Raw genomic sequence first — 57,671 nt, 5'->3', positions numbered from 1 at the left:
TCGGCTTCACGCCGGGAACAAAATCCAGCCTGACTTAAATATTTATTGATACGGATAGCATCTTCACGCATTGTTATCGTTTTAAAAAGTCCAAAATTTCTTGATGAATGTCGTCTTTATTTAAGGAGTGACCAGCTCCTTCAGTAATTTTTAAGGTGGAATGCTTGAGATTTTTATGAATCGCTTTGGCAGCTTCCACTGGGGCTACCCTATCAAATTTGTCATGAAAAATCAAAACTTCTTTTTCCACGTTTTTAGCGAATTTAGCAATGGAAAAGTCATCGAAACTATAATCGAATTTATCCACGAAATAGGCTTCCAGAGCAGTCATGAACTTATCGCTTAACCTCAGTATACGCTTGTAGTCTTTCATGATTGCACTCATTTCTGAAGGAGCCCCGAGCAAGATCAGTTTCTCTGCAAACGGACTTTGCTTAAGGTACTGATTATAAACGATGGTCATGGCTCCTACGCTGTGTCCGATAATGAATTCTGGGCGATAAAGCTTGAGCATACGATCCAGGCATTTTGAATACAGGAGAACATTCAAAAGTTTTCCTTCCGAATACCCATGCGCAGGACCGTCAAACGCTATGATATTAAAATTCTCTTTTTGTAAAACCTCCACCAGGTCTTTCCATCGGTGTGTGTTGCTGTCCCAGCCATGCACAAGGATTACTGTTTTTCCTTCGCCTTTCCAGTGGTAAGTTTGTAGTTTTTCGGAATCATGCTCTATGGCTGTGGTTTTAGCCTTATTTAAAAAGTTCTCCTGTTCAGGCTTTACTTTCCCTTTTCTGGGTGAAGAAAACAATTTGTAAGCTTTAAAGACCGCCTTGTCAGGCTGGACTAGAAATAAGGAATTAAGCCTTAATCCGATAATTTTAGGTAAGTATTTATTGACCAGTTTTTTTGAAGCTTTCATAGATTGTAAGTAGAAGTAATTGAAAAATAAGTCGAATTATGGCGTGGTTTCATCAAATCGTAGCCAAAAGTATTTAAAGGGTGCTCCATCTGGAATTTGATTGGCTTCAATTTTTATCTCAGAATCAAATCTCAGCTTACTGGGTAAGTGCTTTTTATCGATGACGAGGTAGACGCCAATTTCATTTATGCTCAGGATAACGCTGTTTATGCTATTTTGAATATTATCTATCTTATAATTTTCATAGATCATTTTAAAAGGACTCTCTATAGTTAAGCCTTTATCAGTTTTGTATTTAGGGTCCAAAATTTGAATTTCACTGATGGTGACCAGCGAATCCCCCTGATAATTGGGTTCGATAATGAGGGACAGATCCCCCTGTTCATTATAAATTTCTATCTCCTTGGTTGTTCCCAGGTTGGATCTTAAATCAAATTCAGCCACAGAATCTCTTTCTAAAATGGCGTTCAATTCACTGATCTGGGTTTTGGGGTTGAGAAGTCCCAGTTGATTTTTAGCGATGCGTGTTTCAGAAGTTGATTGGTTACAGCTCGTGAAAACCACAAGACATAAAACTGAAAGGAAAGGGATGAGTTTCATTGGATTTTTTTTTCAAAAATAAAGAAAGTCATCCATACTAAAGGTCTCATTTTCTCTTTATCCAATTTTTATAAGTTGAGTTTATATTTTAATTCATATAATGCTTTCAGTATCTTTGCAGCATGCAAAATGAAAATATAGAAAAACTTGTTCAGAAAGGAGTTATGCTTCCGCTTATGGAAGAATTCTACACGATACAGGGAGAGGGATACCATACGGGCACTGCAGCCTATTTTATAAGAATTGGTGGATGTGATGTGGGTTGCCACTGGTGTGATGTGAAAGAAAGCTGGGATCCGGAAAAGCACCCGCCAACTCAAATTGGATCGATCATTGAAAATGCTAAAAAATACAGCAATACGATAGTCATCACCGGAGGAGAACCCTTAACCTGGGATATGACCTCACTGACCGAGGGTTTAAAAGCTAACGGATTGATGATTCACATTGAAACCTCCGGCGCTTATGATATGACAGGGGTTTGGGACTGGATATGCCTTTCTCCAAAAAAAATAAAATTACCGAAACCTGAAATTTATGCACGGGTTGATGAGCTTAAAGTCATTATTTATAACCGAAATGACTTTAAGTTTGCTGAAGAACAGGCTGAGAAAGTCGGGGATAGCTGCGAACTTTTTTTACAACCGGAGTGGAGCGTTAGAGAAAAAATGATTCCTCAGATTGTTGATTATGTCATGAAACATCCGAAGTGGAGAATTTCTTTACAGACTCACAAGTATCTTAATATTCCTTAAAATCCAGTTTGTTTTGCACTACACTATGTTAAAAATATACTTAATAACATAAATTTTAAAACCGTTATTTGTTTTTCATCGTAATTATGTTGCAATCAATAAACATATTATCATGAAAAAATTAAAACAATTAAGCTTACTATTATTTTTAGGGGTGATATTTGTCTCCTGTAGCGATGATGATTTCGAACCTTTTAACGATCCTATTTTAAATAGTATAGAATACGATTTGGATGAAAGATCAAATTCTGGCGTCAGTGGTGATGCCACATTTAACGAACTGGAAAGCGGTGCAGTGCAGCTTATTTTAGAAGTCCAGGGGACTTCAAGTGGAAATACACATCCTGCCCATATCCATATGAATTCAGCAGCAGAAGGTGGTGGAATCATCGTTTCTTTAGCGCCTGTCGATGGAGCCACAGGATTAAGCATTACAACATTTTCATCTTTAGATGACGGGACTCCCATTTCATTTGATGACGTTCCAAATTTAGATGCTTACATCAATGTTCATTTGAGTGCAGATGCCTTAGGTACCATTGTTGCTCAAGGGGATATCGGTCAGAATGTACTGACAGGTGAATCTAAAAGTTATGATTTAGGAGAAAGAGCCGTGGAAGGTATCAGCGGAAGCGTTCTTTTTGAAGAACGCGTAAACGGTGAAGCCTTGGCAACCATTCAACTGGATGGAACCCCTGATGGCGGAATGCACCCTGCTCACATCCACATGAATACTGCAGTTGAAGGTGGTGGTATCCTCTATACGTTTAACGCGGTAAATGGAACGACAGGGATGAGTCGATCCAATGTGGGAGCTTTAGATGACGGAACTGCGTTTGGATATGCAGATGTACTGACCGTTGATGGTTATGTCAATGTGCATTTGAGTTCAGACGATTTAGGAACTATCGTGGCTCAGGGAGATATCGGTCAAAATGAGTTGACAGGTGTATCTAAAAGTTATGACCTGGAAGAAAGAGCAGTACCTGGAATAAGTGGTTCAGTGCTTTTTGAAGAACGTGTAAACGGTGAAGCCCTTGCAACTATTAATTTAGCAGGAACCCCTGATGGTGGAATGCACCCTGCACATATTCATGCTAATTCTGCTGTAGAAGGCGGTGGTATAGTGTATACCTTTAACCCTGTTAACGGTTTTACAGGTATGAGTCAGTCTAACGTAGCAGCCTTAGATGACGGAACTGCGTTTGGATATGCAGATGTGCTGACCGTTGATGGTTATGTGAACGTTCATTTAAGTGCAAATGACATAGGAACTATCGTTGCTCAAGGAGATATTGGTCAAAATGAGTTGACAGGTGAATCCAAAAGTTATGACCTAGAAGAAAAAGCAGTACCTGGAATAAGCGGTTCTGTGCTTTTTGAAGAACGCGTAAACGGAGAAGCACTTGCAACAATCAGTCTTGCAGGAACACCTGACGGTGGAATGCATCCTGCGCACATCCATGCCAATTCTGCTGTAGAAGGTGGTGGTATACTGTATACCTTTAACCCGGTTAATGGTACAACAGGGATGAGTCAGTCCAATGTCGCTGCCTTAAATGATGGAACTGCCTTTGGATATGCAGACGTCTTAGATGTTGACGGTTATGTCAATGTCCATCTAAGTTCAAACGACTTAACAACTCTTGTTGCTCAAGGCGATATCGGTATTAATGAATTGACCGGAAATTCGATTTCTTACACGCTTTCTGAAACAGATGTAGCAGGTATAAGCGGTAGTGTACTGTTTGAAGAACGAACAGGTGGCGCGGCTTTAGCAACCATTAGCCTCACAGGAACACCTGATGGCGGCTCACATCCGGCGCATATCCATGAAAACTCTGCAGCTGAGGGTGGTGGTATACTTTATACCTTTACGCCAGTAGATGGTACTACAGGCATGAGTCAATCTCAGGTAGAAGCTTTAGATGATGGAACTGAATTTGGTTATTCAGATGTGTTGGCTGTTGACGGCTATGTCAACGTTCATTTAAGCTCAAATGACTTGGCCACTATAGTTGCGCAAGGTGACATAGGAGCTAACGATTAATTGTAAAATTCAATTATAAATTAAAAGCGGCCATTAGGCCGCTTTTTTTATGGGTTTAAGAATTGTCCTTCCCAGTCATTGGATTTGTCGAATACTGCGCGAATGTGGTTGGGTCTTTTTAGCTGGAGAGATTCCATGCGTTCCGGAACCAGTTTCAGCAAACAAAAATGATGTTCGTCTTCATTATATTCCACCGCATCAGGATGATCGATAGGTGTTCCGGGTGCCCGATTGGTAATAAAGTCTTTCTGTGAATTCCCCTGGACCTTATTCCAGTGCTTTTCATACTCTTGTCCGGACCTTATTATTTTCATGTGGCCTTCAATCTTAACCTGGAGAAGCTTCTTGTGATTATAAAATAACAAACTGCACATCGGATTTTTTTCAAACTGACTGATCTTGTCACTTCGCTCATCTGTGTACAGTATCAAATCAAAGGCTTCTGTAGAGTCTCTCAAAACAACAGTGCGTTGATCGGGAGAATTGTCCTTAATACTGGCCAAACTCGGATAGCGAAAAGGGTGTTTCTTTTTGAGGTAACCGAATTTAACTTCGTTTTTTAAGTCTTCTAAAATTTGATTTAGCATTTTTGTTTTAAATGTAAAAAAAAGAGGCGGTAAACCGAAGCCAGTTTTATCTCAAATTTATACTTTTGCCTATGCAAAAAAATGTCCTAATTCTCGATTTTGGATCTCAGTACACACAGCTTATCGCAAGACGCGTTCGTGAGCTCAATATCTACTGTGAAATCCATCCGTTCAATAAATTACCTGAAGATTTATCTGTTTTTAAAGCAGTTATCCTGTCAGGAAGTCCTTATTCCTGCAGAAATGAAGAAGCTCCGCGACCGGATCTCAGTCAGATAAAAGGCCGTGTTCCTCTGCTTGGTGTATGTTTTGGAGCTCAGTTTATGGCGCATAATTTTGGAGGTGAGGTGGCAAGCTCCAATACACGGGAATTTGGCAGAGCCAATTTGTCCTTTATTAAGGACGGAGAATTGCTTTTTGAAAACATTCTGGAGCAATCTCAGGTTTGGATGTCACACAGTGATAGCATCAAATCCATCCCCGAGCACTTTACGAGAATTGCAAGTACGACTGATGTTTTGAACGCAGCCTATAAAATTGAAGGCGAAGATACCTATGGAATACAATTCCACCCCGAGGTTTATCATTCTACAGACGGGGCTCAGTTGCTTGAAAATTTCCTGGTCAAAATAGCACAGGTTCCTCAGTCCTGGACACCCTCTGCATTTGTAGATATGACGGTATCGGAATTGAAAGAAAAAATTGGATCCGATAAAGTAATTCTTGGTCTTAGTGGAGGTGTAGATTCTACTGTTGCTGCAACTTTGCTACACAAAGCTATTGGTAAGAACCTTCATTGTATTTTTGTCAACAATGGCTTGTTGAGGAAAAATGAATTTGAATCTGTACTGGACCAGTATAAGGACATGGGGCTTAATGTAAAAGGAGTAGATGCCACCGACAGGTTTATGGATGCTTTGAAAGGGATTTCAGATCCTGAGCAAAAGCGAAAAGCTATCGGAAACTCGTTTATTGAAGTTTTTGATGATGAAGCGTCCTTGGTGGAAGACGCTACCTTTTTAGCTCAGGGAACCATTTATCCAGATGTGATCGAGTCTATATCCGTCAATGGTCCCTCTGCCACCATCAAATCTCATCACAATGTGGGAGGCCTTCCGGAGTTTATGAAACTGAAGGTTGTAGAGCCTTTACGAATGCTTTTTAAAGATGAGGTAAGACGCGTAGGTGCAGAGATGGGCATTGATTCTAAACTATTGGGCAGGCATCCGTTTCCAGGTCCGGGACTGGCCATTAGAATACTTGGGGACGTTACTAAGGAAAAAGTCCGTATCTTACAGGAAGTCGACGCTATATTTATAGGGGGACTCAGAGAATGGCAGCTTTATGACAAAGTATGGCAGGCCGGAGCTATTCTTCTGCCAGTAGATTCGGTAGGAGTTATGGGCGATGAGCGTACCTATGAGAAAGTGGTAGCTTTGAGGGCCGTTGAATCCACGGATGGAATGACAGCAGATTGGGTGGATTTACCGTATAATTTTTTACAAAAAGTGTCCAACCAAATAATAAATCGCGTCAAAGGCGTTAATAGAGTAGTGTACGACATCAGCTCCAAACCACCAGCAACTATAGAATGGGAATAATGAAAAAGGTTTTATCAGGTATTATTTTTTTATGGCTTTCAGCTTTGAGTTTACATGCTCAGGACTTAACAACTTACAGGCCAGGAGCAAATGAAGATTTGAAAGATGTAGCTACCAGATTTCAAGTGGATTTGACTACCCTGAGGAAACTAAACCCAAATGTTCTCAATGAAAAACGGCTTTCGGATAAGCTTCTGGTGGTGCCACAACAACCTGATTTTAAACTAAATCCCAGGGTCCAGCTCATCGCTTATGAGGTGAGTCCAAAAGAAACGCTTTACAGTATTTCCAAGACCTATAATCTCAAGGTCAAGGACCTAAGAACGTATAATCCTTTTTTATATGAACGGGAACTGGATTATAACGACGTTTTAAGAATTCCAACCTATGAGCTTAAGGATAAAGATCTGGATATCAACCAAAGTATAAAAAACTCTGAATTTAATTCGCTTAAGCATTTGGTGCTTCCAAAAGAGACCAAATACGGGATTTCTAAAAAATATGGTCTAAGTGTTGAGGAACTGGAAAACCTGAATCCAGGAATAGACGAAAAAGAAATTCAGCCAGGTCAATTTTTGACTATTGAGCGACCAGCCGATACCGATGAACCCCTACGCATCAGAAATCAAAATTATGCTTTTCTTGAAGTAGATTCTGCAAACTCGATTCAAACGATTTCAAAGAATTACAATGTTACTGAAGAGGAGTTGATAGAGTCTAACCCTTCCCTGAGATTTGAGGGCATAAGCGAAGGTCTTGTTTTGAAAATACCTCAGGCCGAAAAAGTAAATTATTCAAAATACAGAGAGTTTGCTTTAGAAAACAGACTCAAACATTTTGACACAAAACATGTGGCTCTGATGTTGCCCCTTAATTTAGAGCGAACGAAAATCGATAGTATAAGTTCAGCATCTTTACTGAAAGATAGTGGTTTGTTGAGAATTTCATTAGACTTCTATGAGGGTATACAAATGGCAATCGATTCTGCGAGGAATAAAGGACTGAGTGTTAATCTTGATGTGTACGACACCAGAAACAATCCCAGTTACGTCAGAGAACAACTCAATGAAAATTTTAAAAACTACCAGGCCGTGGTTGGTCCGCTTTTGGATCAAAGCTTGAAAGTAGTTGCCAGTTACCTATCCAATACTGATGTTCCTGTGATTTCTCCTTTGGTAAATCCAAATTTTGAATTTAGAAATCTTTTCAATACGCTTCCTAAAGATGAAGAAATGCAGGAGGTGTTGATCACGTATCTTCAAAAAACACATACAGACGAGAATTTTGTCATTCTATCAGACAGCGTTTCAAAACCCATACAAAGAAAATATACCTATACCTTTCCCGATCTTAAAGTGGTAAACCAGTCTAAATCCGGTTATCTGCAAAGGTCTGATTTAAGGCCTAAGTTAGATTCTCTGGGGACCAACTGGATTATTTTGGAAACCCAGGACCTAGGTCTGGCTGAGTCTGCAGTAGGACTTTTAAACTCTTTCCGCAGAGATGGTTTTGATATCAGAATGTTTACTTCCAAGCGAAATTCCTTTTATGATAACGAGATTTCCAACTATTATTTAAGCAATTTAAATTTTACCTTTCCCTCCATCTCCAGGACCCAGCTATTATCTGGGGATGACAAATATGCACAGGCCTTTGAGCAAAAACATGGTGTTTATCCAAGTCGGTATGTGATGCGAGGATATGATGTCATGATGGACCTGCTCTTGCGGCTTGGTTATGCCAAAACCCTTCAGGCCTCCACAGAAATTGAAGGCTATACAGAGCATGCTGAAAATAAGTTTAATTATGTGCAGAAAGACTTTGCCCCGGGCTTTGAAAATGATGCGATTTATCTTTTGGAATATCAAAAAGACCTGAACGTGAAAGCTATAGATTTAGCCGAGTTTCTGGCTAAAGACGCTAATTAAAATGAACTTTAAAGGTTAAAATTCAATGGCACTGGCTTCAATCTTTGCCGCTTCAAATTCAGCAATAAGCCTTTCCATAATTTTTTTGGCTGGTAAAATATCTTTGACAAGTCCGGAAATCTGACCTATTTCCAGTTCACCTTCTTCAAGATCGCCTTCAAACATTCCTTTTTTGGCTCTTGCTCGTCCAAGCAGTCCTTTTAGATCTTCTTTGGTAGGAGAGGTGGCGTATAGCTTAACAACGTCTTCGTAAAACTTGTTTTTGAGGAGCCTTACAGGAGCAAGTTCCTTCAGGGTGAGGGTGGTGTCTCCTTCCTGAGCTTTAACAACTTCTCTTTTGAAGTTGATATGTGAGGAGGCTTCTTCACTGGCAACAAAACGGGTTCCTATTTGCACGGCATCGGCTCCAAGGACCATAGCGGCAAGAATTCCGGCGCCGGACGCAATGCCACCGGCAGCGATAAGCGGGATTTCCAGTTCTTTTTTCACCATAGGAATGAGCGTAAAGGTTGTGGTTTCCTCGCGGCCATTGTGCCCGCCGGCCTCAAAGCCTTCGGCAACAACTGCATCCACACCGGCTTCCTGAGATTTTAAGGCGAACTTGACACTGCTCACCACATGAACCACTTTTATACCTTTAGATTTCAAATGCAACGTCCATGTTTTCGGGTTTCCCGCCGAGGTAAAGACGATGGAGACTTCTTCTTCGATGATGATGTCCATGATTTTATCTATCTCTGGATAAAGCATAGGAACATTGACTGCAAAGGGTTTGGAGGTCGCTTTTTTACATTTCTGAATATGTTCCCGTAATACTTCAGGATACATAGACCCGGCGCCAATGATTCCAAGTCCGCCAGCTTCACTCACTTCACTGGCCAGTTTCCAGCCGCTTGCCCAGATCATTCCGGCTTGGATGATGGGGTATTTTATATCAAATAATTCTGTAATTCTATTTTTCGTCATGAGTTCAGGTTAAGCGATTACTCCTGAGCCTAAAAGTTCGTCATCCTGATACCAGGCGACAAACTGGCCTTCAGAAATGGCGGTTTGTTCGTTGTCAAAAATGACATAGAGTTCATTTTCCATTTGATAAAGTCTGGCAGTTTCCAGGGGTTGTCTATAGCGAATCCTAGCTTTCACATCCATGGTATCCCCGGTACTGAGTTTAAAATCGGGTCTTATCCAGTGCACTTCGTCATTATTTACCCAAAGGCCTTTTTTGTGAAGTCCCGGATGGTTTTTGCCTTGCCCTGTATAAAGGATGTTTCTTTCTACATCGGTATCGATCACAAACAGCGGCTCTTTGGTGCCGCCAATAGCCAAACCTTTACGCTGACCTTTCGTGAAAAAATGAGCGCCGTCATGTGTGCCGAGTACTTTTCCAAACTCGGGTTTTAACTCGGGTTTTTTGCTTTTTTGTTTAAGCTGAGTGATCAACTCTGAATTGGACGAGGTTTCCCCGATGTTCGAGAACACCTCATGTGTAGAATCAATTTCTATGACCTGGCCTTTTTTGGGCTGGAGCTTTTGCTGAAGAAAATCAGGTAACTTCACTTTACCAATAAAACAAAGGCCTTGAGAGTCTTTCTTTTCTGCAGTGATTAAATTCTGCGCTTTAGCGATTTCCCTTACCTCAGACTTCTGAAGTTCGCCTACCGGAAATAGTGTTTTGGCTAACTGCTGCTGGGACACCTGGCATAAAAAATAAGACTGATCTTTATTTTTATCTTTTCCTGCCAATAGTCTGTACTGCGTCTTGCCTTCTTTTTCTATACTGTCTTTTCTGCAGTAGTGTCCGGTCGCTACATAATCTGCTCCCAGAGAAGTGGCTATATCCATAAAGACATCAAATTTTATTTCTCTGTTGCAAAGTACATCCGGATTGGGCGTTCTTCCTTTTTCGTATTCGGCAAACATATAATCTACAATCCGCTCCTTGTACTCTTTGCTTAGATCTACCGTTTGAAAAGGAATTCCCAGCTTTTCCGCAACCAACATGGCATCATTGCTATCTTCTAGCCAGGGACATTCATCACTTATAGTCACAGAATCATCATGCCAGTTCTTCATAAACAGGCCTATCACCTCATAGCCCTGCTCTTTACATAAATAAGCAGCAACGCTTGAATCCACCCCTCCGCTTAGTCCTACAACAACTCTTTTCATAATCCCTAATTGATTTGCAAATTTACAAAAACAATCAAAGATTTTAGACTAAACCTGAGTCGCTATCGTCAGTATTATTTTTTGTTTAATCATATTTAACTTTAATTAAACAAAACAAATAGATCTAATCCTTTAGATTTGAAAAAAAAATGCTATGAAAACGAAAAACACACTAGTTAAATTTATGTTTCTGATAGGTCTAATGATCTTCGCGGGTTGCGAAGATGATGATGCAGCAGTGCCTATTACTGAAGAGGTGACCACTCTGGAAATCATTCAGGATAGTCCGAACCATACCATCCTTGAACAATTACTGGAAGACACGGGTTTGAGTCAGACCCTGAATCAGGGTGCTTATACCATCTTTGCGCCAACAGATGAGGCCTTCGGTAATATTAGCACGTCAGGACTTACAACGGATCAGCTCAGAAATATACTTTTGAATCATGTTCTGGAAGGAGCAGCTCAATCTGAGAATTTATCGACGTCCTATGTGACTACTTTGGCAACTGAACAGCTTTCCGGAAATGAAAATCAATTGAGTTTATACGTCAATGTTGGAAACCAGATTACTTTAAATGGTATTTCAACTGTGACTGGTCCAAATAATCTGGCAACCAATGGCGTAGTTCACGTTGTTGATGAAGTGATTACAATCCCGAATGTAACAACCTTTGCAACTGCAGATTCAACTTTTGAAGTTTTAGTACAGGCCTTAACCAGAGATGATCAACCAGATTTTGTAGGAACCTTAAGTTCTTTTGATACCCCTGCACCATTTACTGTATTTGCTCCAACAAATGATGCCTTTACGGCCTTGTTAAACGAGTTGGAATTAGGCTCTCTTGCAGATATAAGCGGTGAAGTATTAACCTCTACCCTAAATACACACGTTATTGCAAATGCTAATATCACATCTTCAAATTTACCTAGTGGTACAGTTGAAACTCTAGGGGCAAGCTTTGAGCTTAACGGTACTACCATCACAGACCAAAATAACAGAACCATAGAAATTGTAGTCACAGATGTGCAGGCTGGTAATGGGGTTGTACATGTTGTGAATACAGTCATACTTCCAGATTTAGGAACAGAGCCAGCACCAAACATTGTTCAAATGACAGTGGATAATGATGGGGCTCAGGCCTATTTTGTAAGCAGTATTACAGGTAATGAAACGCCTACAAGTTTAAATACCAATAACAGTGCGTGGACACTAAACGTGGGGACCAGGTATGAGTTAACTGTTGTAAATGCAGGAGCACATCCATTTCAGATTAGAAATGCCAGTGACGAAAGACTATTGAGTCAGAATAGCACAGGTACATTTGAAAGTGATCCGGATGTCAATTTTGTAGACAATGGTCAGCAGTTTTATTTCACCCTTACTGCTGATTTAGCGGCTGAAATCAGCACCTATTATTGTGGCATCCATACTAACAGTATGAATGGAAGTATTAGCGTGAATTAATTTTCACACTAATCTTTTACATAAAAAAAGGAGTCCGTTTGGACTCCTTTTTTTATGGTGTTTGTTTAGGAAAAACTACTTTTTGTCTATTTTCTTAGAGCCTTTTTTGTCATCTTCCTTTACGCCTTGTTTCTTTTTTTGTTGTTCGGCAGCCTGTTCCATAATTTCCTGGAATTTTCTACCAAACTTACCTTTCTTCTTAGGCTTTTTCTTTTTCTCCTCGATTTTGGCTAAGATTTTATTTTCATCGATAATCACATGTTTGATAACCAGCATGATGCCTATCGTAATCAAATTCGAAATGAAGTAATAGAGTGATAAACCACTCGCATAGTTGTTGAAAAAGATAAGCATAACCAGTGGAGCAAAGTACATGATGACTTTCATGTTTGGCATGCCCGGCTGTGAACTTTGCTGCATATTTTGTCCAGCCGTCATTTGTGTATAGAAAAATATGGCAACAGAGGCCAGAATCGGGAATAAACTCACGTGGTTACCATAAGCCCAGGAGACCAGCGGTATGTAAGCATCCCATTCGTAAATCACATCATAACTCGACAAATCTTCTGCCCACAAAAAGCCCTTTTGTCTTAAATCGAATGCGCTGGGGAAAAACTGAAACAGCGCATAGAACACAGGAATCTGTAAAAGCGCCGGTATACAGCCTGCCAGCGGGCTCACTCCGGTTTTGCTATACAGCTTCATGGTCTCCTGCTGCTTCTTCATCGCATTGTCCTTGTATTTCTCGTTGATTTCATTGATCTCTGGCTTCAAAACTTTCATTTTGGCCTGAGATAAATACGATTTATAGGTGATAGGGGAAAGGACAATTCTTACCACAATGGTCATCACGATAATCGCCAGACCATAACTGGGAAGTGAGCTGCTCAAAAATCCGAAGAACGGTATGAAGACGTATCGGTTGATCCATCCAAAAAGACCCCAGCCCAGAGGCACGATTTCATCCAGTTTACGTTCATAAGAGCTCAAGATGTCAAAATCTGAGGGACCGTGGTACCAGTTCATGCTTTCAGAAAATTCCCCGTTATTCAATTTCAAAGGAACTTCAGCCAGAAAATTTTTGGTATATAAGGTATCGATCTGTTCGTCCTGTACCAGGTTTATCGACGTCATTTTTGCGCTTGGAAAAGCCTGGTCAGAGAGTAAAATGGAGGTAAAGAAGTGTTGCTTGAAGGCAATCCATTCTATAAGTTCATCTTCTTCAATGGCTTCGTCTCCCTGTCCTGTGTAATCGTCTTTATCCCCCTCGTAGAGGTAAACAATTTCGGTATATCTATTTTCGTATGAGATACTTTTAGCTTTTCGCAGCGCTTTCACCTCCCAGGACAAATTAGCGTTTTCTGAGGAGATCAAATTGCTTAAACCCTGAGAGCGAATTCCAAAATTCATCATGTAATCCCCCGGCTCCAATTCATAATAAAACTCCAGGAACTCAATATCAGAAACTTTTGCTCTCATGCTCAGGGTCTGATTGCCGTTTTCTGTGCTTAAACTGGGTTCAAAATAGAGATTGCTGGTATTGTAGGTGCGGCCATCGTTTGCTTCGAAAGAAATATTGAAGCTGGCATTACCGTCTTTGATTAAATAGACAGGTTCACCCTTGTAGGTGTCGTGTTGCTTCATTTTAGCCTCAACGATTTGTCCGCCTTTATTGCTGACTTGGATTTCTAAAACTTCATTTTCAATCGTCGTAACCGCATCATCCTTGGCGAAATCTTTTACGGCAGAGTAGGCAAAAGCACCATATTCTCTTTTGGCGAGTTCTGCAGTGACAGAGTCCTGTAAACTGCTTCCAGTCGTTTCAGCGAGAGAAGGTGAGCTTTGGGGGCTGGCAACTTCAGGATTTTTTTGAACTGAGGTTTCAACCTGCTCTGCAGGCTTTTCCTCAGGTGCTACATCCTGAGTCGGATTCAGGTACATGAATAAAATCAGTATCAAACCTATAAGCGTAAATCCTATAATAGAGTTTTTATCAAACGTCTTTTTATCTTCCATTGACTATAACTATTGTGAATAATGATTTTTTCAAAATCTGTGCAAAAATCAACATTTAATTTATTTATATAAACTTATTCTTAGATTATTTAAGAATCAGTGGTTTTATCTTTTTTGACGAAAGGTTTTGGCAGCCTCTATAAATCCCAAAAACAAGGGGTGAGGCGTAGCTACTGTGCTTTTATATTCAGGATGAAACTGCACGCCAACAAACCAGGGATGATTCTCCAGCTCGATGGTTTCTACCAAACCTGTCTGAGGGTTTTTACCGGTACAACGCATGCCATGCTTTTCCAGATCGTTCACGTAAGCATTATTCACCTCGTATCTATGGCGATGTCTTTCCGAAATTTGAGTGGTTCCATAAATTTCAGCCAGCTTGGAGTCGGGTTGAAGTTCGCAATCCCAGGCGCCAAGCCTCATGGTGCCTCCCATTTGTTTTAAATCTTTTTGATCTTCCATAAGCCCGATAACAGGATGCGGTGTATTGGGATTCATTTCTTCTGAATTGGCCTCTGCTAGTTTTAAGACATGTCGAGAAAATTCTATCACTGCCATTTGCAGACCCAGACAGATGCCCAAAAAGGGAACATCATGCGTTCTTGCATATTCTACGGCGGCTATTTTTCCTTCAACCCCCCGTTCCCCAAAACCCGGAGCAACGAGAACCCCGTCTAGTTGGTGGAAAATCGTTTCATTGTGATCCTCCTGTTCAGAATTGATCCAGACCACGTTTACCTTCACGTCGTTGTAGGCGCCCGCATGAATAAAAGATTCTAAAATCGATTTATAGGAATCTTGCAGATCCACGTATTTGCCCACCAGACCAATGGATAATTCTTCGGTGGCATTTTTTAATTTGTTGACAAAGAAGTTCCACTTTTCAAGATTGGGAACGACATCATCTTTCAAGTTGAGTTTTCTTAAGGCGATGGTATCCAGACCTTCTTCGGCCATTAAGTTGGGAACATCGTAAATAGATTCCGCATCTATGGATTGAATGACCGCTTCTTTTTTGACGTTGCAAAATAAAGCCAGTTTATTTCTGATGTCATCGTTGATTTGATGTTCTGTTCTACAGACCAGAATTTCGGGAGAGATCCCGCTTTCCATCAGGGTTTTGACACTGTGTTGGGTAGGTTTGGTTTTTAATTCCTTGGCAGCCGACAGGTAAGGAATTAAAGTCAGGTGGATCACAAGGGCATTGTGCTCACCAAGCTCCCATTTCAGTTGTCTTACGGCTTCTATATAAGGCAACGATTCGATGTCACCGACGGTTCCGCCAATTTCGGTGATGACAATATCATAGGTGTCATCCCGACCTAAAATCTGAATGCGTTCTTTGATTTCATTGGTGATATGAGGAATCACCTGGACTGTTTTTCCTAAAAAATCGCCTCTGCGCTCCTTATCGATGACGCTTTGGTAAATCTTTCCGGTGGTGACATTATTGGCCTGTGAGGTGTTGACATTCAAAAACCGCTCATAGTGTCCAAGATCAAGGTCGGTTTCTGCACCGTCTTCGGTTACAAAACATTCACCATGTTCATAGGGGTTGAGGGTTCCAGGATCAATATTGATGTACGGATCAAGTTTTTGGATCGTGACTTTATAACCTCGTGCTTGAAGAAGTTTTGCTAAAGATGCTGCGATTATTCCTTTCCCTAAAGACGAAGAAACACCGCCTGTTACAAAAATATACTTTGTATCGGCCATTTGTGCTAAGAGTTTTGTGTCTATACGGGATGCAAAAATATCATTTAATTTTTGCTTTATCTGCGAATTACTTCAAAAATCCTTCAGCTTTTTCTGATTTTTTTTAAAATATATTCCAGACCGTTCTCTTTCAGTTCGAGTACTTCCTGCATTTGTAGACCCAGCTTGTTGTCTGGAAAGCCTTTGCGTTTGTACCAAATCAGATAATATTCTGGAATGTCCGAAAGATAGAAGCCTTTGTACTTGCCAAAATGCATTTTAGCATGTGCCAGTTCAAGTAAGGCTTTTTTTTGAAATCCAGAATTCATTTACTGTTATTTTTTACGATCAGTCAAGCTTTTGCTTAGGATGCTAAGAAACCCTTTTAAATTATTGTAGCCAAACTTTAAATTATTACTTTTGTGAACCAAATTTATATCATAAAACCTGATTATGAATCTACATGAATATCAAGGCAAAGAAATACTAAGTAGTTTTGGCGTTGCTATCCAAAAAGGAATCCTCGCAAAAACGCCTAAAGAAGCTGTTGAAGCTGCAAAAAAGCTTACTGAAGAAACCGGGACTGGATGGCACGTGATCAAAGCCCAGATCCATGCTGGTGGTCGTGGTAAAGGTGGAGGTGTAAAACTCGCCAAAAACTTAAAAGAAGTTGAGCAACTTGCAGATGAGATTTTAGGAATGCATTTGGTTACGCCTCAAACAAGTAAAGAAGGTAAAGAAGTGCACCAGGTGCTTGTGACAGAAGATGTTTATTATCCGGGAGATAACGAGCCGGAAGAATATTATATGTCTGTATTGCTAAACCGAGCTACAGGACGTAACATGATCATGTATTCTCCGGAAGGTGGAGTGGATATCGAAAGTGTTGCCGAAAAAACACCAGACAAAATTTTCACAGAAGAAATCAATCCTGCAACTGGAATACTTCCTTTTCAGGCACGTAAAATTGCCTTCAATTTTGGTTTGGAAGGAAAAGCGTTCAAGGAAATGACCAAGTTCGTCACTGCACTTTACGAGGCTTATGATGGTTCGGATTCTTCTTTGTTTGAAATCAATCCTGTTCTTAAAACCAGTGATGACAAAATCATTGCTGTGGATGCTAAGGTGACCTTAGACGATTCGGCTTTATTTAGACATAAAGATTACCAAAGCATGCGGGATACTCGTGAAGAGGATCCTACCGAAGTAGAAGCCAGAGAAGCTGGATTGAGCTATGTAAACCTTGACGGAAACGTAGGTTGCATGGTCAACGGAGCCGGCCTTGCGATGGCGACTATGGATTTGATCAAATTTGCCGGTGGAGAGCCTGCCAACTTCCTTGATGTTGGTGGTACTGCAGATGCCAAACGTGTTGAAAAAGCCTTTAAGTTGATTTTAAAAGACGACAAGGTGGAAGCGATTCTGATCAATATTTTTGGGGGTATCGTCAGATGTGATCGTGTTGCTGAAGGAATTATTGAAGCTTACAAAAATATGGGTGATGAAATCCAAGTGCCTATCATCGTAAGACTTCAGGGAACCAATGCCGAAAAAGCTGTGGAACTTATCAACGACGCTGGAATCAACGTGAAAACAGCAGTTCAGTTTAAAGAAGCTGCAGATAAAGTTCACGAAGTTTTAGATTAATAACACATCCATTTCATACAATTCCAAAACCCTCGATTCATCGAGGGTTTTTTGTTAAACAAAAATAGGTTCTTGGTTTGAAGCTTTGTGTTTGATAAAACCGCCCAGATAATCTGCATCTTTTTTGATGCCGCCAAGCGTAGCTGATGCTCGTGTATGAAGCCAGGGCAGGCCTATAAAGTAAAGACCTTCCACATTACTAATGCCTCTTTCATGCACCGGGTAGCCGTGCTTGTCGAGCTCCAGGCCTTCGATCCAGTCAAATTTCGGTCTGTAGCCCGTCGCCCAGATGATGTTCTTAATATCATCCAATTTGACTTCTTCGGTGATGATCAGTTCCTGTTTGGCATCGACGGTTTTTCCGACCGGAATAACGTTGTCTTTGTTCAAAATACCTTTCACATCCACACCAATAACAGGCTGTTTGGATTCGCTTATTTTTTTGCCAAGCCAAGAATCTTTTCCAAAACTTAAATAGCCGGTTTTTGTAAACCACCACCATAAGGTTTTTCCAAGGAATTCCTGGGGCAGTGTTTTCACCTCTGTATCTCCGGAGAAATAAACATCCCGGGGGGTGTCGGAAATTTCATCAAGAATTTGATACCCGGAATCTCCGGCACCTACGACCATGGCTTTTCCGTCCTGCAACTGACCCGGATTTTTGTAATAGTCACTGTGGATTTGAAAAATAGAGGCATCGATTTTTTTATAAAAAGGAGGTGTATACGGAATATGAAATGGACCTGTAGCCACAATGACTTGTCTGGCCTCAAAAGACCCATCCTCATGTTTGACGACAAAATAATCGGTTTTATCCTGGATTTCGGTCACGAGGGTGTCGAACCTTATGGGAATTTCAAAGTTCTTCACGTAGGCTTTGAAATAATCGGCCACTTCATATTTATTTGGATAATGCCCTCTGGGTTTAGGGAAATCCATGCCTTTCAAATTATTAAATTCTGAAGGGGTAAAAAGCCTGAGCGAATCCCAGCGCTTGAGCCACGAAGCGCCTATTTCTTTTTCTTTATCCAAGACGATATAATTTTTTTTCTGCTGCTCGAGTTCATAAGCCATGGAAAGTCCAGCTTGTGCAGCACCAATAATTATAAAATCGTACATTTTTTAATGATTTACTTCAATATAAAATTTAAAACGAAAATCGCAAATGCTTAAGCTTTGAGTGTTTTATTCAGTTTGAAATATTGATTGTAAATGTAAAGGATTAAAACACCAAAGCTTACGGCTACTATAATTAATATAGTATTGATGATGTTATCTGCAGAGAATGATAATTTGATGAGAATGGTTGAAATTACAAATCCTGAATTGCGTATAACTCTGCTGAATTCTTCGGTTTGTAAGAATGAGAAGAGAAGTAACAGTACATCAACGAGGATTAATACGGTAAAAAAATCATCAAAAAATATAGTGTTTACAGTCTTGATGGAGGTAGAGGTGTAATCGGTACCCGTGAGTGAATCATAAAACCAGGACCCAAAAGAAAACAAGGCCAGAACTGCAATAGCCGGAACTAAAACGGTTGCAAACACTTTTTTTACCTGGATGTGTGATTTCGTTTTGGTAGTGATTTTTTCCTTCTCCGCTTTATTTTTAGAATTCAATCTGTAGAATTGAAATATCAAAAAGAACAGAATTAACGTAGAGACAAGGTCAATGGTAAACTGAATATCTGCCTCTATGGAAAACCAGTCTGAAGAAAACTGTAAATTGGATAAATCATAGAAAATTTTCCGAATCAAAATGAGGGTAATGATTTCGTATTGCTTGCCGATGTAGATGGTGATGGACTTAGGGAGATAAAATACAAGCAGGTAAACCTCATAGATCAGAATAATCGAGAAGGGTGTGTAGATGGCAGAAATTGGACTAATGATCAGATTACCGTCATATCCCCCAAAATCGATAAGGTTAAAGTCAATCAGTCCAATTATGACCAGATGTATCAGGAAACTGATGATAGCGGTAATAACGATTACCTTTTCCAGTTTCTCTTTGAGGGTTTCAGAAAGAACGAAAGAATTTAAATGAGAATAATATCTGCTTAATCTGATCTTTGGCATATCTAAATATAGTTAAATTCTTAAAACAGAACTTTGTACAAACCTTAATTAAGATTTAATATCCTCCATAATCATTTTGGCGTGTATTCTGGAGTTCTCGATAAACCACTTGTGAGTTTCCATACCGCCACAGATAACACCGGCCAGATATATACCATCGATATTGGTTTTCATGGTTTGTTTATTGTATTTAGGAATAGAAAGCTGGTCATCACTCAGCTCAATCCCCAGTTTTTCTAAAAACGCGAAATTGGGTCTATATCCTGTAAGGGCTAACACAAAATCATTGTCCAGGGTCTGAATTTTTCCCTCTTTATCTTTAAACTTGACGTAATCCTCTCCGATTTCGGTAAGTTCTGAATTGAAAAAAGCCTTGATGCTTCCTTCCTCTATTCTGTTAATCACATCGGGTCTTACCCAGTATTTCACGCGTTCACCGATTTGTTTCCCGCGCACAATCATGGTGACTTCAGCTCCTTTTCTGTAGGTTTCCAGGGCAGCATCCACAGACGAATTGCTTGCGCCTACCACCACCACTTTTTGGGTAGCGTAGTAATGTGGATCCCTGTAATAGTGTGTCACCTTGTCTAAATCTTCTCCGGGAATATTCAGGTAATTGGGAATATCATAAAACCCGGTAGCCAGTACCAAATTTCTAGACTGGTAAGTAGATTTTGACGTAGTGGTCGTAAACACATGGTCCTTATTTTGGACGCCCTCTACTTTCTCAAACAATTGAATATGGATTTGTTTGGATTCCACAATTCTTCGATAATATTCCAAAGCCTCTTGTTTGGAGGGTTTAGGATTGTTACTCACAAACGGAATATCGTCCAGTTCCAGCTTTTCAGAGGTGGAGAAGAAAGTCATTTTGTCTGGATAATTGTAAATGGAATTGACCAGTGTTCCTTTTTCTATAATGATGTAAGACAGGTTTTTCTTCTTCGCCTCCAAGGCGCATGCAATCCCTATGGGACCGCCTCCAATAATCAAAACATCATATAGCATGCTTAGTTGTTTATTAAGTTCTTTAAATCTTGGATAGTTTGCTTTGGGTCTTCAGCCTTAAAGACAAAACTGCCTGCTACCAATACATCTGCGCCCATGCTTACCAGTTCTTTTGCATTTTTATCGGTTACCCCGCCATCCACTTCAATTTTGGTAGACGCATTTTCTTCTTTTATCAAAGCTTTAAGCTGCTTGACTTTATCAAAGGTGCGTTCAATGAAATGCTGACCGCCAAAGCCGGGATTTACACTCATCAGGCAAACCATGTCAATATCGGTGATGGTATCTCGCAGCAATTCAACGCTGGTGTGGGGATTTAAGGCCACTCCAGCCTGCATCCCGAGTTGTTTGATAGATTGCAAACTCCTGTGCAGATGTGTACAGGCTTCATAATGAACCGTAAGCATATTCGCGCCCAGATCTGCAAATTCCTTGATGTAACGATCCGGATCTACAATCATCAGGTGGACATCTACAAATTTTTTGGTATGTCTGGTCATGGCTTTCAAAACGGGCATTCCGTAAGAAATGTTTGGCACAAAAACACCATCCATAATATCGATATGAAACCAGTCTGCTTCACTATCGTTGATAAGTTCTATATCGCGCTGCAAATTTCCAAAATCTGCGGCCAGTAGAGAGGGGGCAATAAGTGGGTTGCTCATGAGATTGTTTTCGTGCAAAAATAAGATTTTAGTTGGGTTTAAGGACAATATATTTGGTAAAACGCCTTGCGTTTAAGAGGTGTTTAACTGTATTTTGCAGGAATATTCAAGAAATCAAAATGTGGCAAACTTTAGTTCACTACACCAATCATTTTATAGTTATTCTGTTCATCGCCTGGGTTTACAGCCCGAGGCATTTTTGGAAGGCCTATTTAATTTTGCTGTCCACCATGCTTGTAGACCTCGATCATTTGTGGGCTGTTCCCATTTTTGACCCCGACCGCTGCAGTATAGGTTTTCATGCCTTTCATTCTGAAATTGCCATACTCATTTATGTGGTAAGCCTGTTTATCCTCAAAAACAAATGGCTTAAACTCTTTTGCATTGGCCTTATCTTTCACATGATCACCGACGGCCTCGACTGTTTGTGGTCGGGAATTTGATTCACAAGGCTTTATTTGCTATATTTCACAACATCAATTTTCCATGAATCGTTTTTCTGTCTTTTTTCTTCTGAATCTGTTTGTCCTGGCTTTATGCGCGCAACCCTCCAGCTTTAAGCTGATAGAAAAACAGACTGTAGATGCCGATAAATTCTGGGGTGTAGATACCTATGAACACCTCTATTTTTCTAAAAACAATGTGTTTTACAAAACGGAAAATCAGGAGGAATTTCAATTTCAGGATTTACAGCTAGGCGAACTTGAAGCTGCAGATTTATTAAATCCGCTTAAAATTCTTTTGTTTTATAAAGAGGCCAATACCCTTGTGATTTTGGATAACCGTCTCAATGAAATTGATCGTGTGAACTTTAATTTTATACCGGATTTCAAAACTGTTGATTTTGCCGGAATTTCAAAGGATAATCTATTCTGGATTTTCAATGCTGAAGTGCAGCAGCTGGAACTATTTAATCAGGAATCCTTAAGCACAAGACGTTCTTCACTTCCACTCACTAAAGAAATCCTGGGTTTCCAAAGCAATTACAACTACGCCTGGCTCAGACATGCTAAGGGCCTTTCAAAATTCAACATCAACGGAAGTCTTATCGATGAAATTGAATTTGAAAATGCTGTGTCCTTCAATATTTTTAAAAATCAGGTGATGGTTCAGACTGAACATTATCTGGAGTTATTCGATAAAAATCCAGAATTTAAGATCAGGTTCAAAAAACCTGAAATTAGCTTCAATCAATTTTATTTCAATGGTGAAAACCTCTATATTTACAGCGATAAAGTACTTTACAAGTACCAATATAACATAGTAAATAACTGATTTTATGCACGTTGCAATCGCTGGAAATATAGGAGCTGGAAAAACTACGCTGACTAAACTTATCGCCAACCACTACAATTGGAAAGCCGAATATGAAGATGTCATCGAAAATCCCTTTCTACAGGATTTTTATGAAGACATGAAGCGCTGGTCTTTCAACTTGCAAATCTATTTCCTGAATAGCAGATTTAGACAAATTCTTCAAATCCGGGAAAATAAATTAGACATTATTCAGGACCGAACCATTTACGAAGACGCTTATATTTTTGCTCCCAATTTACATGCGATGGGTTTGATGTCCAATCGGGATTTTGAAAATTACTCGTCTCTGTTCGATCTCATGCTATCTGTAACAGAATCACCGGACTTGTTGATTTATCTTAGAAGCAGCGTTCCTAATTTGGTCAAACAAATCCAGAAAAGAGGCCGGGAATACGAAAACTCTATTTCGATAGATTACCTCAATAAGCTTAACGAACGCTACGAAGCCTGGATACAAACCTATGATAAGGGTAAATTACTCGTTATAGATGTAGATGAACTGGATTTTGTAGACAAGCCGGAAGACTTCGGTGTTATCCTGAATAAAATCGATGGTGAAATCAATGGCTTGTTTTAAACGTAGAAGCAATCCCCAGCCCCTTCGGATTAGAGGAACTAAACACTATTCGCCATAAAGTCACAGAGAACACAGAGTTAAGCTTTGTGACTTCAAGACTCAGAATCTCACCAACACAGCAACTAAAAAACTACTCCCCTTCAATAATCCTTTTCAGTTCCGGCCTGAAATAATTCGGTCCTTTTAAAACTTTTCCGTCCGCTCTGTAAACGGGCTTAGCATCCTCTCCGAGTTTGCTCATGTTGCTGCGATGGATTTCCTCGAAGACTTCTTCGATTTTGTGCTGCATCCCGTGAGAAAGGATAGTGCCGCATAAAATGTAAAGCATATCCCCAAGGGCATCGGCGACTTCTGTCAGGTCCCCCTGGGTAGCGGCATCTAAATATTCTTCATTTTCTTCACGCATAAGTTTGTAGCGCAAGATATTTTTTTCGAGTCCTAAGTCGGCTTTTCGAGTTTCTGAAACATCCAAGCCAAAAGCTTTATGGAATTTTTTTACTTGGTCTAGCGGTTTTTTCATAAGAATAAGAAGTATTTTTGTGTAAAATAAAACATTTATGTTTACTCCAGGTCGCATTGCCTTCATCATTTTTTTTGTAGTGGCTTTCGTCTCTATTTTGATTTACTCCTACATCAAAGATAAAGGCTTACATAACAAGTATTATAAAGGAACTTTGTTTGTTTTATTAGGCTTCTTTATTTTCATCATCTCACTGGTTTTTCTCAGATTTTACTGGAGAGAAGAATCCCTCCTGAACCTGATTAAACAGATGATGGGCGGCTCCTAAAAAGATTTGCCTTGCGGGCATCTGTGTCCTTAGGCCAATTCAGAATGTACACTGCTTAAAGCAGCCAGAAGTTAAATACAAACGCGTTGAAGCACATCTTCGATTTAAAATATAAAATACATGTCCATAGTTTTAGTTAGTACCGCAAGAGCTCCTGAAAAGTGGGCTTCTACATTGAAAGAAAAAAATAAATCTCTTGACATCCAAATTTACCCCGATGTCGATAGACCTGAAGCTGTAGAATTTGCCATCTCCTGGAAACATCCCGAAGGGCTTTATCAAAACTATCCCAACCTGAAGGTTATTGCCTCCATGGGAGCCGGAGTCAATCATATTTTAAAAGATGAAGATCTGCCGGAAGGTGTCAAAGTCACCAGAATTGTAGACGACCAGCTGACTAAAGACATGAGCCATTTCATCCTGTTACAGTGCCTGGCGGTTTCCAGGAATCTGTTTACCCATCTTCAGAGTCAGTCGTCCAAAACCTGGAAAGTGAAATCCTATCAAACACCAGAAAAAACCAGTGTTGGTATTATGGGATACGGGGTTTTAGGGCAAGCCGCAGGAAACGTGTTGAAAGCCAACGGCTTCGACGTTTGTGGTTATGCAAATTCTTCCAAAACCGTGGATGGCATCCAAGTCTATGCTGCGGAAGAGCAGGAAGAATTTCTGAAAAACACTCAGATTTTAGTGTGTTTACTCCCGGTGACCTCCGAAACCAAAGGTATTTTAAACCTTGACGTCTTTAAACAACTCAAGCCGGATGCCTACCTGGTGAATGTCGCCAGAGGCGAACATGTGGTGGAAGCCGATTTGATTTCAGCCATAGACCAAGGCATGCTCAAAGGAGCAAGTTTGGACGTGTTTCAGGAAGAACCCTTACCGGAATCTCATCCCTTTTGGAATCATCCCCATGTACATATCACTCCGCATGTGGCCAGTATGACCGATCCGGAATCTGTCGCAAATCAGCTATTGGAAAATTACAAGCGCATGCAGAATGGTAAACCCCTGATGAATGAAGTGGATGTAAATAAAGGCTATTAGCTGATTGCTTTACAGTGCAAGTCTTCAACCAAGCATCAGGCTTTTACCCTCATGATCAAAACGCCTATAAAAACAGCGAGTATCCCGAGGAACAGGCTGCCTAATCCATACCAAATGAAATCTGCGTAAAGGTTGTTTTTGAGGAGGTTAAGGTTTTCTGCTGAAAAGGTGGAAAAGGTCGTGAATCCACCACAAAAGCCTACGACTACTAAAAGTTGAAGGTTGGGGTAGGGGGTTTCAGATTTCAACAGCCAGCCCATGAATAAGCCGATAAGCAGGCTACCCACAATATTGACGGTAAAGGTGCCGTATAGATTGAGTTTGGAGTCCAGTTGCTGATTTACAAGTATAGAAATCCAGTAGCGAAGCAGACTGCCCAAACCACCTCCAAGAAAAACAAGTAATGCCGCCTTCATGTCTATTCGAGTATGGGAACGTAAAAATTAGTGACCAGTTCGGCTGGACTTACAGTTTCTGTGGCATCGATTTCAAATTCTAAAAAGGGTTTTAGAAATCTGTTGATGACCAGGTCTCTTTTTTCAATAGTAGCTTCGCTAATGGACAAAAGCTGTTTGAGGTTGACATAGTCACCACGGAGCTGAGTTTTGAAGTAAGTGCCTCTGGAGATGGGCTTAGATAAAACCTCAAAATAATCCGGAATAGCAACGGGGGTTTCTGTCCCGATTCCTGATGAAAATATGAGACTGTTTTCATCCTCGTAAAAATTTTCGAAAAGTATGATTCTTCCCTTAGACTCCTTAAACTCCTGTTCCTGCATGAAGTTCTCAACACTTTCAAAGATGGGTCGGGATTTATCGAGTATGCTTTCGAAGTTCAGTCGGGCTGCTGAAGTGGCATGGATCAAATGAAACCCACCTGTAACAACCTTGCCAACGGGTGATATGTCGTAGACTGATATTTCCTTATGAATAGAGTCTTCAAGTCTGCTCAGACTTTCCTTTATGGCGTTTTCAGCGATTTCTATATGTGATTTTCCTTTCAGTATGTATTCAGCTTTTTGCATAAAACTGGCATCCGAATAGAGCTGAACGGCAATAATTGAGTTTTTTTCTGAAGACACAAAGGTCCAGTTGATATCCATTTCAGAAGAGCTCAGCCAGGTTTTTAAAACGAGCTGTTGAATTATAGAATCTTCCGTGAACCTTTTGTTTTGAAAATTAATAGCTTCAAACCTCTCATTTTGCCAGGAAAGTGTCGTGTTTTCAAAATTTTCCGGATTGCTGAGTCTCGGCTTTGAGGTGGATTCTTCAGGAAAGGAAAACCAGGTCTCGTAGGTGGATAAATCCTGTATTTTTATCTGAAAAAGTTCAGCCTTAAGCGGGGTTTCAAAATTGATTGATTTTTCACCAGGAACACTTATGGTAGCGATATACAGCGATCCTACAACAAAAACGAGTAAAATGAGCAGGAAAAGGTATTTAAAGAATTTCATGTATGTGTATTAAATCTCTAATATACTGAAAAAGACTTAGGGTTAAAAGCTATACATAAATTATTGCCTCAATCCCTTCTTAATAAAGCCATTTCTGAAGTCCTGTTTACGCAAAGTATGTTTATTGTTTTGCTGTAAGCTCTGCGATTTTGATGATGACTTCTGTCGCTTTTACCATGCTTTCCAGGGGAACGTATTCGTATTTCCCGTGGAAATTGTGTCCGCCGGCAAAAATATTGGGACAGGGCAAGCCTTTATAACTCAGTTGCGCACCATCGGTCCCACCGCGTATTGGTTTGAGGATAGGCGCTATGCCCAGTTCTCTCATGGCCTGCTCGGCGATATCCACGATATATTTCATAGGCTCGACCTTTTCTCTCATGTTGTAATACTGGTCTTTTACGTCAATGCTAATGTCGGCTCCTTCCAGAGTATTGTTCATTTTCGTGACAATATCCCCCATGAGCTGCTTTCTAGCCTCAAATTTATCCTTGTCGTGATCCCTGACGATATACTTGAGCTCCGTAAGTTCTATATCGCCTGAAATTTTAGACAGGTGGAAAAAACCTTCATAGCCTTCCGTTTTTTCCGGTACTTCATCTTTAGGCAAAACATCGATAAATTTCTGAGCCATATACATGGAATTCACCATTTTATTCTTGGCGTAGCCGGGATGAACGCTGGTTCCCTTAAATTTTAAGGTAGCTGATGCCGCATTGAAATTTTCATATTCCAATTCTCCAATTTCACTACCATCCATGGTGTAGGCATACTTGGCACCAAATTTTTCAACATCAAAATGATGTGCGCCTCTGCCGATTTCTTCGTCTGGAGTAAAGCCAACGCGTATTTCTCCATGTTTTATTTCCGGGTGGTTCACCAAATATTCCATCGCGGAGATGATTTCGGTGACACCAGCTTTGTCATCTGCACTGAGCAAAGTTGTTCCGTCGGTGGTGATGAGGGTCTGGCCTTTGTAGCGTTTGATTTCTTCAAAATAACTTGAAGACAGCACAATGTTTTTGTCTTTATTTAAAACGATATCTCCTCCGTCATAATTTTCATGGATTTGCGGATTGATTTCGGAAGCTTTAAAATCTGGAGAGGTATCATAATGAGAAATAAACCCAATGCAGTCCACGTCATGCTCCACATTAGAGGGGAGCGTAGCCATGATGTAAGCTTTGTGATCTATGCTAACGTCTTTCAAACCTATGTTTTTCAATTCATTTTTGAGCAGATTGGCGATGTTCCACTGTTTTTCCGTGCTTGGTGTGGTATCGCTTTTGGGGTCGCTTTGAGAATCTATTTGGATGTAGGTCAGGAATCTTTCGAGCAGCTTTTGAGAATTGATCATGTACTGGTTTTAATTTTTTACAAAAATATGAATTTGAAGCCATTAAACCTTTTAGATTTTCATTGTCTTAGTAAGATTTACTCTATTTTTGCAACAAAATTCCAAAGTAGATGTATAAGCAGATTTTAAGACCCTTATTATTTCAATTTGATCCGGAAGCTGTACATCATTTTAGTTTCAACGCTTTAAAACTGGCTTACCGTTTTCCTGGAGTCTCCCATCTGCTTAGGAAGACATTCGCTTTAGAAGATAAGCGTCTGGAAAGAGAAGTCTTTGGGCTTAGATTTAAAAATCCTGTGGGTCTTGCTGCGGGATTCGACAAAAACGCCGAGCTTTATAAAGAACTGTCCACGCTAGGATTTGGGTTTATCGAAATTGGGACAGTTACCCCCAAAGCCCAGGCGGGTAATCCTAAAAAAAGATTGTTTAGACTGAAAGAAGATTCAGCCATCATCAACAGAATGGGATTCAATAACGAGGGTGTAGATGAAGCTGTTAAGCGGTTGAAAAGCAACACCAACGTTTTAATCGGTGGGAACATCGGGAAAAATAAGGTTACCCCAAACGAAGAAGCCGTGCTGGATTATGACTACAATTTTGATGCTTTATTCGATTATGTCGATTACTTTGTAGTCAATGTAAGTTCACCAAACACGCCCAATCTGAGAGCACTTCAGGATAAAGCGCCCCTGACTCAGCTTCTCAGTCATCTGCAAACCAAAAATAAGAAGAAGTCAAACCCCAAGCCCATTTTGCTTAAAATAGCACCAGATCTCACCGAGTCTCAGCTTTTGGATATTATTGAGATTGTAGAAATCACCAAAATTGACGGGGTAATTGCGACCAACACGACGATTTCAAGAGCAGGCTTGACCTCCGAAAACAAAGAGGAAGCTGGGGGGTTGAGCGGTATGCCCTTGAGGAAATCATCTACCGAGGTGATTCGATTTTTATCAGAACAAAGTAACAAAGCCTTTCCTATTATTGGAGTAGGAGGCATCATGAGTCCTGAAGATGCTTTAGAAAAGCTGGAGGCGGGTGCAAGTTTAGTTCAGCTTTACACAGGCTTTGTCTACGAAGGCCCGGGACTTGTGAAAGCCATCAATCAAGCTATTTTGGATAAAATGTCCTGAACCTTATGTTAGAGCAACTTATCCCTTTTTTAATCGCCTCTATTTTACTCACACTTTCGCCTGGACCCGATATCATTTATGTGCTTTCTCAAAGCCTTGTGGGCGGCTATAAAAAAGGGATGGTAATTGCTTTGGGTTTGGTTTCCGGAATCCTCATTCACACCTCTCTGGTTGCTTTTGGAGTTTCCTTGATCATCAAAAATTCTGAACCTCTGTTTTGGAGTATCAAAATTGCTGGCGCCCTGTATTTGTTTTATCTGGCCTATATCGTGTATTCCTCCCCGCCCCAAAGTTTTGCTCCGGATAAGAATGAGGTATCCAAAACCTTAGCGTTTTCAGATTTTAAAACCGGCTTTATCATGAATATCCTCAACCCTAAGGTCACGATTTTTTTTCTCGCTTTTTTTCCGGGGTTTTTATGGGATACAGAAAAAGATTTGATTTTCCAGTTTTACACTCTAGGGGGTCTGTTTATGCTTCAGGCGTTTATTGTTTTTAGCTTGGTCGCAGTTCTTTCTGACCAACTTTCCGGCATGTTATTCAAAACCTCCAGGTCCTATTCCTTTCTGAAATGGTTTCAGATATTCACATTTGTGGCGATTGCCATTCTGATTTTACTTTAGTTCCCTGAGGCTGAGTCATAAGCACAGGTATTTGAATTTATCTTTTTAGTGCAGAAGCTAAAGTGAAAGGGATCACAAATAATTTTATAATAAACAAATCGGCTTGCATTTTTGAAAATGCCTTAAAACTGTATATTTGGTCTCATGAAATCAGTCAAACTTATCGAATGTCCCAGAGATGCTATGCAGGGCATCAAGCCTTTTATCCCGACCGATGAAAAAGCAAAATATATCCAATCCCTTCTGAAATGTGGTTTTGATACCATAGACTTTGGAAGTTTCGTATCTCCCAAGGCCATTCCGCAAATGCAGGATACTGCTGAAGTCCTGTCTATGCTGGATTTATCTCAGACTCAAAGTAAACTTCTGGCGATTGTGGCAAATACAAGAGGAGCTGAAGATGCTTCGAAGTTTCCGGTAATCGATTATCTGGGCTATCCATTTTCTATATCTGAAAACTTTCAAATGCGTAATACGCATAAAACCATAGCTGAATCGGTCGACGTCTTAAAGTCGATTCTAGACATTGCTCAGGCTTCCGACAAATCGGTTGTGGCGTATCTATCTATGGGGTTTGGTAATCCCTACGGCGATCCCTGGAGTACCGATATCGTTGGGGAATGGACAGAAAAACTAGCCGATCTTGGGGTGAAGATCCTCTCACTTTCAGATACAGTAGGGAGTTCAACTCCGGAGGTGATCGAAGATTTGTTTTCAACACTTATCCCCGAATACCCGAACATGGAGTTTGGCGCCCATTTGCACACTACACCAGATGCCTGGTATGAAAAAATTCATGCGGCTACGCAGGCCGGCTGCAGACGCTTTGATGGAGCGATTCAGGGATTTGGCGGCTGTCCGATGGCAAAAGATGACCTTACCGGCAATATGCAAACCGAGAAAATGCTGTCCTACTTCAATTCGAAAAACATTGAAAACTCAATTCGCATGACGAGTTTTGAATCTGCTTACAACAAAGCTTCAGATTTGTTTTCGAGATATCATTAATATACTTTTTGGAAGATTCCTCTCTTTTTTGCCTAATTTTGCAACGTGAAAAAATCAAAAAAAGACATACGCGCCCTTAGCAAAAAAGAACTGCAGGACTTCTTTGTCTCTCAGGGAGATAAATCCTTTCGGGGGTCTCAGGTATATGACTGGTTATGGAATAAAGCCACTTATAATTTTGAAGAGATGACCAACCTGTCGAAGGAAACCAGGCAAATGCTGGTCGATAACTTTGTGATCAATCATATCGAAGTGGACCAGATGCAAAGGAGTAAGGACGGCACCATCAAGAATGCCGTCAAACTTCACGATGGCTTTACGGTAGAATCTGTACTCATCCCGACGATGTCCAGAACAACGGCCTGTGTGTCTTCGCAGGTGGGATGCAGCTTGGATTGCAAATTCTGCGCCACAGCCAAACTCAAACGTCTCAGAAACCTGAATGCCGACGAGATTTTTGATCAGGTGGTGGCCATCGACAAGGAAAGCAAGCTCTACAATGGTATTCCCTTATCCAATATCGTGTATATGGGTATGGGTGAGCCGCTGATGAATTATAACAATGTGCTGAAGTCTATTGAAAAAATCACTTCACCGGAAGGTCTGGGTATGTCTCCACGCCGAATTACTTTATCCACTTCCGGGGTTCCGAAAATGATTAAAAAACTGGCTGATGATGAAGTCAAATTTCATTTAGCCGTATCCCTGCATTCGGCCATTGATGAGATAAGAACCCAGATCATGCCTTTCAATGCCAAGTTTCCTTTAGCCGATTTAAAAGAGTCTTTGATTTACTGGTACGAGAAAACAGGAAAATCGGTGACTTACGAATATATCGTCTGGAACGGCATTAACGACAGAGAAGAAGACATCAGAGCACTGGTTGAATTTTGCCAGGCTATACCCTGCAAAGTCAATATCATCGAGTACAATCCCATCGATGATGGCGAATTTCAGCAAGGGACCGATGCGGCAGTGGCCAAATATGTCAATACCCTTGAAGCCAACAGAATTACTGTAACTTTAAGACATTCCAGAGGTAAAGATATCGATGCTGCCTGTGGTCAGCTGGCTAACAAAATTAAGGTTTAATCTTATTTTTTAAAATCGATTTTCAGATTTTCTTAATATATTAAATTCTATATTTGTGAGTCTTGAAAACAGTCTCTCAAATAAAAGAACCCATAGCGCATGAGATGGAACTTTTTGAAAAAAAGTTCTCGCTTTTCATGTCTTCCCGTGTCGCCCTTTTAAATAAAATCACACACTTCATCGTCAACAGAAAAGGCAAGCAAATGCGACCAATGTTCGTGTTTTTGGTTGCTAAAATGGTTTCCGATGGGGAAGTAAATGACAGAACCTACAGGGGTGCTTCCGTTATTGAATTGATTCACACCGCTACTTTGGTTCATGATGATATTGTAGATGACAGCAATCAGCGTCGCGGTTTCTTTTCCATCAATGCCCTGTGGAAAAACAAAATTGCCGTTTTGGTTGGTGATTTTCTGCTATCCAAAGGTTTGCTGCTCTCTATTGACAATGATGATTTCGACCTTTTAAAAATCATTTCTGTGGCTGTAAGAGAAATGAGTGAAGGGGAGTTGCTGCAAATTGAAAAGGCCCGTCGTCTTGATATTACCGAAGATGTTTACTACGAAATTATTCGTCAGAAAACGGCAACGCTTATTGCGGCTTGCTGCAGCCTGGGTGCCGCTGCTGTAAAACCCGGATCTGCCCATGTGGAATCCATGCGGAAGTTTGGAGAGCTCATAGGGATGGCGTTTCAGATCAAAGATGACTTGTTTGACTACGGAGAGCAAAAAATAGGCAAACCAACCGGAATCGATATCAAAGAACAGAAAATGACGCTTCCGCTTATTTACACTTTAAATCAGGTGTCAAAAAAAGATAAGGACTGGATCATCAATTCGGTAAAAAATCACAACAAAGACAAGAAACGGGTCAATGAAGTCATCGACTTTGTAAAATCTTCAGGGGGTTTGGAATATGCGCAAATCAAGATGAAAGCCTTTCAGAACGAGGCTTCAGAAATCCTGCAGACCTATCCGGATTCGCCGTATAAAGCTTCGCTTCAATTGATGATAGATTACGTGATCGATCGAGAGAAATAATGCCAGGCAAAGCCTACAAAGAAATTTATCCCCAAGTTCGCAAAGACAAAAAAAATTCGAAGATCGCCAAGATTTTCGGTGTAAGCTATGCTTTAGCATGTTTTGCCTAATCTCTTGGCGGACTTTGCGTGAAAAAATACCTGCTATTAATCATATTCTATAAACTTCATAAACTAATTTATTTTACCTTTAATCTTTCGCAGCAGGTTTTGTTTTAAGCTTTTTAAGTTTATATTTTAGAGGTGTTTTTGTAATCGATACTTAGCTAATAAACCTTGAATTATTTGATTTTTAAATTGATTTCCGTTGATAAGTAAATCCACCATTGATAAAGTATTTGATATTTCCCGGGTTGAGGAAGTCATTGGCGATTATGTTCAACTGAAAAAATCGGGGAGCAACTTCAAAGGCTTAAGCCCTTTTACGGAAGAGCGAACACCCAGCTTCATGGTCTCTCCGGTAAAGCAAATCTGGAAGGATTTTAGTTCCGGAAAAGGGGGTAATGTCGTTGCTTTTTTGATGGAACACGAGCATTTTACTTACCCGGAAGCCATCAAGCACTTAGCGAAGCGCTACAATATCGAAATCGAAGAAACGGAGCAATCTTCAGAAGAAAAGGAAAAAGCCAGTGAGCGGGAAAGCATGTATCTGGTTAATGAGTTTGCCAAAACTTTCTTTGTCAATCAAATGCTGCATACCGATGAAGGCAAGTCGGTGGGCTTGAGCTATTTTAAAAACCGGGGATTCACTTCCGAAACAATTGAAAAATTTGATCTCGGCTATTCTCCAGATGAGTGGCAGGCCTTTACTGATACCGCTTTGGAAAAGGGATATAAACTGGAATATCTTGAAAAGACAGGGCTGAGCATTGTTAAAGGTGAAAAGCGATTCGACCGGTTTAAAGGTCGCGTTATGTTTCCGATTCACTCCATGTCCGGTCGGGTGCTGGGGTTTGGAGGACGTATTCTGACCAACGATAAAAAACAAGCCAAATATCTCAATTCACCTGAAAGTGAAGTTTACCATAAGAGTAAAGTGCTTTACGGACTTTATCAGGCCAAGCAGGCTATTGCAAAGCAGGATAATTGTTACCTGGTGGAGGGCTATACCGACGTCATTCAGTTTAACCAAACCGGCATCGAAAATGTAGTAGCTTCTTCAGGAACGGCGCTTACTCCAGAGCAAATCAGACTGATTAGCCGGCTGACCAATAACATCACGGTCTTATTTGACGGAGATGCTGCTGGTTTGAGAGCTTCCATTCGCGGGATTGATTTGATTCTGGAACAGGGCATGAACGTTAAAGTCTGTCTCTTTCCTGAAGGGGAAGATCCCGACAGTTTCGCCAAAGCGAATTCACTCGAGGACTTGCAGGCCTATCTCAATGAAAATGCTCAGGATTTTATAAGATTTAAAGCCTCGCTTTTGCTGGAGGATGCAGATAAAGATCCTGTAAAAAAGGCTGAAGTGGTCAGGGATATTGTGAATTCAATTTCCAAGATTCCGGACCAAATCACTCAGGAAATTTACATACAGACCTGTTCCAACCTTCTCGATGTGTCTGAAGAGGTGTTGTTTAGCACACTGGCTCAAATCTTAGCCAAAGAGAAAAAAGAAGCAGGTCGGGGAATTAGGCGAAAATCTCTGGAAGTTGTTAAAGAAACTCCGGAGTCTGGACCGATTCCAAAAGTAGACCATCAGTATGTATTAGAACGCAGTATCATTCAGCTGTTACTAAGGTATGGGGATCAAAAAGCCATTTTTACCGACTTCGATTTCGATTTCGATGAAGATAAGCACATTGAAGTCAAACGGGAATATGTTGTTTTTGAAAAGATTTTTATTGAATTACAGGAAGATGAAGTTGAGTTTTCAAATGCACTCTTTAAAGACCTTTACGATCAAATCATTGAAATCTTTGCCAAAGACGGAACCTTGAAGGTGGATACGTTTATCAATCACCTAAAACCCGAACTGGCTCAGGAAGTGACTTCGATTTTGATGGAAAACGAAAAAAACCAGCTACACGACTGGAAGCGGCAGGAGATCTTTGTGATCGACAAGAGTATCCTGGATCCAAGAGAAGTCATGGAAACCATTTTAAATCTTCGCCGTTACCTCATCCGTAAAAAAGTACAGGATTTGAGTGAAGTGATAAGAGATCAAAAAGAGGAAGTCGATATTGAACTTATGCGGGAGACCATGGAATATAATGGTCTGGAAGTCCTGATCTCCAATAAACTGAACAGGGTTTTATAAACTTAGTGTTAACTGTGACTTCGCGGTGTAAAGCATTAATAAATTTTAAAATGAAACTATCGAATTGAATATAACTACAATAATCAACTCAGGGATACGAACTACTCTTTAAAGTCCTCAGGAATCTCACAAACGGGTATGGGCTGCATTTTGTGTTGATTGGCTGAATTCAGTCTTTTATATATTTTTAAAACCTCTTCTTGTCGGTCTGATATTTCGGAAATATCACCATCAAATCCCATGGCCCATTCCAGTTCATCATAGCTTGCGCCAATCTGGTCTTCATCCGTTCTGCTATCCCCAAATAAACCATCGGTAGGTTCTGCTTCCTGAATGTCATCGATAACGCTTAAGCTTTTTGCTAGTTCAAAAACTTCGCTTTTCATCAGATCTGCGATCGGACTCAAATCTACGCCGCCATCGCCGTATTTGGTGTAAAACCCAACCCCGAAATCTTCAACTTTGTTTCCTGTGCCAGCGACCAGATAGCCATGAATTCCTGCAAAGTAATACAGGCTTGTCATCCTTAACCTCGCTCTGGAATTGGCCAGGGCAAAATCCTGAAGCTCTTGGTCCTCCAGCTCTGGCAAACTGGCCTTGAAGGTGTCGAAGGTAGTGGATAAATCAACTTTTATAGAACTCACGTTTGCAAATCGCCCTTCCAGATGCTCTATGTGTTTCCTGGCTCTGGATACCTGAGATTTATGCTGATGAATGGGCAATTCCACGCATAAGGTAGGTTTTCCCGTATTCGCACAAAGCGCAGAAGTTACGGCCGAATCAATCCCTCCTGAAACACCAATAACAAAACCATTCTGCTGGCTCTTGTTCAAATAATCTTTCAACCATTCCGTTATGTAATCGATAGTTTTCTGGGCTTTCATAAGGCTGCTTTTAGGCTTTAATACTTACATTTGCATCAAATATAAATAATTCATTTAGTTACTAAACCCTATCTATAGAAATATGAGGTTTCCTTTAATTTTGTTAAGTTTTTTTTTGATACTATCCAGTTGTGATAAGGCCTCAAAATTGAATTCTGAAGCCGAGGCCTTAGAAGTTGATCTTCATGTGGAACGCTTCGATCTTCGCTTTGCAGAAGCTTCTCCCGAAGATTTGCCGGCATTGAAATCGGAGTATTCCATGCTTTTTCCAGATCAGATTTCTGACAGTTTATGGATCGCAAAGATGCAAAGTGATCTGCAACAAGAAATCCATGCCGAGGTTTACAAGGAATTTCCCGAATTTAAGGAAGAAACTGAACGTATGCAGCGCTTCTTTAAATACGTAAAGTACTACTTTCCCGAATACGAATTACCGGTTGTTTATACCCTGGCAGAGGAAGTCAATTACAGGCAAAAGCTGGTCTTAACTCAGGATATGCTATTGATTTCTCTTGATAACTACCTGGGAAGAGATCATGAATTTTATAAAGGTTTACCTCAGTATATTGCTTTTCAGCAGGATGAAGAATTTCTGGTATCCGATATCGCCAGAGCCTTGGCTATGCAAAAACTGAGTACAGACCGGTCCAGAACCTTTCTGTCTGATATGATTTACTACGGAAAGATTCTTTACCTGAAGGATCTTTTGATGCCGTTTGAATCTGATGCCGCCAAAATTTATTATTCTGAAGAGGAGTTGACCTGGGCTGAAGAGAATGAAACTCAAATCTGGTCCTTTTTTGTAGAAAGAGATCTCATTTATTCAACGGATATCCGCCTTGAAGACCGATTTATCAACCTTTCACCCTATTCTAAATTTTATCTCGAATTGGATAATGAGTCTTCTCCGAGAATTGGACAATATATAGGGTGGCAGATTTTGCGAGCTTATATGGATAAATATCCTAATACAAGCATAAAAGAGCTATTAGAACTAAAGTCTGATGTTATTTTTAAAAAATCAAATTATAAACCTAAGTCATGATTGAAAAAAAATCTGAAATTAAAATCAACGTTGTCACCGACGAAAATAGAATTCCAGAAAAATTAACCTGGTCCGCTCAGGATGGAGGTATTGAGAATGAAGAAGCTAAAGCTGCCTTTTTAAGCATATGGGATCATAAAGCTCAGGAGACTTTGCGCATTGATCTTTGGACCAAAGAAATGCCGGTAGATGAGATGAAAAAATTCTTCCACCAAATATTTGTGGGCATGACCGATACCTTTCAAAGGGCAACAGATGACGAGAAAATGACAGAAACCATGAAGGATTTTTGTGATTATTTCGCAGAAAAGCTAGACATCAAGGATGCAAAAAAATAAAGCCTTAATCTTTGTTTATAATGCCAATGCCGGAGTAAGTAACTCCCTGATGGATAGTGTTCATAAAATCCTGAGCCCAAAAACCCATGAATGCAACTTGTGCGAACTGACCTTTGGCCTGGTCTCCGAACATAAAAAATGGAAAGCCTTTCGAAAGCAAAGTGACATTGACATGCGGTTTCTGCATAAAGATGAATACCGGAGTACATTCAAATCTAAATTTGAAAAGCTTCACGAGCTGCCGGTCATTTTATACCAGGACAACTATGACTTGAGTCTTTTCATGGGAAACGATGAACTCAATCAAATTGAAGAGGTCGAAACCCTAATACAAAAAATTAAATCGCGGCTATAATTATTTCAGGGTCTCGTTGATGCTCTGAATGTAATTCAGAATGTCATCTCGTCCAGTTTGGTTTGCTGAAGAGGTAATGAAGTAGGGTGGAAGTTCTTCCCAGGTCTCCATCAGTTTTGCTTTATACTCCGCAACGTTTTTTTCTAAAGCCTGAGGTTTGAGTTTGTCTGCTTTGGTAAACACAAGAGAAAACGGAATAGCATTGGTTCCCATCCATTCCAGGAACTCAAGGTCTATTGGCTGAGGTTCGTGCCTGCAGTCGATCAGGATGAATGTATTGACAAGCTGCTGGCGTTTTTCAAAATAAGCGGTGATGTATTTTTGAAAGGTCTTTTTCTCCTGCTTGCTGACTTTAGCATAGCCATAGCCCGGTAAATCTACAAGATGCCAGTTGTCATTGATAAGAAAGTGATTGATAAGCCTTGTTTTTCCCGGCTTTCCAGAAACTTTAGCAAGGCTTTTCCTCCCTGTTAGCATATTGATCAACGAGGATTTGCCCACATTACTTCTTCCGATGAACGCATATTCCGGTAGGTGAGAAACGGGGCATTTAGCCACATCCGAATTGCTTACTACGAAGGCTGAGGTTTTGATTTTCATGAGATAAATGTCTTAGAAGTTTCTTTTCTCAAGCCATGTATACAGGATCTCGTTGAACTGATCCGGATGTTCCATCATGGCCGCATGGCCACATTTATCTATCCAAAACAATTCAGAATCAGGGAGAAGCCTGTCAAAATCTTCAGCAACCTGTGGAGGAGTGACCTGGTCTTGTTTTCCCCAAATGATACAGGTAGGCGTTTGCATATCAGGTAAATCCTTAGACATGTTGTGGCGGATGGCACTTTTAGCAATAGATAAGGTTCTTATCAATTTGCTCCTGTCATTGACTACGCTGTAAACGTCGTCTATGATTTCCTGAGTAGCTACTTCCGGATCGTAAAATACGTCCTGGGCCTTCTTTTTGATGTATTCATAATCACCACGCTTGGGGTAACTTTCACCCATGGCGCTTTCGTACAGTCCGGAACTTCCGGTAATAACGAGTGCTTTTACGATTTCGGGGTAGAGTTTGGTAGTCAATAAACCGACATGTCCCCCCAATGAATTACCTACTAAAATAGCCTGGCCGTAAGATTTAAAGTCTATGAATTCCTTGATGTACTTGGTTATGTTCTTAATGTTGGTTTTAAGCAGTGGTAAATCGTAAAGCGGTAATTCTGGAACGACAACCTTATAGCCTTTCTCCGGAAAAAAACTCATGACGCCGTCGAAGTTGCTTAAACCACCCATCAGGCCATGTAATATAACTATGGGAGTGCCTTCTCCTTTCTCAAAGTATTTAAACTTGCCTTCTTGCTTTATATGTTCTTCCATCAGGTTTTCAGAATTTCAAAATTCAAATATAAAGATATTTGTATAAGAAATCCGTATTGTTTCAGGGACTTGTCTCTTCAAAAGTTAATTGGGTGTAAATAAGACTTTTAGAGCTGGATTTGGGATCAAAACCTAAAAGCCAAGGCTTCAGTTTCTTTCAAATTAAAGGATTATTGACGTTATCCACAGCTATTTAGGATTTCAGGGAAAACCTGAACCTCCTGTAATTACTGCTTTGAACAAGTCTTAACGTATTCCTCAGGAAAAAGTTATCCACAATGTGGTAGAAAGTGGTAAAATGTGGTAAAAAATTCAATATATTTGAAATTGAAATGAAACCCACATGAATACGCTAATAGGATCTTACGAATGCAAAGTTGACACAAAAGGTCGACTTATGCTACCGTCTGGCCTAAAAAAACAGATGCTGTCTGTCCTTGAAGAGGGGTTTGTTTTGAAACGTTCTGTGTTTCAGCCTTGTCTGGAATTATATCCCATGAGTGAATGGAACTTACTGATGGATAAAATGAACGCTTTGAACCGTTTCAATAAGAAAAACAATGATTTTATAAGAAAATTTTCTGCCGGTGTCAAGGTTATTGAAGTCGATGCCAACGGAAGATTATTGATTCCAAAAGACCTTATCGAGTTTGCCTCTATCGAAAAAGAGATTGTGGTTTCTTCTGCAATTAATATCGTAGAGATTTGGGATAAAGAAAAATATGAATCTGTCATCAGCGAATCTGAAGACTTCGCAGATTTAGCGGAAGACGTAATGGGATTTCAAGCCGATGAGTGAAGCTTACCACATACCTGTCCTGCTAAAGGAAAGCATTGATGGCATGTCTATCAAACCCAACGGTGTTTATGTAGATGTGACTTTTGGCGGAGGGGGTCATTCCCGAGAAATTTTATCGCGCCTCGGCGAACATGGAAAGCTGTATGCTTTCGATCAGGATCAGGATGCGCTGGAAAACAGCATAGACGATCCGCGATTTACCCTTATTCAGGCCAATTTCAGATTTATCAAACGCTTTTTGAAGCTGGAGGGAGTGAAACAAGTCGATGCCATTCTTGGAGATTTCGGAGTGTCTTCTCATCAGTTCGACGAAGGCGAACGCGGGTTTTCGATACGATTTGATGCTGAATTGGATATGCGAATGGATCAGCAAACAGGGATAGGTGCTTCAGAATTGATCAATGCCTATTCTGAAGAGCAGTTATCTCAGTTGCTTTGGCAATATGGTGAAATAAAAATGTCCAGAAAGTTGGCAAAGGCTATTGTGGAAGCAAGAGCAGTGAAGCCCATTCAGTCCACTTCAGAATTGAATGCCTTACTCACTCCTTTTTTTCCGTCTACCAAAGTGAATAAGTTTCTGGCTCAAGTGTACCAGGCTATCCGTATAGAAGTTAATCAGGAAATGGAGGTGCTGAAGGAATTTTTACTTCAAACCCCCGACCTGATTAAAAAAGGCGGAAGACTGAGTTTGATCTCTTACCATTCCCTGGAAGACAGGCTGGTGAAGCGATTTATAAGAGATGGTAAATTCTCTGGAGCTCCAGAAAAGGATTTTTACGGGAATATGCTGGTTCCTTTCAGGAAAATCGGGAAGTTGATAACACCCGCTCAGACTGAAATGAAGCAGAACAACAGATCGAGAAGTGCAAAATTACGTATAGGAGAAAAGTTATAATCATGGCTAATGGCTTAGGAAACATTTTAAAAGGCAAATTTTTGGTAAGTGAAGGCGCTTTTACCAACTGGGCCTTTATTGTGTTTTGTGCCTTTCTGGCCATTATCATGATAGCCAGCTCGCATAGTGCAGAGCGAAAAGTATATCGGGTTGCAGAGCTTAATCAGCAACTAAAGGAACTCCGAAGTGAATTTGTGGATACGCGTAAAACCGTGATGCAGCAAAAAATGGAGTCAAATGTTGCCCAGAAAATGAAAAAGCGCGCCATCGGTTTATCTGATAAACCACCCTATAAAATTATAGTAAAGTCCAATTGAAATGACAACAGACAAAAACATTTTAAGTCGGTTTTACGTCCTCGCGGCGGCTTTTGTGCTGCTGTTTTTAATCATGTCTTACCAGCTGTTTAAAATTCAAATCGTGGAGGGGCAGAAGTACAAGGATCTGGCTCAGGAAACGGTATACAGAAATTTCAATATAGAGCCCAACCGAGGTAATTTGTATGATACCCATATGAATTTACTGGCAACTTCAGTTCCCAAATACGATATCAGGTTTGATGCCATTACCGTTTCAGAAAGCAATTTTCAGAAATATGCCTCAGCTTTGGCTTCAGAACTGTCCAGGTTACTCGGAAATTCTAAAAGCTTTCACCTTCAGAAACTAAAGCGGGCCAGAGAAGCTAAAAACAGGTATTTGCTCATAGCAAAGCAGCTGGATTATTCAGATTATATAGCGATACGAGAGTTTCCGCTTTTTAATCTTGGCCCTTACAAAGGAGGTTTTATTGCAGAACAGTCCACCGTTCGTGAAAATCCCCTGGGAAAAATAGGGGAACGCACAGTTGGTTTTGGAAATGTAGGTCTGGAAGGCGCTTTCGATGAGTATCTTAGAGGCAAACAGGGCCGTAGGCTAAAGCAGAAAATAGCTAAAGGTCAATGGAAGCCCATCAGTGATGTAAATGAAGTCGAACCCGAAGATGGTTATGACGTTATTTCTACCATTGATGTCAATATTCAGGATGTGGCTCATCATGCCCTGCTTGAGCAACTGGAGCATTTTGAAGCAGACCATGGAAGCGTTGTGGTGATGGAAACCAAGACCGGGGAAATCAAGGCTATTTCCAATCTGGGTCGCATCAAAGATTCTGATAAATACTATGAAAAACTCAACTACGCGGTTTATGAGCCCCATGAGCCAGGGTCTACCTTCAAGCTGATGAGCATTGCAGCAGCTTTGGAAGATAAGGTTATCGATACCAGCACTGTTTTCGACACAGAACAGGGAATGGTTAAGTTTTTTGACCGGAAAGTTTACGACTCCAAACGCGGAGGTTACGGTAAAATTTCTGCGGCTGAGGCGTTTGAAGTCTCTTCAAACACAGCCTTCGCCAAAATGATTTACGAAAATTATAAGGATAATCCAGAGCGCTTTGTGAACCGGCTTTACAATATGGGTTTAAATGATAAAATTGGTCTGAGAATTAAAGGAGAGGGGCAACCCAGAATTCCTCATCCAGATGATTCCAACTGGTATGGGACAACTTTGCCGTGGATGTCTTTTGGGTATGGGGTTTCTTTAACTTCTCTGCAAACCCTTACTTTTTATAATGCTATTGCCAACGATGGCTTAAAGGTGAAGCCGAAATTTTTAAAACAGGTCAGGGATAAACATTCACTTATCGAGTCTTATACCGAGCCCATTGTTGAGGGAAGTGTTTGTTCCAAGGAAACCGCTTTGAAACTTCAGGATTTGATGAAGGGGGTTGTAGAAAACGGGACCGGGACCAACATTAAAAACCCTAATTTTTCTATGGCTGGAAAAACCGGCACCTGCCAGACCGAATACTGGATAGAATCGGGACGCTATATCTCTTCTTTTGTGGGGTATTTTCCTGCGGATGAGCCTAAATATTCCTGTATTGTCGTGATTCATAAACCCAATCCTAAAATCGGTTACTACGGAAGTACCGTGGCTGCTCCGGTGTTTGCGAAAATCGCTCAGAAAATTTATATCGATACGCCTTTAAAAGATGAAATTTCCAGGGAAACGATTCAATCTGATATCGCCAGTGGCAGCTATGATAAATACTTCAAAATTTCTCAGGACTATAAAACGGTGATGCCGGATCTTAAAGGTTACCCGGCTATGGATGCGGTCTCGATTTTAGAAAATCTGGGACTTAATGTCAATCTGATTGGCAGCGGTACAGTTGTAAGACAGTCGATAAAAGGCGGTACTAAAATTTCAAATAATCAAAAGGTAAATTTAATTTCAAGTTGAAAATTTTAAAAGACATACTCTATAAAGTTCCGATTGAATCTGTTAAAGGCTCAACAGCTCTGGAAGTGAACAGCATTCACTTCGACAGCCGTTTAGTGTCCAAACAGGATGTTTTTGTATCAATACGAGGCGCTGCTGCTGATGGTCATTTATATATAGATGCGGCAATTTCAAAAGGAGCTCATGGGATTGTGTGTGAAGAGCTTCCTGCTGAATTAGCTCCGGGTATCACTTATGTTCAGGTGAAGGACACTCGTGAGGCCTTAGCGATCATGGCTTCCAATTATTTTGAAAATCCATCGTCCAACCTGAAACTGGTTGGCGTAACCGGTACCAATGGGAAAACAACGGTGAGTTCTCTTTTATATCAGCTTTTTAAAGCACTTGGTTATAAAGTGGGTTTGATTTCTACCGTGACCATTAAAGTTGACGAAAAAGAGTTTCCGACCAAATTGACAACTCCAGATTCTCTAACGATAAATACATACCTCAAAATGATGAATGAGGCAGGCGTAGAGTTTTGTTTCATGGAGGTGAGTTCTCATGGGATTGCTCAGCACCGGACTTTGGGACTGGATTTTAAAGGTGGAATTTTCACAAACCTATCTCAGGACCATCTGGATTATCACAGTTCATTTGCGGAATACAGAGACGTGAAGAAGCGATTCTTTGATCAGTTATCCAAAGATGCTTTTACCCTCACCAATGTCGACGATAAAAACGGCAGGTATATGCTTCAGAATACCAAAGCCAAGACTTATGGGTATGGAGTTAAAAACCTGACCGATTACAAAGTGAAAATCCTGGAGGAAAGCTTCTCTGGTCTTAAGTTGAACATCAATGGAAATGAAGTCTGGTCGAGATTCATAGGCGATTTTAATGCCTATAATCTACTGGCCGTGTATGCTACAGCAGATCTGCTTGGCGTTGAGGACCTTGAAAATTTGCAGACCTTAAGTCAGTTGAAACCTGTGGACGGAAGATATCAGCATCACATTTCAGAAACCGGAATTCATGTGATTGTAGATTATGCCCACACTCCCGATGCTTTAAAGAATGTGCTGCAAACCACCAATAGCATCAGAACGCGTAATGAAGAACTGATTACCGTGGTGGGTTGCGGAGGCGATCGCGATAAAACCAAACGTCCTGTGATGGGGAAAATTGCGGGGAATCTCAGTACCAAAGTCATTTTTACCAGTGATAACCCAAGAACGGAAGATCCGGACCAGATCATCAGCGATATAGAAAAAGGCGTAGAGCCTCAGGATGTGTTTAAAACCTTGAGTATTACCTCCAGAGAGCAGGCGATCAAAACGGCCTGCAGCTTAGCTCAAAGCGGAGACATCATTTTGATTGCGGGAAAAGGACATGAAACCTATCAGGAAATTCATGGGGTGAGAACAGATTTTGACGATTTAAAACTAGTGAAGAACCTCTTAGTTCAATTTAACAAATAAGATATGCTGTATCATCTATTCGAATTTTTAGAAAGCCAATACGATCTCCCCGGAGCTCGTTTATTCCAGTACATATCTTTTAGAGCAGCTTCAGCCATCATTTTATCGCTATTGATCTCTACGATTTTTGGTAAACGCATCATTTTATTTCTGCAACGCAAACAAATTGGAGAAAGCGTTAGAGAACTGGGACTCGAAGGTCAAAAAGAGAAAGCGGGTACACCAACTATGGGTGGTCTTATTATCATTTTTTCGACGCTTATTCCCGTTTTGCTTCTCTCGCAGCTGGATAACATCTATATCATCCTTCTTATTGTGACCACGATCTGGATGGGAACCATTGGATTTATAGATGATTATATCAAAACATTTAAAAAGAACAAAGAAGGCTTAAAAGGAAAATTCAAAGTCGTGGGCCAGGTTGGCTTAGGGGTTTTTGTGGGTGCTGTGATGTATCTTCATCCCGATGTGACCATAAGATCTGAAAATGAAGTCATCACAGAGAATAATACACAGGTGATCACCAATACGTCTCCTGAAGAAAAATCTTTAACCACAACCATCCCCTTTGTTAAGAACAACGAATTGGATTATACCAAAGCCATATCCTGGATTAGCGAAGGAGCGGCTTCGTATGCATGGCTTATTTTTATTCCTATTGTTATTTTTATTGTCACCGCTGTTTCCAACGGAGCCAACCTTACCGATGGCATTGATGGTCTTGCGGCGGGAAGTTCAGCTATAATTGTGCTCACCCTGGGAATATTTGCCTGGGTGTCTGGAAACATCATCTTTTCAGACTACCTCAATGTCATGAACATTCCGCGCTCGGGAGAGATGACTATTTTTATAACGGCCTTTGCCGGGGCGCTGGTTGGATTTTTATGGTATAACACCTATCCGGCTCAAATATTTATGGGGGATACCGGAAGCCTTACCATCGGTGGAATAATAGCCGTGATTGCCATTGCCACCCGTAAAGAACTTTTAATTCCCATCCTCTGTGGCGTTTTCTTTATTGAAAACTTATCAGTGATACTTCAGGTGGGTTGGTTCAAATACACCAGAAAGAAAACAGGAACCGGGAGACGTATCTTTTTGATGTCTCCGCTGCACCATCATTATCAAAAGCTTGGATTTCATGAATCTAAAATCGTAGTCAGATTCTGGATTATAGGAATCCTGCTGGCGGTCATCACCATTGTAACCCTTAAAATCAGATAAATGGAAAAGCTGGTTGTTTTAGGTGGAGGTGAAAGTGGAGTAGGAGCTGCTATTTTAGGAAAGGATAAATCTTACGAGGTTTTCTTATCCGATTTTTCAAAATTGAAGCCCGGGTTTAAAGCTAAATTAAATTCTGAAGGCATCGCCTTTGAAGAGGGTGGACACAGCATTTCAAAACTTGAAGCTGCAGATCTTATTGTAAAAAGTCCTGGGATATCTGATGATTTACCTTTGATTCAAAAGCTAAAGGAAAAGGGTATCAAAATCATTTCTGAAATTGAATTTGCCTCCTGGTATACCGATGCTACTACGATTGGCATTACAGGATCCAATGGCAAAACTACGGTGACCAGTATGGTTTATCATATTCTGAAAAACGCGGGATTATCGGTTTCTATGGCCGGCAATGTGGGCTTTAGTTTTGCTGAACAAGTGGCCAGAAAGCAGGTTCAGAATTATGTGCTGGAACTCAGCAGTTTTCAGCTAGATGGTATTGAAAGCTTCCAGCCTCATATCGCTATCCTGACCAGCATTACACCAGATCATTTAGACCGTTATCACAATAACTTTCAGGAATACATCGCGGCCAAATTCAGAATAACAGAGAACCAAACCGAAAAGGATTACCTCATTTACAATAAAGACGATGAAGTGATTGTCAGATGGCTGGAACAAAACCCTGTAAGAGCTCAACTGATTCCCTTTACAATGACAACCTTATTGGAGGATTTATCAGCTTTTATCGAAGACAACAAAATTAATATCAAACTCAATCATAACTTATTTACTATGTCTGTAACAGATTTAGCCGTAAAAGGCGACCACAATACAAGAAATGCAATGGCGGCTTCGACAGCGGCAAGATTGCTGAAGATCAGGAAACAAACCATACGGGAGAGCATGGAAAGCTTTCGCGGTGTGGAACACAGACTGGAGGAATTGGGCAAAGTCAATAAGGTGGCTTTCATCAACGATTCTAAAGCGACCAATATAAACGCAACCTTTTATGCTTTGGGAAGTATGACTGCCCCAACGGTCTGGATTGTAGGTGGGGTTGATAAAGGGAATAAATATGAAGACTTGCTGGCTCTGGTTAATGAAAAGGTGAAAGCCATCGTATGCCTGGGCATAGATAATCAAAAAATCTATGAAGCGTTCAGCAACTGTGTTGATATTCTTATCGAAACCTCCACTATGAAGGATGCAGTAACCAAAGCATACGAATTGGCTGAAGAGAACGATGCCGTACTCTTATCGCCAGCCTGCGCAAGTTTCGATTTGTTTGAAAATTATGAGGATAGAGGAAGACAATTTAAAAATGCAGTTCAAGGTTTAAAAAAATAAATCAAAATGTCAACAAGTTCAGGAGTTAAAGAATTTTTTGAAAGCATAAAAGGAGACAAGATGTTATGGTCTGTGGCTGCGCTTTTGGCTATTTTTTCTTTTATTCCCGTGTACAGTGCTTCCAGTAATCTGGCCTATCTGAACGGCGCCAGTGGAAGTACTTTTGCGTATTTGGTAAAGCATTTCATACATCTGGTTTTAGGATTTGCCATTCTGTATGCGACACACAAAATTCCCTACAGATATTTCAGAGGTTTATCTATTATTCTGTTACCTATCGTCATCGTGCTTTTAGTAGTGACCCTCCTTCAGGGAACCACAATAGGCGGAGCGAATGCAAGTCGATGGATACAGGTGCCTTTGGTCAATTTCTCCTTCCAGACCTCAACCCTGGCCTCTGTAGTCTTACTGATTTACGTAGCCAGATATTTATCAAAGATTAAAGACACTGAATATACTTTCAAAGAAACCATTTTACCACTTTGGGTTCCTGTATTTCTGGTAGTTGGCCTTATTTTACCGGCCAATTTTTCCACAGCAGCCATCATCTTTTTGATGGTTTTAATGCTCACTTTTGTGGGAGGTTATACTCTCAAATACCTTGCTGCAGTCGTGGGTGTGGGAATGCTAAGTCTGGTTGTCTTTGGCTTATCTGCAAAAGCCTTTCCGGGCCTGTTTCCCAATAGAGTGGATACCTGGATCAGCAGGGTCGAAAGCTTTACCCAAGATGAGCAGTCGAGAGAACAGTATCAGGTCGAGAAGGCTAAAATAGCTATAGCGACCGGTGGAATTACCGGAAATGGCATAGGTAAAAGCGTTCAGCGTAATTTTCTTCCGCAGTCTTCCTCAGATTTTATTTACGCTATAATTGTAGAAGAAATGGGTATGGTTGGCGGTATCGGAGTGATTTTAGCTTACCTGTTCATGCTGTACCGAATCGCGATTATCGTGACCAAATCGGAAACGGTTTATGGGCGGCTATTGGTTATAGCAGCAGGAATTCCCATTATTTTCCAGGCTTTTGTAAACATAGCCGTAGCGGTTGAATTTTTACCCGTCACCGGTCAGACTCTTCCCCTGGTGGGAAGCGGCGGAACTTCCATCTGGATGACGTGTCTGTCTTTAGGTATTGTTATAAGTGTGAGTGCCAATAATGACGTAAAAGCCAGTGCTGAAGCCAGACAAAAGGAAAGGGACGATAATCTGGCGATTGAAAACCCATTAGAAGTATTAAGCGAGACGATATGAGCGAAAGACGATACATGATTTCCGGAGGAGGAACAGGTGGACATATCTACCCGGCTATCGCTATTGCTGAAGAATTGAAAGGCAGACATCCTGAGGCAGAATTTCTGTTTGTAGGCGCTAAAGATAAAATGGAAATGACCAAAGTGCCTGAGGCGGGTTTTGAAATTGAAGGCCTATGGATTTCCGGAATTCAGCGAAAACTCAGCTTGTCAAATTTGATGTTTCCTTTCAAACTGATGAGTTCTATGCTAAAGGCAAGAACACTTCTCAAAAGATTTAAACCGAATGTAGTGGTTGGTACAGGAGGATATGCAAGCGGCCCTTTGCTGAAGATGGCTTCTATTCTTAAAATCCCAACCCTTATTCAGGAACAAAATGCCTATGCGGGCATAACCAATAAATGGCTGGCCGAAGAAGCGCAATCCATCTGCGTCGCTTACGAAGGGATGGAGCAGTTTTTTCCTAAAGAAAAAGTAGTATTCACAGGAAATCCAATTCGTAAAGATTTACTTGAAGTGCGAAGCAAGAGAGAAGCCGGATTGAAGCATTTTCAATTGGATTCAAATAAAAAGACCGTGTTGATTGTAGGAGGCAGCTTAGGCTCTCAGCGCATCAATGAGTTAATAGCAGGTCAGTTGTCATGGTTTGAAGCCGAAAACCTTCAGGTCTTATGGCAATGCGGGAAATTGTATTATGACAGATATGCTGCCTTGGAGACCGAATCCGTCAAGGTTTTAAAATTCATTTCGAATATGGATTTGGCCTATGCTGTGGCAGATGTCATCATTTCCAGAGCCGGTGCTGGGGCGGTGAGCGAACTCAGTTTGGTAGGAAAACCGGTGCTTTTTATTCCTTCGCCTAACGTTGCCGAGGACCATCAAACTAAAAATGCGAAATCTATAGAAGATAAAGAAGCAGCAGTGATGCTGAGGGAGAAAGATCTGGATGATAAATTTGAACCTGTATTCAAAAATTTGATACAGGATATTGAGCTTCAAAAGAAGTTATCCAAAAATATCCTGACCCTGGCGAAACCTCTGGCTACAAAGGCGATTGCAGATGAAGTGGAACGCTTAGAAAATGCAGTAAGATGAAAGAGATAAGTCAATATACACACGTGTTTCTGATCGGTATCGGTGGTATCGGGATGAGTGCTCTGGCCCGGTATTTCAATCAAAAAGGACTGGGGGTTTCTGGTTATGACAGGACAGAATCGGAGCTGACCAAAAGCTTACTGAGCGAAGGCATTGATGTGGTGTATTCCGAGTCTGTGAATGAGCAGATTCAGAATTTATCCAGGGAGACCACCTTAGTGATTTATACGCCGGCGATTTCAAAAAATTCAGCATACTTCGACTATTTCAGCACTCAGAATTTTGAAATGCACAAACGTTCGGTGGTTTTAGGACATATTACCAAACACCTGCCCACACTGGCAGTAGCAGGAACACATGGAAAAACGACTACTTCAGCAATACTGGTGCACATCCTGAAAGCTTCCGGAGTGAAACTGACTGCATTTTGTGGTGGAATCCTTCAGAATTATAAAACCAACTACATCGGCGACGGCGAAGAGGTCGTTGTGGTGGAGGCCGATGAATTCGACCGGTCTTTTCTTCGCTTACACCCCTCCGCTGCAGTGATTAACTCCATGGATGCAGATCATTTGGATATTTACGAGACCTCCCAAAAGCTGATAGATACCTTTCGGGAATTTTCCCAACTGGTGCCGAAAGGCCATTTGTATGCCAAATCCGGTCTGGATTTGGACGCCCGCTCCATAGCTTTGGATGAGGAGGCGGAGGTGCAGGTGAATCGCATTTCCATAGAAAATGGCAGTTACAGATTCGATTTTAAGCAGGGAGAAGTTCACTTGAAAGGACTTCAGTTTGCTTTGCCTGGACACCACAATTTATTAAACGCGGCGGCGGCTTTAGCCCTGGCAATAGATTTTAAACCCGAGCTGGCCAGTTCATTTGGAAAAGCTCTGGCTAGTTTTGAAGGCGTTCAAAGGCGTTTCAATTACATTTATAAATCCAATGATTTGCTGGTGATAGACGATTACGCGCATCATCCTAAGGAAATTGACGCCGTGTACCAGGCGATATCTGAAATGCATCCGGAACAAAAGACAGTTGTGATTTTTCAGCCACACTTGTTTTCAAGAACACGGGATTTTGCAGAGGATTTTGCAATTAGTTTAGCTCAGTTTGATGAAGTGAATCTGCTGGATATTTATCCAGCCAGGGAAGTTGCTATTGAAGGAGTGACTTCAGAATTTCTTCTGAATTTGATACAGCACTCCTCAAAACAGCTGATCACTAAAAATGACATTCACAACAGAATAAAAATAGCCAAGGATGAGGTGATTGTCTTGCTTGGTGCAGGAGATATAGGCATAGAAGCCACTAAAATTTCAAATTATTTACATGAACGTGTTTAAACTACATAACATTCGATTGATTCTAATCCTGGGGGTTCTCTTCTTTCTGGTGGGTTTTGCGAATCATCGACAAAACCTGAAGCCGGTCAAGTCGTTGCAGGTTGAACTTCTGGATGCTTCCAAAATATTCATCACCGAAGCTGAAGTTGAAAAACTTTTACAGGAGGTCTTGAAATCCAATGGAGATTCTTTAGTGAACGAAAAGCGTCTGGCCAGCTTTGAAGATATGCTCAATGCCAACGAAATGATAAAGTCTTCAGAAGCATTTTATAGTCTGGACGGCAGGCTTTCTGCCAAAATTATACAGCGAAAACCCATTGCTCGAATCAAAGACAATGGATTTTATTATATGGATACCGATGGATTGGCTATGCCTCTGTCTCCAAACTACTCATCCCGAGTGCCTTTGGTCTCAGGAATAGAGCCAGATGAGCTCAAAGAAGTTTATCCGCTTTTGGCAAAAATTGAGGCCGACGATTTTTTAAAAAAACATATCATTGCAATCCGAAAAAAATCAGAAAATAACTATGTTTTAGAGGTGAGAAATAGAGATTATTTCGTCAATTTTGGTCAGATTTCTTATCTTGACAGAAAGTTGAGCAATTATAAAGTTTTTTATTTAAAAGCTTTGGAATACAAAAAATTAGATAGCTATAAACGTATAGATTTGCAGTTTGGTAATCAAGTGGTATGTACAACAAAGTAATAATCTACAAAGATGGAAGAAGATAATATTGCAGTAGGCTTAGACATTGGAACTACGAAGATTGTAGCGATGATTGGGCGTAAAAATGAATATGGAAAAGTAGAGATTCTAGGCATTGGAAGAACCAAAAGTCTAGGTGTTCATCGTGGAGTTGTGAATAATATTACTCAGACCATTCAGTCCATTCAGCAGGCTATACAGCAGGCAGAGGCCAACTCGGGCATTGATGTAAAAGGAGTAACCGTAGGAATTGCGGGTCAGCACATCAGAAGTTTGCAGCACAGTGATTACATCACAAGAAATGACGTGGAGGAAGTGATAGAAGATGAGGACATCGATCACTTATGCAACCAGGTTCACAAGCTGGTGATGCTTCCCGGTGAAGAGATTATTCACGTGCTGCCCCAGGAATATAAAGTCGATGGACAGTCGGAAATCATGGAGCCAAGAGGTATGTCTGGCGGCCGTTTGGAAGCCAACTTTCATGTCGTCGTTGGGCAAATTTCATCCATTCGAAACATTGGCCGATGTGTCAAAAACTCCGGGCTGGAGCTTAACGGGATGACCCTGGAGCCGCTGGCTTCTGCAAATTCGGTGTTGAGTCAGGAGGAGAAAGAAGCCGGAGTGGCTTTAATCGATATCGGTGGGGGGACTACAGATCTGGCCATTTTCAAAGATGGAATTATACGGCATACCGCCGTGATTCCCCTGGGCGGAAATGTGATTACAGAAGATATTAAAGAAGGCTGTTCTATCATAGAAAAGCAGGCCGAATTGCTCAAAGTGAAATTTGGTTCTGCCTGGCCCGGAGAAAATAAAGAAAACGAAATTGTGTCAATTCCCGGATTACGAGGAAGAGATCCAAAAGAAATATCGCTCAAGAATTTGTCTAAAGTGATTCATTACCGGGCTGTAGAAATCATCGACCAGGTCTATCTTGAAATCAAAAACTATGGACACGATGAGCAAAAGAAAAAGCTTATTGCCGGTATTGTCATCACGGGTGGTGGCGCTCAGCTCAAGCATTTGAAACAGCTGGTAGAATACGTCACAGGAATGGACACGCGCGTTGGTTACCCCAATGAATATCTTGCCGGAGAAACCGATAAAGAAATCGCAAGTCCGCTTTACGCTACGGCAGTAGGCCTGGTGATGGACGGACTGGAGCGTAAAGCCCTTGACAAAGCAGAACGTGAGGAGCTGGAAGAGGATGAAGAACAGCCAGTGGGTGCAGAGCAGCCGACAGAAACAGCCCATACCGCCGAGGGAATCACAGAAGATTCTTCAGAAGAGGATGACAGGCAGAGCATCCCGGAGCAACCCAATCAGCCAGCACGACCTAGCAGAAATGTAGTCGAAAAATGGTTTGATAAATTGAAAGATTTTTTAGATAATGCAGAATAAGAAGCGTACCAATCAAAATACATCATTATGAGTCAGAAAGAATTTGAAAACATCTCATTTGATCTTCCAAAAAACCAGTCCAATGTCATTAAAGTCATTGGTGTAGGCGGAGGAGGTTCTAACGCCATCAATCACATGTTTAGTCAGGGTATAAAAGGCGTGGACTTCGTGGTTTGTAACACCGATTCTCAAGCCCTGGAAAACAGTCCGGTCCCTACCAGAATACAACTGGGGGTTGACCTTACCGAAGGCCTTGGCGCCGGAGCCAATCCGGATATCGGAAAACAGGCGGCAGAAGAAAGTCGTGAAGACCTTAAAAGCCTGCTGAGTACCAATACCAAAATGGTATTTATCACTGCAGGAATGGGTGGAGGTACAGGAACGGGGGCTGCCCCTGTCATTGCCAGGCTCGCTAAAGAAATGGATATTCTTACGGTTGGTATCGTTACCATTCCATTTCAGTTTGAAGGGCGAACCCGAAACGAACAGGCTCAGTTGGGCGTAGAAGAACTGCGTAGCAATGTGGACTCACTCATTGTTATCAACAATAATAAATTAAGAGAAGTCTATGGTAATCTTGGCTTTAAGTCAGGGTTTTCTAAAGCCGATGAGGTCTTAGCCACTGCTTCTCGTGGTATCGCCGAGGTCATTACACACCACTATACTCAAAACATCGATTTACGTGATGCGAAGACGGTATTGAGCAATAGCGGAACAGCTATCATGGGTTCTGCAGTAGCCTCCGGCACTAACAGATCTCAGATTGCTATTGAAAAAGCCCTGGATTCTCCGCTCTTGAACGATAACAAGATTAAAGGTGCTAAAAATGTACTTTTACTGATTGTGTCGGGTACCGATGAAATCACCCTGGATGAAATTGGAGAAATCAATGACCACATCCAGGCTGAAGCCGGGAACAGTGCCAATATCATCATGGGTGTTGGGGATGATGAAAGCCTGGAAGATTCCATTTCGGTTACTGTGATTGCGACAGGTTTTGATACTGAACAGCAGGATGAAATCGTGAATACCGAAACCAAAAAAATCATCCATACCCTGGAAGACGAGCAAAGGATAGAGCAAAATTTATCCACAGGCAGATTCCAGAAGCAATCCTCTATAGATATTCCACAGTCCAGACCTAAGCCTTCCGAGCAAAAAGAAGAACCCAAGGTGATGCACGAATTGAATTTTGATGAAGAGAGTGCTGAGGAGAAGCAGGAACCGGAGGAAGTAAACGTCAATCATCTGGATGTGGATTTTGAAATCGTCAATGCACATGAAGATGATTTTGAAATTATAGAGGAGACTCCTGTCCGGGAAGAGGAAAATTCATCGGGTATGTTGAGTTTCGACTTTTCCGAAGACGAAGAGGAGGAACCTAAATCCAATACCGCAGAATCAGCTAAAGATATTGAAGTGAATGAACCGGAAGAAGTCAACTCTTTCCGAAGTCTTTCCGATTCTGAAGTCAAAAAGTACGACTTATCAGAGTTTATGGAAGAAGAGGAGGACCAAAAATCTCCTGCACCTGAAAAGCCAAAACCTAAACAAATCGTGGAAGAGCCGCAGGAAATCCAGTTTACAAGACGAACCTTAAGCCGTACGGAAGTGAATAGTGAAACCCGAGATGAGGTTGATCCTATGAACACACCACTATCGGAACTTGCTCAGAGAGCCGCAGAGCGAAAAGCTAAAATGAAGCAGTTCAACTATAAATTCAGAAACAGCAACACGATTGATGAGATCGAAAAGCAACCGGCCTACAAACGTGCAGGCATAGAACTAGATCACAATCGGGAAAGAAATTCTTTGTCGAGAACCAGTGTGGAAGGCGATAAGGACAGTTTGAATTTTAGGTCGAACAACTCTTTTTTACATGATAATGTAGACTAGATAGAGTCCTTATAATACGATAAAAAAAGACCAGCCAAACGGCTGGTCTTTTTTTGTGGACTAAGCTCGCCAACCCTGTCCGTTCAAGTGCACCGACTAAAACAGTCGGTGTGTATCGAGAACTTATCTCAATTCTCTGCCTTTCACAACTACGAGAAAAGCTCCTACAACAGTTCTCTTTTCTTTCTGTTGAATTCTTCCTCTGAAATGATCCCTTTCATCTTCAAATTATAAAGCTTTTCAATTTCTTCACTGGAACTGTTTGTAAAATACGTATGCTGCTGTACTGAAAATTCCTTGTTGTACTTATAATCAAACGTCCTTTTATCCATCACCAGAAACACAATAAAATCTATAAAAAGACACAAGCAGAGGGATTAACGTCCAGCTGAATAAAAGATACAAAAACCCCAGGCCAACCTGGTTGAGGTAAAACCGGTGGATGCCGATACTTCCTATGAAAAAGGCTAAAAGTCCAGCAGCAGTCTTGTCTTTCATGATTTTATTTTAATATAAATTAAATATAGCAACATTATTGATTAAAATTATCTTTCTATTTAAACAATCGTAGCTTTTCAACTATTTAGAAAATAAAAAAGACTAAAACTCTCAAAAGGAGAAGATTAAAAAAATGATAAATATGAAAACAACAGTTGCTATAGAAATAGTCCAGCCTCTTCGGTGCTCTTCCCGAGTGCGTTTTGCAATTTCTTTTTTCAGTTGATTTAATTCTTCCTCACTTAAATTATGATCTTGAATTTGGCTTGTCTGTTTCGATTTTGAATAAATACCTTCTCGACGATTACTTTTGAATTTCTGTCGTTTAGAGGATAACATCGAGCGATTTTGTTTCATTCGATTTATCATATCAAAGACATGACCCGAGCCAAAACTCATTTTACTTCTTCAATATAAGCTTCAATACGTCGTTCCAGAATGGGTAAGGTAACCACACCCTGTTCGAGAATCACTTCATGAAAGTCTCTGATGTTAAATTTTGGACCAAGGGTTTCTTCGGCTTTCCGTCGCAACTCTCTTATTTTGATTTCTCCAATTTTATAAGACACCGCCTGTCCAGGCCAGGAGATATACCGATCTACTTCGGTGTTGATATTATGCAAGGACAGCGCTGTGTTTTTTATAAAATACTCCACAGCCTGCTCTCGGGTCCAGCCCATGGCATGAATACCGGTATCGACAACGAGTCGACAGGCACGCCATTGCTCATAAGTTAGTTTTCCAAAGCGCTCGTAAGGGGTGGTGTAAATCCCCATTTCGTCCGCCAGAAATTCAGAATACAAGCCCCAGCCTTCTCCGTAAGCCGATAAATACATATTTCTGCGAAACTGGGGGATACTATCGCCAAGTTCGGCATTCAGTGCATTTTGTAAATGATGTCCGGGCACAGCTTCATGGGCCGTTAAGGACGGCAACACGTAAAGCGGCCTGTTCGGTAAATTATAGGTGTTGACCCAATAGTAACCCGGCTGAGTGTCATTGGAAGCCCCAATATAACGCCCGGTAGTATATTTAGGTGCAATGGCATCCGGAACTTTAGCCACACCGTAAGGCTTCCTCGGTAAAGTTTTGAAATAGGCTGGAAGCTTGGCATCGATACGCTTGGCGATATCGCGTGCTTCTTTCAGAAGGTCTTCTCCGGTTTTAGCATAAAACTGCTCATCGGTTCTTAAGAAGGCAATAAATTCATCCAAACTGCCGTCAAAGTTGACCTCTTCAACAATAGATTTCATTTCCGCGTTGATGCGGGCCACTTCCTTCAAGCCAATGTTGTAAATGTCTTCAGCGGTCAAATCCAAAGTCGTGTAGTAATTCAGTCTGTTTTGATAATAAGCCTGGCCCATTGGCCCTTCTGAAACGCCTAAAGTGGTTTTGGTGCCAGGAAGATATTCGGTTTCAAAAAAGGTTTTAATGCGTTTGAACTGTGGAATGACATTGGTTTCAATCGCTAGCCTGGCAGCTTGGAGGACAGAATCTTTCTGAGTTTCAGACAAAGTGGATGGCAGCTTTTCAAAAGGTTCGAAGAAGTAACTGTCTTCAGCTTGATCCACGATTTGTGAATCGTAAGTGGATGCATAGCCTTCAAAAATAATTCGGGGTTGTGAGATGCCCAACTTTAGTCCTTTACGAAGCAGTTTCAAATGCTGATCTGTATAGATAGGAATGGCATTGAGTGTATTGAGGTAGGCTCTCACCTGGTCGTAAGTGTTGAGGTCTCTGACGCGGTAAGACAAACTGAGGTGAAAGCCGGAATCAGAAAGCAACGGATTTAAATAGGCTTCGTAGGTATAAAAATCTACAGTTTCCTGCAGTTTGAATTTCAAAAGGGCCAGAGAAATTTGCTCGGTTTCTGAAAGCTTACTGGTATTGATTTCATCTAAATCATTAAGGATTTCTTTTGCAAATTCAGCTTCCTGCTTGTAATAGGCTTCTGTATACAATCCTAACGGATAGACTTCTCTGTCATAGCCTGTATGTGCCTGGTAGGTTTTGATGATAGAATCCAGGGCCTGCGATTGAGTTTGACTCACTGCTGAAAAGCTTACTGCAATGGGGATCAAAAAACATAAAACTAATTTCATAGATGCTATTTTAAACTTTAAAGATAAGTCAAGCATTTGAAACGAAAGCCTAATCCAGGGAAGCTTCCTCCTAATTCTTGTCCTGATAACAGGAATTACAGTCCGGAAAACACGTTTAAACGGATTAAGAATAGGTACAGTAGGTATTATTATCCAGCATCCTAGTCCAGAATTCTTAATGTTATGGAAACTACAGCAAACATTTTTGCTTATGAATAAGGTTTTGAGCATTAAGCTATTACAAAGGAAAGGCTGGGGTCTGATAAAAAAACTTGAAAAAATCCGTATCTTAAAGCTAGGGTGATTCGCTTTTGCATTGTTATATTGATAGAAGACAGTAATTGTCTTATAAATTTTAAAAACAAAAACAAATGAAAAATTTATTTAAACTTATTTTAAGCGTATTTGTAGTATCAGCAGCCTTAATCAGTTGTGATTCTGACAGTACAGCAGAAGGTACATCGGGTATGTCTGTTCGTTTAGT

General features: G+C 40.8%; 57 protein-coding genes (2 of these 57 only partly in view). 34 read left to right on the top strand and 23 right to left on the bottom strand.

The genetic code is table 11. From position 1 onward, the window contains the following. The 3 genes in view from G3567_RS06525 to G3567_RS06515 are tightly spaced (at most 36 nt apart) and all read right to left on the bottom strand, a layout consistent with a single transcriptional unit that may run on beyond the window. On the bottom strand, positions 1–71 hold the 5' end (the start) of the coding sequence (locus tag G3567_RS06525; protein ID WP_164004524.1) for a pseudouridine synthase. 631 nt of this gene lie to the left of the window's left edge; 71 of the gene's 702 nt are visible here — the first part of the coding sequence; the start codon lies at positions 69–71; the stop codon falls past the left edge of the window. A 2-nt stretch (positions 72–73) separates the two neighbouring features. Beyond that, positions 74–922: an alpha/beta hydrolase gene (locus tag G3567_RS06520; RefSeq protein ID WP_164004523.1), complete on the bottom strand. Its 849-nt coding sequence runs from the start codon at positions 920–922 to the stop codon at positions 74–76. A 36-nt stretch (positions 923–958) separates the two neighbouring features. Then, positions 959–1,522 carry a DUF1131 family protein gene (locus tag G3567_RS06515; RefSeq protein ID WP_164004522.1) on the bottom strand — a complete coding sequence of 188 codons (564 nt, stop codon included), beginning with the start codon at positions 1,520–1,522 and terminating at the stop codon, positions 959–961. 122 nt (positions 1,523–1,644) lie between these two features. On the opposite strand from G3567_RS06515, the gene G3567_RS06510 reads away from it, so the two are divergent. Beyond that, positions 1,645–2,277, top strand: a complete 633-nt coding sequence (locus tag G3567_RS06510) for a 7-carboxy-7-deazaguanine synthase QueE (protein ID WP_164004521.1) — start codon at positions 1,645–1,647, stop codon at positions 2,275–2,277. 112 nt (positions 2,278–2,389) lie between these two features. Beyond that, entirely contained in the window at positions 2,390–4,327 is a 1,938-nt protein-coding gene (locus G3567_RS13345) for a CHRD domain-containing protein (protein WP_205521195.1), read from the top strand. A gap of 47 nt (positions 4,328–4,374) precedes the next feature. Here G3567_RS13345 and G3567_RS06495 read toward each other — a convergent pair whose 3' ends face one another. Next, positions 4,375–4,914, bottom strand: coding sequence for a pyridoxamine 5'-phosphate oxidase family protein (locus tag G3567_RS06495; protein ID WP_164004520.1), 540 nt, complete (start codon positions 4,912–4,914; stop codon positions 4,375–4,377). Positions 4,915–4,985: 71 nt separating this feature from the next. Here G3567_RS06495 and guaA point away from each other — a divergent pair, with 71 nt between their 5' ends. Together guaA and G3567_RS06485 are read left to right on the top strand one after the other, a co-directional pair. Continuing rightward, positions 4,986–6,515, top strand: a complete 1,530-nt coding sequence (gene guaA, locus G3567_RS06490; protein WP_164004519.1) for a glutamine-hydrolyzing GMP synthase — start codon at positions 4,986–4,988, stop codon at positions 6,513–6,515. Continuing rightward, the gene (locus G3567_RS06485) at positions 6,515–8,443 is read left to right on the top strand and encodes a LysM peptidoglycan-binding domain-containing protein (protein ID WP_235923504.1); all 1,929 of its coding nucleotides are present in this window, start codon (positions 6,515–6,517) and stop codon (positions 8,441–8,443) included. Before guaA ends, G3567_RS06485 begins: the two co-directional genes overlap by 1 nt. A gap of 15 nt (positions 8,444–8,458) precedes the next feature. Here the strand turns inward: G3567_RS06485 and G3567_RS06480 are convergent, their stop codons facing one another. Continuing rightward, positions 8,459–9,409 carry an NAD(P)H-dependent flavin oxidoreductase gene (locus G3567_RS06480; protein ID WP_164004517.1) on the bottom strand — a complete coding sequence of 317 codons (951 nt, stop codon included), beginning with the start codon at positions 9,407–9,409 and terminating at the stop codon, positions 8,459–8,461. A 9-nt stretch (positions 9,410–9,418) separates the two neighbouring features. Next, entirely contained in the window at positions 9,419–10,612 is a 1,194-nt protein-coding gene (gene mnmA / locus G3567_RS06475; RefSeq protein ID WP_164004516.1) for a tRNA 2-thiouridine(34) synthase MnmA, read from the bottom strand. A gap of 154 nt (positions 10,613–10,766) precedes the next feature. On the opposite strand from mnmA, the gene G3567_RS06470 reads away from it, so the two are divergent. Continuing rightward, on the top strand, positions 10,767–12,080 hold the full coding sequence (locus tag G3567_RS06470; protein WP_164004515.1) for a fasciclin domain-containing protein: 1,314 nt from the start codon (positions 10,767–10,769) through the stop codon (positions 12,078–12,080). A gap of 75 nt (positions 12,081–12,155) precedes the next feature. Here G3567_RS06470 and yidC read toward each other — a convergent pair whose 3' ends face one another. From yidC to G3567_RS06455, 3 genes are all read right to left on the bottom strand, one after another. Further along, a complete protein-coding gene (yidC, locus tag G3567_RS06465) occupies positions 12,156–14,096 on the bottom strand; it encodes a membrane protein insertase YidC (protein ID WP_164004514.1) in 1,941 nt (646 codons plus the stop codon). 105 nt (positions 14,097–14,201) lie between these two features. Next, positions 14,202–15,812 (bottom strand): CTP synthase, encoded by a 1,611-nt coding sequence (locus G3567_RS06460; protein ID WP_164004513.1) that lies wholly within the window; start codon positions 15,810–15,812, stop codon positions 14,202–14,204. Between the two features lie 83 nt (positions 15,813–15,895). Next, entirely contained in the window at positions 15,896–16,120 is a 225-nt protein-coding gene (locus G3567_RS06455; protein ID WP_164004512.1) for a DUF3820 family protein, read from the bottom strand. 124 nt (positions 16,121–16,244) lie between these two features. Between G3567_RS06455 and sucC the strand changes: the two genes are divergently transcribed. Further along, on the top strand, positions 16,245–17,438 hold the full coding sequence (gene sucC, locus G3567_RS06450; RefSeq protein ID WP_164004511.1) for an ADP-forming succinate--CoA ligase subunit beta: 1,194 nt from the start codon (positions 16,245–16,247) through the stop codon (positions 17,436–17,438). 54 nt (positions 17,439–17,492) lie between these two features. Here the strand turns inward: sucC and G3567_RS06445 are convergent, their stop codons facing one another. From G3567_RS06445 to rpe, 4 genes are read right to left on the bottom strand one after another with little or no spacing between them, the layout of a single operon-like run. Then, on the bottom strand, positions 17,493–18,557 hold the full coding sequence (locus G3567_RS06445; protein ID WP_164004510.1) for a flavin-containing monooxygenase: 1,065 nt from the start codon (positions 18,555–18,557) through the stop codon (positions 17,493–17,495). 50 nt (positions 18,558–18,607) lie between these two features. Then, entirely contained in the window at positions 18,608–19,519 is a 912-nt protein-coding gene (locus G3567_RS06440) for a hypothetical protein (RefSeq protein WP_164004509.1), read from the bottom strand. Positions 19,520–19,567: 48 nt separating this feature from the next. Continuing rightward, entirely contained in the window at positions 19,568–20,527 is a 960-nt protein-coding gene (locus G3567_RS06435) for a YpdA family putative bacillithiol disulfide reductase (RefSeq protein WP_164004508.1), read from the bottom strand. 2 nt (positions 20,528–20,529) lie between these two features. Continuing rightward, positions 20,530–21,192 carry a ribulose-phosphate 3-epimerase gene (rpe, locus tag G3567_RS06430; RefSeq protein ID WP_164004507.1) on the bottom strand — a complete coding sequence of 221 codons (663 nt, stop codon included), beginning with the start codon at positions 21,190–21,192 and terminating at the stop codon, positions 20,530–20,532. 119 nt (positions 21,193–21,311) lie between these two features. On the opposite strand from rpe, the gene G3567_RS06425 reads away from it, so the two are divergent. Genes G3567_RS06425 through G3567_RS06415 form a run of 3 tightly spaced genes read left to right on the top strand, consistent with a single transcriptional unit; the run spans position 21,312 to position 23,086 of the window. Continuing rightward, positions 21,312–21,635: a DUF6122 family protein gene (locus G3567_RS06425; RefSeq protein WP_164004506.1), complete on the top strand. Its 324-nt coding sequence runs from the start codon at positions 21,312–21,314 to the stop codon at positions 21,633–21,635. 43 nt (positions 21,636–21,678) lie between these two features. Further along, a complete protein-coding gene (locus G3567_RS06420; RefSeq protein ID WP_164004505.1) occupies positions 21,679–22,467 on the top strand; it encodes a hypothetical protein in 789 nt (262 codons plus the stop codon). Between the two features lie 4 nt (positions 22,468–22,471). Further along, on the top strand, positions 22,472–23,086 hold the full coding sequence (locus G3567_RS06415) for a deoxynucleoside kinase (protein WP_164004504.1): 615 nt from the start codon (positions 22,472–22,474) through the stop codon (positions 23,084–23,086). A 130-nt stretch (positions 23,087–23,216) separates the two neighbouring features. Here G3567_RS06415 and G3567_RS06410 read toward each other — a convergent pair whose 3' ends face one another. After that, positions 23,217–23,606 (bottom strand): pyrophosphohydrolase domain-containing protein, encoded by a 390-nt coding sequence (locus G3567_RS06410; RefSeq protein ID WP_164004503.1) that lies wholly within the window; start codon positions 23,604–23,606, stop codon positions 23,217–23,219. A gap of 37 nt (positions 23,607–23,643) precedes the next feature. Here G3567_RS06410 and G3567_RS06405 point away from each other — a divergent pair, with 37 nt between their 5' ends. Both G3567_RS06405 and G3567_RS06400 read left to right on the top strand, forming a co-directional pair. Then, positions 23,644–23,874: a hypothetical protein gene (locus G3567_RS06405; protein WP_164004502.1), complete on the top strand. Its 231-nt coding sequence runs from the start codon at positions 23,644–23,646 to the stop codon at positions 23,872–23,874. 120 nt (positions 23,875–23,994) lie between these two features. After that, positions 23,995–24,921: a 2-hydroxyacid dehydrogenase gene (locus G3567_RS06400; RefSeq protein WP_164004501.1), complete on the top strand. Its 927-nt coding sequence runs from the start codon at positions 23,995–23,997 to the stop codon at positions 24,919–24,921. A 35-nt stretch (positions 24,922–24,956) separates the two neighbouring features. Here the strand turns inward: G3567_RS06400 and crcB are convergent, their stop codons facing one another. The 3 genes from crcB to pepT form a co-directional block, all read right to left on the bottom strand. After that, a complete protein-coding gene (crcB, locus tag G3567_RS06395) occupies positions 24,957–25,337 on the bottom strand; it encodes a fluoride efflux transporter CrcB (RefSeq protein ID WP_164004500.1) in 381 nt (126 codons plus the stop codon). Between the two features lie 2 nt (positions 25,338–25,339). Then, entirely contained in the window at positions 25,340–26,374 is a 1,035-nt protein-coding gene (locus tag G3567_RS06390; RefSeq protein ID WP_164004499.1) for an AraC family transcriptional regulator, read from the bottom strand. 121 nt (positions 26,375–26,495) lie between these two features. Next, the gene (gene pepT / locus G3567_RS06385) at positions 26,496–27,731 is read right to left on the bottom strand and encodes a peptidase T (RefSeq protein WP_164004498.1); all 1,236 of its coding nucleotides are present in this window, start codon (positions 27,729–27,731) and stop codon (positions 26,496–26,498) included. 110 nt (positions 27,732–27,841) lie between these two features. On the opposite strand from pepT, the gene G3567_RS06380 reads away from it, so the two are divergent. The 6 genes from G3567_RS06380 (at position 27,842) to dnaG (ending at position 34,886) form a co-directional block, all read left to right on the top strand. Then, positions 27,842–28,864, top strand: coding sequence for a quinone-dependent dihydroorotate dehydrogenase (locus G3567_RS06380; protein ID WP_164004497.1), 1,023 nt, complete (start codon positions 27,842–27,844; stop codon positions 28,862–28,864). A gap of 5 nt (positions 28,865–28,869) precedes the next feature. After that, positions 28,870–29,487, top strand: coding sequence for a LysE family translocator (locus G3567_RS06375; RefSeq protein WP_164004496.1), 618 nt, complete (start codon positions 28,870–28,872; stop codon positions 29,485–29,487). A 144-nt stretch (positions 29,488–29,631) separates the two neighbouring features. Then, positions 29,632–30,495, top strand: coding sequence for a hydroxymethylglutaryl-CoA lyase (locus tag G3567_RS06370; protein WP_164004495.1), 864 nt, complete (start codon positions 29,632–29,634; stop codon positions 30,493–30,495). Positions 30,496–30,540: 45 nt separating this feature from the next. After that, positions 30,541–31,587 (top strand): 23S rRNA (adenine(2503)-C(2))-methyltransferase RlmN, encoded by a 1,047-nt coding sequence (gene rlmN, locus G3567_RS06365; RefSeq protein ID WP_164004494.1) that lies wholly within the window; start codon positions 30,541–30,543, stop codon positions 31,585–31,587. A 62-nt stretch (positions 31,588–31,649) separates the two neighbouring features. After that, complete coding sequence (locus tag G3567_RS06360; RefSeq protein WP_164004493.1) at positions 31,650–32,627, top strand: polyprenyl synthetase family protein; 978 nt, start codon at positions 31,650–31,652, stop codon at positions 32,625–32,627. Positions 32,628–32,933: 306 nt separating this feature from the next. Continuing rightward, complete coding sequence (dnaG, locus tag G3567_RS06355) at positions 32,934–34,886, top strand: DNA primase (RefSeq protein ID WP_164004492.1); 1,953 nt, start codon at positions 32,934–32,936, stop codon at positions 34,884–34,886. Positions 34,887–34,987: 101 nt separating this feature from the next. Here dnaG and nadE read toward each other — a convergent pair whose 3' ends face one another. Beyond that, positions 34,988–35,770, bottom strand: coding sequence for an NAD(+) synthase (nadE, locus tag G3567_RS06350; RefSeq protein ID WP_164004491.1), 783 nt, complete (start codon positions 35,768–35,770; stop codon positions 34,988–34,990). Positions 35,771–35,852: 82 nt separating this feature from the next. Here nadE and gldB point away from each other — a divergent pair, with 82 nt between their 5' ends. The 3 genes from gldB to G3567_RS06335 are packed head-to-tail and all read left to right on the top strand — an operon-like array spanning position 35,853 to position 37,508. Then, a complete protein-coding gene (gene gldB / locus G3567_RS06345; protein ID WP_164004490.1) occupies positions 35,853–36,815 on the top strand; it encodes a gliding motility lipoprotein GldB in 963 nt (320 codons plus the stop codon). Further along, a complete protein-coding gene (gene gldC, locus G3567_RS06340) occupies positions 36,812–37,153 on the top strand; it encodes a gliding motility protein GldC (protein WP_164004489.1) in 342 nt (113 codons plus the stop codon). The genes gldB and gldC overlap by 4 nt, the downstream gene beginning before the upstream one ends. After that, the gene (locus G3567_RS06335; RefSeq protein ID WP_164004488.1) at positions 37,140–37,508 is read left to right on the top strand and encodes a GTPase; all 369 of its coding nucleotides are present in this window, start codon (positions 37,140–37,142) and stop codon (positions 37,506–37,508) included. Before gldC ends, G3567_RS06335 begins: the two co-directional genes overlap by 14 nt. On the opposite strand, the gene yihA is transcribed toward G3567_RS06335, so the two are convergent. Both yihA and G3567_RS06325 read right to left on the bottom strand, forming a co-directional pair. Further along, positions 37,509–38,108, bottom strand: coding sequence for a ribosome biogenesis GTP-binding protein YihA/YsxC (gene yihA, locus G3567_RS06330; RefSeq protein ID WP_164004487.1), 600 nt, complete (start codon positions 38,106–38,108; stop codon positions 37,509–37,511). A 12-nt stretch (positions 38,109–38,120) separates the two neighbouring features. Next, on the bottom strand, positions 38,121–38,885 hold the full coding sequence (locus G3567_RS06325; protein WP_164004486.1) for an alpha/beta fold hydrolase: 765 nt from the start codon (positions 38,883–38,885) through the stop codon (positions 38,121–38,123). 343 nt (positions 38,886–39,228) lie between these two features. On the opposite strand from G3567_RS06325, the gene mraZ reads away from it, so the two are divergent. From mraZ to ftsZ, 13 genes are read left to right on the top strand one after another with little or no spacing between them, the layout of a single operon-like run. Continuing rightward, a complete protein-coding gene (mraZ, locus tag G3567_RS06320; RefSeq protein ID WP_164004485.1) occupies positions 39,229–39,684 on the top strand; it encodes a division/cell wall cluster transcriptional repressor MraZ in 456 nt (151 codons plus the stop codon). Beyond that, the gene (gene rsmH / locus G3567_RS06315; RefSeq protein ID WP_164004484.1) at positions 39,677–40,579 is read left to right on the top strand and encodes a 16S rRNA (cytosine(1402)-N(4))-methyltransferase RsmH; all 903 of its coding nucleotides are present in this window, start codon (positions 39,677–39,679) and stop codon (positions 40,577–40,579) included. The genes mraZ and rsmH overlap by 8 nt, the downstream gene beginning before the upstream one ends. 2 nt (positions 40,580–40,581) lie before the next feature. Continuing rightward, entirely contained in the window at positions 40,582–40,896 is a 315-nt protein-coding gene (locus G3567_RS06310) for an FtsL-like putative cell division protein (RefSeq protein ID WP_164004483.1), read from the top strand. 1 nt (position 40,897) lies between these two features. Continuing rightward, the gene (locus G3567_RS06305) at positions 40,898–42,862 is read left to right on the top strand and encodes a penicillin-binding protein (RefSeq protein WP_164004482.1); all 1,965 of its coding nucleotides are present in this window, start codon (positions 40,898–40,900) and stop codon (positions 42,860–42,862) included. Beyond that, the gene (locus tag G3567_RS06300; protein WP_164004481.1) at positions 42,859–44,322 is read left to right on the top strand and encodes a UDP-N-acetylmuramoyl-L-alanyl-D-glutamate--2,6-diaminopimelate ligase; all 1,464 of its coding nucleotides are present in this window, start codon (positions 42,859–42,861) and stop codon (positions 44,320–44,322) included. The genes G3567_RS06305 and G3567_RS06300 overlap by 4 nt, the downstream gene beginning before the upstream one ends. A gap of 3 nt (positions 44,323–44,325) precedes the next feature. Further along, positions 44,326–45,546 carry a phospho-N-acetylmuramoyl-pentapeptide-transferase gene (gene mraY, locus G3567_RS06295; protein WP_164004480.1) on the top strand — a complete coding sequence of 407 codons (1,221 nt, stop codon included), beginning with the start codon at positions 44,326–44,328 and terminating at the stop codon, positions 45,544–45,546. Further along, positions 45,547–46,890, top strand: a complete 1,344-nt coding sequence (murD, locus tag G3567_RS06290) for a UDP-N-acetylmuramoyl-L-alanine--D-glutamate ligase (RefSeq protein WP_164004479.1) — start codon at positions 45,547–45,549, stop codon at positions 46,888–46,890. It begins immediately after the preceding gene. A gap of 6 nt (positions 46,891–46,896) precedes the next feature. Beyond that, entirely contained in the window at positions 46,897–48,138 is a 1,242-nt protein-coding gene (locus G3567_RS06285; protein ID WP_164004478.1) for an FtsW/RodA/SpoVE family cell cycle protein, read from the top strand. After that, positions 48,135–49,232 (top strand): undecaprenyldiphospho-muramoylpentapeptide beta-N-acetylglucosaminyltransferase, encoded by a 1,098-nt coding sequence (murG, locus tag G3567_RS06280; RefSeq protein ID WP_164004477.1) that lies wholly within the window; start codon positions 48,135–48,137, stop codon positions 49,230–49,232. The genes G3567_RS06285 and murG overlap by 4 nt, the downstream gene beginning before the upstream one ends. After that, complete coding sequence (gene murC / locus G3567_RS06275; protein WP_164004476.1) at positions 49,229–50,581, top strand: UDP-N-acetylmuramate--L-alanine ligase; 1,353 nt, start codon at positions 49,229–49,231, stop codon at positions 50,579–50,581. Before murG ends, murC begins: the two co-directional genes overlap by 4 nt. Further along, positions 50,568–51,287: a cell division protein FtsQ/DivIB gene (locus tag G3567_RS06270; RefSeq protein WP_164004475.1), complete on the top strand. Its 720-nt coding sequence runs from the start codon at positions 50,568–50,570 to the stop codon at positions 51,285–51,287. Before murC ends, G3567_RS06270 begins: the two co-directional genes overlap by 14 nt. Positions 51,288–51,299: 12 nt before the next feature. Next, entirely contained in the window at positions 51,300–52,691 is a 1,392-nt protein-coding gene (ftsA, locus tag G3567_RS06265; RefSeq protein WP_164004474.1) for a cell division protein FtsA, read from the top strand. 27 nt (positions 52,692–52,718) lie between these two features. After that, the gene (gene ftsZ, locus G3567_RS06260; protein ID WP_164004473.1) at positions 52,719–54,587 is read left to right on the top strand and encodes a cell division protein FtsZ; all 1,869 of its coding nucleotides are present in this window, start codon (positions 52,719–52,721) and stop codon (positions 54,585–54,587) included. A 164-nt stretch (positions 54,588–54,751) separates the two neighbouring features. On the opposite strand, the gene G3567_RS13340 is transcribed toward ftsZ, so the two are convergent. The 3 genes from G3567_RS13340 to G3567_RS06250 form a co-directional block, all read right to left on the bottom strand. Then, positions 54,752–54,955, bottom strand: coding sequence for an SHOCT domain-containing protein (locus G3567_RS13340; protein WP_205521194.1), 204 nt, complete (start codon positions 54,953–54,955; stop codon positions 54,752–54,754). Further along, positions 54,912–55,085 carry a TM2 domain-containing protein gene (locus G3567_RS13335; protein ID WP_205521193.1) on the bottom strand — a complete coding sequence of 58 codons (174 nt, stop codon included), beginning with the start codon at positions 55,083–55,085 and terminating at the stop codon, positions 54,912–54,914. The genes G3567_RS13340 and G3567_RS13335 overlap by 44 nt, the downstream gene beginning before the upstream one ends. A 395-nt stretch (positions 55,086–55,480) precedes the next feature. Next, positions 55,481–57,187 carry a DUF885 domain-containing protein gene (locus G3567_RS06250; protein ID WP_164004472.1) on the bottom strand — a complete coding sequence of 569 codons (1,707 nt, stop codon included), beginning with the start codon at positions 57,185–57,187 and terminating at the stop codon, positions 55,481–55,483. Between the two features lie 371 nt (positions 57,188–57,558). On the opposite strand from G3567_RS06250, the gene G3567_RS06245 reads away from it, so the two are divergent. Beyond that, on the top strand, positions 57,559–57,671 hold the beginning of the coding sequence (locus tag G3567_RS06245; protein WP_164004471.1) for a DUF4382 domain-containing protein. Its footprint extends 655 nt past the window's final position; only the first 113 of its 768 coding nucleotides appear in the window; it begins with the start codon at positions 57,559–57,561; the stop codon falls past the right edge of the window.

Source organism: Psychroflexus aurantiacus (assembly GCF_010820555.1).
In the GTDB taxonomy this organism is placed as follows: Bacteria; Bacteroidota; Bacteroidia; order Flavobacteriales; family Flavobacteriaceae; genus Psychroflexus; species Psychroflexus aurantiacus.
Note: the sequence above shows the minus strand (reverse complement) of the source record. Positions and strands in the feature narration are given on the sequence as shown.

Bases quoted from the DNA above. Each gene is read 5' to 3' on its own strand.
- G3567_RS06520 (WP_164004523.1), bottom strand. From the start codon at position 922: ATGAAAGCTTCAAAAAAACTGGTCAATAAATACTTACCTAAAATTATC.
- G3567_RS06515 (WP_164004522.1), bottom strand. From the start codon at position 1,522: ATGAAACTCATCCCTTTCCTTTCAGTTTTATGTCTTGTGGTTTTCACG.
- G3567_RS06510 (WP_164004521.1), top strand. From the start codon at position 1,645: ATGCAAAATGAAAATATAGAAAAACTTGTTCAGAAAGGAGTTATGCTT.
- G3567_RS13345 (WP_205521195.1), top strand. From the start codon at position 2,390: ATGAAAAAATTAAAACAATTAAGCTTACTATTATTTTTAGGGGTGATA.
- G3567_RS06495 (WP_164004520.1), bottom strand. From the start codon at position 4,914: ATGCTAAATCAAATTTTAGAAGACTTAAAAAACGAAGTTAAATTCGGT.
- guaA (WP_164004519.1), top strand. From the start codon at position 4,986: ATGCAAAAAAATGTCCTAATTCTCGATTTTGGATCTCAGTACACACAG.
- G3567_RS06485 (WP_235923504.1), top strand. From the start codon at position 6,515: ATGAAAAAGGTTTTATCAGGTATTATTTTTTTATGGCTTTCAGCTTTG.
- G3567_RS06480 (WP_164004517.1), bottom strand. From the start codon at position 9,409: ATGACGAAAAATAGAATTACAGAATTATTTGATATAAAATACCCCATC.
- mnmA (WP_164004516.1), bottom strand. From the start codon at position 10,612: ATGAAAAGAGTTGTTGTAGGACTAAGCGGAGGGGTGGATTCAAGCGTT.
- G3567_RS06470 (WP_164004515.1), top strand. From the start codon at position 10,767: ATGAAAACGAAAAACACACTAGTTAAATTTATGTTTCTGATAGGTCTA.
- yidC (WP_164004514.1), bottom strand. From the start codon at position 14,096: ATGGAAGATAAAAAGACGTTTGATAAAAACTCTATTATAGGATTTACG.
- G3567_RS06460 (WP_164004513.1), bottom strand. From the start codon at position 15,812: ATGGCCGATACAAAGTATATTTTTGTAACAGGCGGTGTTTCTTCGTCT.
- G3567_RS06455 (WP_164004512.1), bottom strand. From the start codon at position 16,120: ATGAATTCTGGATTTCAAAAAAAAGCCTTACTTGAACTGGCACATGCT.
- sucC (WP_164004511.1), top strand. From the start codon at position 16,245: ATGAATCTACATGAATATCAAGGCAAAGAAATACTAAGTAGTTTTGGC.
- G3567_RS06445 (WP_164004510.1), bottom strand. From the start codon at position 18,557: ATGTACGATTTTATAATTATTGGTGCTGCACAAGCTGGACTTTCCATG.
- G3567_RS06440 (WP_164004509.1), bottom strand. From the start codon at position 19,519: ATGCCAAAGATCAGATTAAGCAGATATTATTCTCATTTAAATTCTTTC.
- G3567_RS06435 (WP_164004508.1), bottom strand. From the start codon at position 20,527: ATGCTATATGATGTTTTGATTATTGGAGGCGGTCCCATAGGGATTGCA.
- rpe (WP_164004507.1), bottom strand. From the start codon at position 21,192: ATGAGCAACCCACTTATTGCCCCCTCTCTACTGGCCGCAGATTTTGGA.
- G3567_RS06425 (WP_164004506.1), top strand. From the start codon at position 21,312: ATGTGGCAAACTTTAGTTCACTACACCAATCATTTTATAGTTATTCTG.
- G3567_RS06420 (WP_164004505.1), top strand. From the start codon at position 21,679: ATGAATCGTTTTTCTGTCTTTTTTCTTCTGAATCTGTTTGTCCTGGCT.
- G3567_RS06415 (WP_164004504.1), top strand. From the start codon at position 22,472: ATGCACGTTGCAATCGCTGGAAATATAGGAGCTGGAAAAACTACGCTG.
- G3567_RS06410 (WP_164004503.1), bottom strand. From the start codon at position 23,606: ATGAAAAAACCGCTAGACCAAGTAAAAAAATTCCATAAAGCTTTTGGC.
- G3567_RS06405 (WP_164004502.1), top strand. From the start codon at position 23,644: ATGTTTACTCCAGGTCGCATTGCCTTCATCATTTTTTTTGTAGTGGCT.
- G3567_RS06400 (WP_164004501.1), top strand. From the start codon at position 23,995: ATGTCCATAGTTTTAGTTAGTACCGCAAGAGCTCCTGAAAAGTGGGCT.
- crcB (WP_164004500.1), bottom strand. From the start codon at position 25,337: ATGAAGGCGGCATTACTTGTTTTTCTTGGAGGTGGTTTGGGCAGTCTG.
- G3567_RS06390 (WP_164004499.1), bottom strand. From the start codon at position 26,374: ATGAAATTCTTTAAATACCTTTTCCTGCTCATTTTACTCGTTTTTGTT.
- pepT (WP_164004498.1), bottom strand. From the start codon at position 27,731: ATGATCAATTCTCAAAAGCTGCTCGAAAGATTCCTGACCTACATCCAA.
- G3567_RS06380 (WP_164004497.1), top strand. From the start codon at position 27,842: ATGTATAAGCAGATTTTAAGACCCTTATTATTTCAATTTGATCCGGAA.
- G3567_RS06375 (WP_164004496.1), top strand. From the start codon at position 28,870: ATGTTAGAGCAACTTATCCCTTTTTTAATCGCCTCTATTTTACTCACA.
- G3567_RS06370 (WP_164004495.1), top strand. From the start codon at position 29,632: ATGAAATCAGTCAAACTTATCGAATGTCCCAGAGATGCTATGCAGGGC.
- nadE (WP_164004491.1), bottom strand. From the start codon at position 35,770: ATGAAAGCCCAGAAAACTATCGATTACATAACGGAATGGTTGAAAGAT.
- gldB (WP_164004490.1), top strand. From the start codon at position 35,853: ATGAGGTTTCCTTTAATTTTGTTAAGTTTTTTTTTGATACTATCCAGT.
- gldC (WP_164004489.1), top strand. From the start codon at position 36,812: ATGATTGAAAAAAAATCTGAAATTAAAATCAACGTTGTCACCGACGAA.
- G3567_RS06335 (WP_164004488.1), top strand. From the start codon at position 37,140: ATGCAAAAAAATAAAGCCTTAATCTTTGTTTATAATGCCAATGCCGGA.
- yihA (WP_164004487.1), bottom strand. From the start codon at position 38,108: ATGAAAATCAAAACCTCAGCCTTCGTAGTAAGCAATTCGGATGTGGCT.
- G3567_RS06325 (WP_164004486.1), bottom strand. From the start codon at position 38,885: ATGGAAGAACATATAAAGCAAGAAGGCAAGTTTAAATACTTTGAGAAA.
- mraZ (WP_164004485.1), top strand. From the start codon at position 39,229: ATGAATACGCTAATAGGATCTTACGAATGCAAAGTTGACACAAAAGGT.
- rsmH (WP_164004484.1), top strand. From the start codon at position 39,677: ATGAGTGAAGCTTACCACATACCTGTCCTGCTAAAGGAAAGCATTGAT.
- G3567_RS06310 (WP_164004483.1), top strand. From the start codon at position 40,582: ATGGCTAATGGCTTAGGAAACATTTTAAAAGGCAAATTTTTGGTAAGT.
- G3567_RS06305 (WP_164004482.1), top strand. From the start codon at position 40,898: ATGACAACAGACAAAAACATTTTAAGTCGGTTTTACGTCCTCGCGGCG.
- mraY (WP_164004480.1), top strand. From the start codon at position 44,326: ATGCTGTATCATCTATTCGAATTTTTAGAAAGCCAATACGATCTCCCC.
- murD (WP_164004479.1), top strand. From the start codon at position 45,547: ATGGAAAAGCTGGTTGTTTTAGGTGGAGGTGAAAGTGGAGTAGGAGCT.
- G3567_RS06285 (WP_164004478.1), top strand. From the start codon at position 46,897: ATGTCAACAAGTTCAGGAGTTAAAGAATTTTTTGAAAGCATAAAAGGA.
- murG (WP_164004477.1), top strand. From the start codon at position 48,135: ATGAGCGAAAGACGATACATGATTTCCGGAGGAGGAACAGGTGGACAT.
- murC (WP_164004476.1), top strand. From the start codon at position 49,229: ATGAAAGAGATAAGTCAATATACACACGTGTTTCTGATCGGTATCGGT.
- G3567_RS06270 (WP_164004475.1), top strand. From the start codon at position 50,568: ATGAACGTGTTTAAACTACATAACATTCGATTGATTCTAATCCTGGGG.
- ftsA (WP_164004474.1), top strand. From the start codon at position 51,300: ATGGAAGAAGATAATATTGCAGTAGGCTTAGACATTGGAACTACGAAG.
- ftsZ (WP_164004473.1), top strand. From the start codon at position 52,719: ATGAGTCAGAAAGAATTTGAAAACATCTCATTTGATCTTCCAAAAAAC.
- G3567_RS13335 (WP_205521193.1), bottom strand. From the start codon at position 55,085: ATGAAAGACAAGACTGCTGCTGGACTTTTAGCCTTTTTCATAGGAAGT.
- G3567_RS06250 (WP_164004472.1), bottom strand. From the start codon at position 57,187: ATGAAATTAGTTTTATGTTTTTTGATCCCCATTGCAGTAAGCTTTTCA.